The following is a 55,157-nucleotide window of genomic DNA, read 5'->3' as shown; positions in this document are numbered from 1 at the left end:
GCGCCGAGGCCCGGCGCGCCCTGCGCCGCGGCGGCGGGCTGCAGCAGCTGAAATACATCTCGCGCAAGATCCCGCTCTACGAGGTGCTGAAGACCGACGGGCTGGAGYTGATCGAGCACAATGCCGACACGGTGCTGGAGGAGATCGGCCTCGAGTTCCGCGACGACGAGGAGACGCTGGAGCTGTGGAAGGCGGCCGGCGCCGATGTCAAGGGCACCCGCATCCGCTTCCCGCGCGGCCTGTGCCGGCAGCTGGTGCAGGCGACCGCGCCGCGCGAATTCACCCAGTATGCCCGCAACCCGGACCGCAACGTGCAGATCGGCGGCGGCAACACCGTCTTCGCCCCGGTCTATGGCCCGCCCTTCATCCGCACCCTCGACGAGGGCCGCCGCTACGCCCGGATCGAGGATTTCCGCAACTTCGTGAAGCTCGCCTACATGACGCCGGTCATGCACCATTCCGGCGGCACCGTGTGCGAGCCCGTCGACCTGCCGGTGAACAAGCGGCATCTCGACATGGTCTATTCCCACATCAAGTACTCCGACAAACCCTTCATGGGCTCGGTCACCGCGCCGGAGCGGGCGGAGGACACCGTCGCCATGGCGCGGCTGGTGTTCGGCGAGGAGTTCGTCGACCGGAACTGCGTCCTGATCAGCCTGATCAACGCCAATTCGCCGATGGTGTGGGACGGCACCATGCTCGGCGCCTTGAAGACCTATGCCCGCGCCAACCAGGCGGTGATCGTCACCCCCTTCATCCTGGCGGGCGCGATGGCGCCGGTGACCAGCGCCGGCGTGCTGACCCAGACCCTGGCCGAAAGCCTGGCCGGCATGGCCACGGCGCAGCTGTGCCGTCCCGGCGCGCCGGTCGTGTTCGGCTCCTTCGCCAGCTCGATCTCGATGCAGTCGGGCGCGCCGACCTTCGGCACGCCGGAGCCGGCGCTGGTGCTGTACGGCGCCGCCGCTTTGGCCCGGCGCCTCGGCGTGCCGTTCCGCTCCGGCGGCTCGCTGTGCGGCTCCAAGGCCCCGGACGCGCAGGCGGCGTTCGAGAGCGCCAACACCCTGCTGCCGACCATGCTGGGCGGGGTCAACTTCGTGCTGCACGCCGCCGGCTGGCTCGAGGGCGGCCTGGTCAGCTCCTATGAGAAGTTCATCCTCGACACCGACCAGCTCGGCATGATGCAGGTGATGGCCGAGGGCATCGACCTCAGCGAGAACGGCCAGGCGATGGACGCGATCCGCCAGGTCGGCCCGGGCAGCCACTACCTCGGCTGCGACCACACCCAGCGCAATTTCGAGAACGCCTTCTACCGGTCGACCGTCGCCGACAACAACTCCTACGAGCAGTGGGAGGCCGAGGGCCGGCAGGACGCGTCGCAGCGCGCCAACAAGATCTGGAAGCGCATGCTGGAGGAGTACGAGGCGCCGGCGATCGATCCCGCGATCGACGAAGCGCTGCAGGACTTCATGCGGCGCAAGAAGGACAGCATGCCCGACGCCTTCACCTGAGCCCTACTCGGGCTCCCAGGCGAACAGCTCCAGCGGCTCGGCGAAGCCCTTCAGCGGGTGCGGGCCGATGCTGCGGCTGCCCGGCCGGTCCAGCAGCGCCGCGAAGTGCGGCGACATCAGCAGCGGCTGGCCGGTGGTGGCGCAGGCGGTCTGGATCCGGCTGACCAGGTTGACGTCGCGGCCGATCACGGTGAAGTCCAGCCGCCCGCCGGAGCCGATATTGCCGTAGGCGACCTCGCCATGGTGCAGCGCCACCCCGGCGCTCAGCGGCGTGCCGGCCTGGGAGACGGAGTGGATGTTGGCGAGGGCCTGGCGCGCCGCCTCGAACGCCGCGGCACAGCTGGCCGCCGGCCCGTCCTCATGGTGGAAGAAGGCCAGCACGGCGTCGCCCATGAACTTCAGCACCTCGCCGCCATGGGCCGCGATCGGCGGCACCAGCTGGTCGAAGTAGAGGTTCAGCCGGTCCAGCATCTGCTCCGGCGGCAGCCGGTTCGACAGCACGGTGAAGTCGCGCAGATCGCACAGCAGCAGCGCCGCCTTCAGCGTCTCGACATCGCCGCGCCGGATATGGCCTTCCAGGATGCGCCGGCCGGTGAGCGGGCCGACATAGGTGTCGAGCAGCGTCGCCTCGGCCAGCTGCAGCAGGCGGATCTCGCAAGCGCCGCGCAGGGCCGGGACGATGCGCTGCAGCAGCGCGCGGCCGTCCGGTCCGAACCCCTCCGGCCGCCGCGTGGCGAAGACCACGGCGCTGGCCGGGCCCTGGCCCATCAGCAGCGGCACCACCTCCGCCACCGCCAAGTTGCGGCTTTGGAAGAAGTCCAGCTCCTCCAGCCCGGCGATCTCCTCCCGCGTCGTCAGGCTCAGCCAGCGCCGCGCCTCGGTGGCCCGCCGGATCGGATTGCCGGCGAAGAAGGGCAGGCGCTCGATCGAGTTGTCGCGGTCGCGCAGCTCGACCGGCTCGCCTTCGCTCCAGGCGAAGGTCCGGGCCAGGATCTGCGGGTGCAGCGTGCGTAGATGCAGGCTCAGCCGGTCGACCGGCAGGCCCAGCGCGCGCAGCCGCCGGCCGAGCCCGGCCAGCAGCTCGGCGTCGGTGGCATCGTGGCACTCGTCGCCCGACAGCCATTCGATCAGCTCGGCGACACCGGCCGGCGCGGGAGTGGTCATCATGCGATCAGCCTGACAGGGCCTGCGCCTTGCGCAAGGCCGGGAACAGCCGCATCCACAGGATCGCGACCACCACGGTGCCGACGCCGCCGAGGATGCCGGCCGGCACCGCGCCGAGCAGCCCGGCGGCCATGCCCGATTCGAACTCGCCGAGCTGGTTCGAGGTGCCGATGAACAGCGAGTTCACGGCGCTGACCCGGCCGCGCATCCCGTCCGGCGTCAGCAGCTGCACCAGCGAGCTGCGGATCACCACGCTGACGTTGTCGGCGGCGCCGAGCACGGCCAGCGCCACCAGCGACACGGCGAGGCTGGTGGAAGCTGCGAAGACCACGGTGGCGGCGCCGAACACGATCACCGCCGTGAACATCTTGTGGCCGACGGCGCGACGCAACGGCACCCGGGTCAGCACCGCCGACATGGTCAGCGCGCCGACGGCAGGGGCGGCGCGCAGCAGGCCCAGGCCCCAGGGGCCGGTCTGCAGGATGTCGTGGGCATAGATCGGCAGCAGCGCCGTGGCCCCGCCCAGCAGCACGGCGAACATGTCGAGCGAGATGGCGCCGAGGATCATCGGCTGACTGCGGATGAAGGCGATGCCGGAGAACACCGAGCGCAGCGTCGCCGGCTCGCGCCGCGGCGCCGGCCGCTCCAGCCGCATCAGCAGCATCAGCGCGCCGGCGCCGAGGAAGCTCGCGGCAGCGACGGCGAAGGGCACGGTGGTGCCGACGGCGTAGAGCAGCCCGCCGATCGACGGGCCGACGATCGTCGCCGTCTGCATCGCGGAGGAGGAGACGGCGAGCGCCCGGGGCAGGATGCCGGCCGGCACAACCGCCGGCAGCAGCGCCGCCATGGTCGGCTGCTCGAAGGCGCGGGCCGCGCCCAGCACCAGCACGGCGGCGAAGATGCCGGGCACGGTCAGCCAGCCGTCCAGGATGCCGAGCGCCAGCACCACAAGCGTCGCACCCTCGACGAACAGGCAGATCTGGACGATCCGGCGGCGGTCGTAGCGGTCGGCGACATGGCCGACCAGCAGCGTCAGCACCACCATCGGCAGGAACTGGAACAGCCCGACCAGCCCCAGGCTGTAGGCGCTGCCGGTCAGGGCATAGACCAGCCAGCCGATGGCGACGGCCGACATCTGGAAGCCGATGGCGGACAGCACCCGCGCGCCCCAGAACACCAGAAAGGAGGGATGGTCGAGCAGGCGGTCGCCGCCCAGGGCTGTCGTCGTCACGGGATCGCTATGTCGAGTGAGGAGGACGGCAGCTTAGCGGCCGGGTCGCGGAGGGCCAGTCGAAACGGCGCCGGGCTGACCCGCTTGCGGCGAGGGCGCGGGCGTCCGATAACCATGCGTTATCAAGTCGCATTCGGAGGCCCGATGGTCATCCGCCAGCTCGAATACCTCGTCGCGCTCGCCCGGGAGAAGCATTTCGCTCGCGCGGCGGAGGCGTGCCGCGTGTCGCAGCCGGCGTTGTCCACTGCCCTGCGCCAGCTCGAGGAAGAGCTGCAGGTGCCGATCGTCGAGCGCGGCCACCGCTTCCAGGGCTTCACCCGCGAAGGTGCCTTGGTGCTTGAGTGGGCCAAGAAGATCCTGGCCGATCGCGACGGCCTGGCGCAGGAGCTGGCGATGCTGCAGCAGGGACTGGCCGGCAAGCTGCGGATCGGCGCGGTGCCCTCGGCCCTGCCGATCGTCTCGCTGATCACCTCGCCCTTCGCCCAGTCGCATCCGGCGGTCACCGTCTCGGTCCTGTCCCAGACCTCGATCCAGATCGAGGCCGGGCTGGAAAATTTCGAGATCGATGTCGGCGTCACCTATCTCGACAACGAGCCGTTGCGCCATGTCCGCAGCCTGCCGCTGTACCAGGAGGACTACATCCTGCTGATGCCGGCGGAGCAGGCGCCGGCGTCGCGCCGGACCATCCGCTGGGTCGAGGCGGCGGAGCTGCCGCTGTGCCTCTTGACCCCGACCATGCAGAACCGGCGGATCATCGACGGCATCTTCCGTTCGGTCGGCTGCTCGCCGCATGCCGCGGTCGAGACCGACAGCATCATCAACCTGTGTTCGCATGTCCGCTCCGGCCCCTGGTCCAGCGTCATGCCGCGGGCGCTGCTGCACCTGTTCGGCGTGCCCGCGGGGACCCGGGCGCTGCGCCTGGTCGAGCCGGAGGCGACCCGCACCGTCGGTCTCGTCATGGCCGACCGCGACCCGCCGTCRCCCTTGGCCCGCGGCCTGTTCGACACCGCCCGCACCCTCGACCTCGACGCCGAGCTGCAGGGCACGCCGCTGCAGCCGCCTTCTTCATAAACGCTGTTTATCAATTCATCCGGGCTTTGTATTTGAATCTGGTATACGCACCCGCCCATCCTAAATCATCGGGTGGCAGTCAAGGGCCGCCCGGACCAACGAACCCGAAAAGGGAGTGGGACGGATGCCCGAACACCGGGGCTGGGACGCCGAGGTGGCGCGTGACGTGATCGCATCGCATGGTGCGACCGAGGGGCCGCTGCTGCCCATCCTGCACGACCTGCAATCGGTTTTCGGCCATGTGCCGCGCGAGGCGGTGCCGCTGCTGGCCGACGCGCTGAACCTGTCCCGCGCCGAGGTGCACGGGGTCATCACCTTCTACCATGATTTCCGGACCGAGCCCGCCGGGCGCCACGTGCTGAAGCTGTGCCAGGCCGAGGCCTGCCAGTCGATGGGCGCGCGCGACCTGGCCGAGCATCTGCGGCGGCGGCTCGACATCGGCCTGCACCAGACCACGGCGGACGGCCGGATCACGGTCGAGCCGGTCTATTGCCTCGGCAACTGCGCCTGCGCCCCGGCGGCGCTGGCCGATGGCGAGCTGGTCGGGCGGATCGACACCAAGCGACTGGACCGCCTGGTCGACGCCATGGAGGCGGGTCGATGAAGGTCTTCGTTCCCCGCGACGCCGCCGCCGTCTCGGTCGGTGCCGACGATGTCGCCCGCGCGATCCAGGCCGAGGCTGCCGCCCGCGGCGTCGAGTTGCAGCTGGTGCGCAACGGCTCGCGCGGCCTGCTGTGGCTGGAGCCCTTCGTCGAGGTCGAGACCCCGGACGGCCGCATCGGCTACGGCCCGGTCGAGGCTGAGGATGTGCCCGGCCTGTTCGCTGCCGGCTTCGCCGAGGGTGGCAACCATCCGCTGCGCCATGGCCGGCCGGAGGAGATCCCCTACCTCGCCAGGCAGCAGCGCCTGACCTTCGCCCGCTGCGGCATCACCGACCCGCTGTCGCTGGACGATTACGAGGCGCATGACGGGCTGAAGGGCCTGCGCGCCGCGCTGGCGATCGAGCCGGCGGCGATCGTCGAGACGGTCACGGCCTCCGGCCTGCGCGGCCGCGGCGGCGCAGGCTTCCCGACCGGCATCAAGTGGCGCACCGTGCTGCAGGCCCAGGCCGACCGGAAATACATCGTCTGCAACGCCGATGAGGGCGACAGCGGCACCTTCGCCGACCGTATGATCATGGAAGGCGACCCCTTCCTGCTGGTCGAGGGCATGATCATCGCCGGCATCGCCACCGGCGCGACCAAGGGCTTCATCTACATCCGCTCGGAATATCCGCATGCGGTGGCGGCGATGAACGCGGCGATCGACATCGCCTATCAGCGCCGCGTGCTGGGCCCCAGCGTCCTCGATAGCGGCAAGCGCTTCGACCTCGAGGTGCGGGTTGGCGCCGGCGCCTATATCTGCGGCGAGGAGACCTCGTTGCTGGAGAGCCTGGAGGGCAAGCGCGGCATGGTGCGGCCGAAGCCGCCGCTGCCGGCGCTGAAGGGCCTGTTCGGCAAGCCGACGGTGATCAACAACGTGCTGTCGCTGACCTCGGTGCCGATCATCCTCGACAAGGGCGCCGCCTTCTATGCCGATTACGGCACCGGCCGGTCGCGCGGCACCCAGCCGCTGCAGCTGGCCGGCAACGTCAAGCACGGCGGGCTGATCGAGGTCGCCTTCGGCCTGACCTTGCGCGAGCTGATCGAGGGCTTCGGCGGCGGCACCGCCAGCGGCCGGCCGTTCCGCGCCGTCCAGGTCGGGGGTCCGCTCGGCGCCTATTTCCCGGACAGCCTGCTGGACACGCCGCTCGACTACGAGTCGATGGCGGCGAAGAAGGGCATGCTCGGCCATGGTGGCGTCGTGGTGTTCGACGACCGCGTCGACCTCGCCGTTCAGGCCCGCTTCGCCATGGAGTTCTGCGCCATCGAGAGCTGCGGCAAGTGCACGCCCTGCCGCATCGGCTCGACCCGCGGCGCCGAGACGATCGACAAGATCATTGCCAACCGGGAGACGGGCGGGCGCGAGCTCGGCCGCAACCTGACGCTGATCGAAGACCTCTGCGAGACCATGCTGGACGGGTCGCTCTGCGCCCTCGGCGGGCTCACCCCCTATCCGGTGCTCAGCGCCCTGACCCATTTCCCCGATGATTTCGACCGCGCGCCCGCCCCGGCGCAAGCGGCCGAGTAAGGAGGCCACCCGATGGCTCTCGTGACGGAACAGGATTTCGGGACCCCGGCGCGGATCTCGCCCAACCTGGTGACGCTGGAAATTGACGGCGAGGCCGTGACCGTGCCCGCCGGTACCTCGGTGATGCGCGCGGCGGCCGAGATCGATACCGCGATCCCGAAGCTGTGCGCGACCGACAGCCTGGAGCCCTTCGGCTCCTGCCGGCTCTGCGTCGTCGAGATCGAGGGGCGGCGCGGCACGCCGGCCTCCTGCACCACGCCGGTCGAGCCCGGGATGAAGGTGCGGACGCAGACGCCGAAGCTGGCGAAGCTTCGCCGGAACGTCATGGAGCTCTACATCTCCGACCACCCGCTGGACTGCCTGACCTGCGCCGCCAACGGCGACTGCGAGCTGCAGGACATGGCCGGCGTCGTGGGCCTGCGCGAGGTGCGCTACGGCACTGACGGCGCCAACCACCTGGTCGGCGAGAAGGACACCTCCAACCCCTATTTCACCTTCGATCCGACCAAATGCATCGTCTGCTCGCGCTGCGTCCGGGCCTGCGAGGAGGTGCAGGGCACCTTCGCGCTCACCATCAACGGGCGAGGCTTCGGCTCCTTCGTCTCGGCCGGCCAGGATGACGGCTTCAAGGAGAGCGAGTGCGTCTCCTGCGGCGCCTGCGTCCAGGCCTGCCCGACCGCGACGCTGATGGAGAACAGCATCATCGAGGCCGGCCAGCCCGAGCACTCGGTGGTCACCACCTGCGCCTATTGCGGCGTCGGCTGCGCCTTCAAGGCCGAGATGCAGGGCACCGAGGTGGTGCGGATGACGCCGTACAAGGACGGCAAGGCCAATCACGGCCACAGCTGCGTCAAGGGCCGCTTCGCCTGGGGCTACGCGACGCACAAGGATCGGATCACCAAGCCGATGATCCGCAAGCAGATCACCGATCCGTGGCGCGAAGTGTCGTGGGAGGAGGCGATCGCCTATGCCGCCTCCGAGCTGAAGCGGATCCAGGCCACCTACGGCCGCGATTCGATCGGCGGCATCACCTCGTCGCGCTGCACCAACGAGGAGACCTACCTCGTCCAGAAGATGATCCGTGCCGGCTTCGGCAACAACAATGTCGACACCTGCGCCCGGGTCTGCCACTCGCCGACCGGCTACGGCCTGGGCCAGACCTTCGGCACCTCGGCCGGCACCCAGGATTTCGACAGCGTCGACGAGAGCGACGTGATCGTGGTGATCGGCGCCAACCCGACCGATGCCCATCCGGTCTTCGCCAGCCGGATGAAGCGCCGGCTGCGCGAGGGCGCCCGGCTGATCGTGATCGATCCGCGCCGCATCGACCTGGTGAAGTCGGCCCACATCAAGGCCGACCACCACCTGCCGCTGAAGCCCGGCACCAATGTCGCGGTCGTCAACGCGCTGGCGCATGTGATCGTGACCGAGGGGTTGGTGGCGGAGGACTATGTCCGCGAGCGTTGCGACATCGCCGAGTTCTCGCGCTGGGCCGAGTTCATCGCCGATCCGCGCCATGCGCCGGAGGCGGTGGAGAGCCTCACCGGCGTGCCGGCGGCCGAGGTGCGGGCGGCGGCGCGGCTCTATGCCACCGGCGGCCGGGCCGCGATCTATTACGGCCTTGGCGTCACCGAGCACAGCCAGGGCTCGACCATGGTCATGGGCATGGCCAACCTGGCGATGCTGACCGGCAACATCGGCCGCCGCGGCGTCGGCGTGAACCCGCTGCGCGGCCAGAACAACGTGCAGGGCGCCTGCGACATGGGCTCCTTCCCGCATGAGTTCACCGGCTACCGCCACGTCTCCGACACGAACACCCGGCAGCTGTTCGAGGCCATGTGGGGCGTGCCGCTGTCGGCCGAGCCGGGCCTGCGCATCCCGAACATGCTCGATGCTGCGGTCGAGGGCACCTACAAGGGCATCTACATCCAGGGCGAGGACATCGCCCAGTCCGATCCGGACGTGAAGCACGTCACGGCCGGGTTGGCGGCGATGGAATGCGTCATCGTCCAGGACCTGTTCCTGAACGAGACCGCCAGCTATGCCCATGTCTTCCTGCCCGGCTCCTCCTTCCTCGAGAAGGACGGTACCTTCACCAATGCCGAGCGGCGGATCAGCCGCGTCCGGCGCGTCACCCCGCCCAAGGCCGGCTATGCCGACTGGGAGGCGACGATGATGCTGTCCGAGGCGCTGGGCTACAAGATGGGCTACACCCATCCCAGCGAGATCATGGACGAGATCGCCCGCACCACCCCGACCTTCAAGAACGTCTCGTATCAGCGGCTGGACGAGCTCGGCTCGGTGCAGTGGCCGTGCAACGACGCGGCGCCGGAAGGCACGCCGATCATGCATATCGATCGCTTCGTCCGCGGCCAGGGCCGGTTCATGATCACCGAGTTCGTGCCGACCGAGGAGCGCACGGGCCCGCGCTTCCCGCTGGTGCTGACGACGGGGCGCATCCTCAGCCACTACAATGTCGGCGCCCAGACCCGGCGTACCGACAACGTCGCCTGGCATGAGGAGGATTTGCTGGAGATCCACCCGACGGATGCCGAGAATCGCGGCATCCGCGACGGCGATTGGGTGGCGCTGCACAGCCGGTCGGGCGAGACCAGCCTGCGGGCCAGGATCTCCGAACGGATGCAGCCGGGCGTCGTCTACACCACCTTCCACCATGCCGAGACCGGCGCCAACGTGGTCACCACCGACTATTCCGACTGGGCCACGAACTGCCCGGAATACAAGGTGACGGCGGTGCAGGTGCGGCGGGTCAACCACCTGTCCGACTGGCAGATCGGCTATCGCGAGCTGCGCGAGAAGACGATCCAGATCGCGCGTCCGCAGGAAGCGGCGGAGTAGCCATGGCCCTGCCTCCCACCGACCTGCGCGTGCCGGCCCGGCGGCTGACCCGGGACGACTGGGCCGAGCCGGTGGAGGAGGTGGTCGCGGTCGAGGTGCCGGTGGCGCTGGTCTATAACGGCCTGTCCTACGCCGTGATGATGGCGTCGCCGGCCGATCTCGAGGATTTCGCCCTCGGCTTCAGCCTGACCGAAGGCCTGGCCGACACGCCGTCCGACCTGACGGTCGAGGAGGTCGTGGGCGACGAGGAGCGCGGCATCGAGGTGCGGATGGCGCTGCGGGGCGCGCAGTTCTCCCAGATGCTGCAGAAGGTGCGGACCATCACCGGCCGCACCGGCTGTGGCATCTGCGGTACCAGCGACCTCGACACCCTGCATGGCCGCAAGCGCCGCGCGCCGAAACCGATCGAGGTCGAGCGGGCGGCGGTGCGCCGGGCGCTGCGCGACCTCGACGGGCTGCAGGATATCCGCAGCCGCACCGGTGCCGTCCACGCCGCCGCCTGGGCCGACCGCGAGGGCCGGATCCGGCTGGTGCGCGAGGATGTCGGCCGGCATAACGCGCTCGACAAGCTGGTCGGCGCCCTGGCCCGCGCGGACATCGATGCGGGGCAGGGGGTCTGCGTGATCACCAGCCGCTGCAGCTTCGAGATGGTGCAGAAGACGGCCGCGGCGGGAATCCCGATCCTGGTCGCGATCTCGGCGCCGACAACGCTGGCCATCGACACGGCAAAGGCCGCCGGCGTCACCCTGATCGCCTTCGCCCGCGGCGACGGTATGACCGCTTACACCGATTTCTCTCCCCTGCTACCAGTCCCCCTTCTTCCGACCAGGGTCGAAGCATGAGCGGCAGCGCCGACAAGATCACCCGCATGGCGAACCAGATCGCCAGCTTCTTTGCCTCCTATCCCCAGGAGGAGGCGGTGGCCGGCGTGCGCAAGCATATCAAGGATTTCTGGGAGCCGCGGATGAAGGACCAGATCCGGGCGCAGGTGGCGGCGAAGAATGCCGAGCTGAGCCCGCTGGTGGTCGAGGCGGTCGAGACGCTGCCGCGCTGAGCAACCCGTTGGGGAGCGAAGCCGTGCGCGGCGGTGGACGGCAGGCCGAGGCCGACTATGATGTCGGCCGGGCAAAGCCGGGGGCCGCATGGGGTCGATCACCGCGTCGGTCAAGCGCTACGAGGTCTGGCTCGAGGAGCAACTCGGCCGGCAAGTGGTTCAGGCCGACCTCGACCGCAAGCATCGCAAGATGGAGGAGAGCGATTTCCTCTTCCTGCGCGCCACCTGCTTCCGCTGGACCGAAACCGCGCATGAGCTGTGCCCCGGCCTGATGGAGACGCCGCGCGTGGTCGCGGTGGGTGATGCCCATATCGGCAATTTCGGGCTGTGGCGCGACGCCGACGGTCGCCTGATCTGGGGCGTGAACGATTTCGACGAGGCGGCGGAGACGCCCTATGCCCTCGACCTCGTCCGCCTGGCTGCCAGCGCCGTGCTGGCGCGCGGCCGTGACCGCTCGGTCTCGACCGACGAGATCTGCGCCGCCATCCTCGGTGGCTATGTCGAAGGCTTGCGGGCACCAGCCGCCTTCGTGCTGGAGCGCGGGCATCTCTGGCTGCGCGACGTGGTGCTGGCCAGCGACGAGGAACGCGAGCGGTTCTGGTCGGCGCTGGAGCAGCTGCCGCGCGCCTCGCCGCCGCGGGCCTATCGCGACGTCCTGGCCGCGGCCATGCCCGATTCGGATCTGACCATGGCCACCGCCCAGCGCGTGGCGGGGCTCGGCAGCCTGGGCCGGCCGCGCTGGGTCGCGATCGCCGACTGGCATGGCGGGCCGGTGGCGCGCGAGGCCAAGCCGCTGCTGCCCTCGGCCTGGTCCCTGGTCCAGGGGGGCGACCGCAAGCTGCGCTTCGCCGAGATCGCCTTCAGCAAGTTCCGCATCGCCGACCCCTGGCTGAAGCCGCGCAAGGGCATCCTCGTCCGCCGGCTGGCGCCGAACAGCCGCAAGCTCGATTTCCCAGCCTTGGCCGATCCCGGCCTGATGCGCCGCCTGCTGACGGCGATGGGGGCGGAGCTGGCCAATCTTCACTCCGCCCGCCGCTCGCGCGCCCGCGCCGTCGCCGAGGATCTCACGACGCGCAAGCCGGCCTGGCTGCGCGACGCCGCCGGCAGGGTGGCTGAGGCGACGCGGCAGGACCGGGTCGCGTGGCGGGGCCGACGCTGAAGAAGATGGAATAGGGAGAAGGCGATGCAGCGCATGGGCATGTGCATCCGGCTGAAGCCGGAGACGGTGGCGGAGTATCTGCGGCTGCACCAGGCCGTGTGGCCGGAGGTGCTGGCCATGATCAGCGCCTGCCACATTCAAAACTACTCGATCTTCCTGAAGCAGCCGGAGAACATCCTGTTCGCCTATTGGGAGTATCACGGCGTGGATTTTGCCGCCGACATGGCGCGGATGGCGGCCGACCCGAAGACCCGGGAGTGGTGGGCGCTGTGCTCGCCGTGCCAGGAGCCGTTCGAGACCCGGGAGGCGGGGGAATGGTGGGCGATGATGCCGGAGGTGTTCCACCACGACTGATGCTCGGTGCCCCGCCCGTGAATCGCTCGTGAAATGGGCAATTCCGCATCGCGGAATTCCGATGCAGCCCTCCCATATGGGGGTGTCGGGACCCCGTCGGATCAAAGATAGTCCGACTTACCACCTCGACCCGGTCGGGGTGGCCGGCGAAGGCTTCGCCGGACTGACTCCATTGCTCCACTTCAGGGCCGGCCCGCACCGCAACCGGGCCGGCCTCTTTTATCCGGGGCAGGAGGCACAAAAGGAAACGGCGCCTCGGGAGGGSGCCGTCGAACCGGTTGGAAATGGTCGGAGTGAGAGGATTCGAACCTCCGGCTTCTACGTCCCGAACGTAGCGCTCTACCAGGCTGAGCTACACTCCGTTGCACCGGCGGTTGGGCTTATAGCGAGACTGGCGGGGGGCCGCAAGGCCTGTGTCGCAGTTCCGTCAGAAATCTCGCTCGACCACGAACTCGACCACGTCCTCCAAAGCCTCGCGCATCGCCGAGGCGGGCAGGAGGCGGATCGCCCGGATTGCGTTCTCGGCATGAACCCGCGCGGCCGCCATGCTGTCGGCCAGAGCGCCGTGGCGCTGCAGCAGGGCCACCGCGTGATCGAGATCCTCCTGCTCGGCCTGCTCGCCATCCTCCAGCGTCCGGCGCCAGAAGCCGCGCTCCTCCTCGCTGCCGCGCTCCATGGCCAGGATCACCGGCAGGGTGATCTTGCCCTCGCGGAAATCGTCGCCGATGGTCTTGCCCAGGCGGGCCTGGCGGGCGGAGTAGTCCAGCACGTCGTCGACGATCTGGAAGGCGATCCCCAGCTCGGTGCCGAAGCTGCGCATGGCGGCGCATTCGGCCGGGCTGCGGTCTGCCACCACCGCGCCGATCTCGCAGGCCGCGGCGAACAGCTCCGCCGTCTTGGCGCGGATGATCCGCAGATAGGTGTCGCGGCTGGTCACTGTGTCATGCGCCGCCGACAGCTGCAGCACCTCGCCCTCGGCGATCACGGCCGAGGCGTTGGCCAGGATGCGCAGCGTGTCGACCGAACCGTCCTCGACCATCACCTGGAAGGCGCGGGAGAACAGGAAGTCGCCGACCAGCACGCTGGCCTGATTGCCGAACACCACATTGGCCGAGGCCTGGCCGCGGCGCAGGTCGCTCTCGTCGACCACGTCGTCATGCAGCAGGGTGGCGGTGTGGATGAACTCGACCGCGGCGGCCAGGCCGACATGGCGCTGGCCGCGATGGCCGCACAGTCGGGCCGAGGCGAGGGTCAGGACCGGACGGATGCGCTTGCCGCCCGAGGCGATGAGATAGCCGGCCAGTTGCGGGATCAGATCGACCGAGCTCTGCATCCGCTGGAGGATCAGGGCGTTCACCGCCTCCAGATCCTCGGCGACGAGGGCCGTCAGGCGGTCGAGCGCGCCGGCATCGACGGTCGGCTCCGGCGGCAGGGACTCGGCTCTCGTCGCTCCAAGACTGGCGGTCAAGCCTGGCTCCTCAACATCCACATTCCGATCTCCGGCACCGGCCTGCAGCGGGGCAGCGATCCGGACCGGATTGTGTCACCATGACGCTTGTGTGCGCTGCATAAACGAGAAATGGGCCCCGTGAAAGAGCTTCTGCGAACCAACGACCCGGTCCGGCTGTCCTTCCTGACGGCGCTGCTGACCGATGCCCGGATCGAAAGCGTCATCCTTGATATGCACACATCCGTGCTGGAAGGGAGCCTGGGCATCTTGCCGCGCCGCCTGATGGTGGCGGTCGATGACTGGGCCAAAGCGCGGTATGTCCTTCAATCCGCGGGGGAAAGCCTGCCGGATGCCTGAGGCGGAGCGCGCGGCCGGCGAGGACCGGCTGCTCGATGGGCGGGTCCGCCTGCTGCAGCCGCGGGACGGCTACCGGGCCGCGATCGATCCGGTGCTGCTGGCCGCCGCGGTGCCGGCGATGCCCGGCGAGTGGGTGGCCGATCTCGGCTGCGGCGTCGGCGCGGCGCTGCTCTGCCTCGCCGCGCGTTGTCCGGCGGTCATGGTCACCGGGGTCGAGCGCGATCCCGGCCTGGCGACGCTGGCCCGCGAAAATCTCGGTCTGAACGGGCTGGCCGGGCGCGCGGCGATCGTCGAGGGCAGCGTCGCCGACCCGATCCCGGGCGCGCCCTTCGATCGGGTGATGATGAACCCGCCCTTCCTGCCGCCGGGCCGTGGCCGCGCCTCCGCCCATCCGGTCAAGGCGGCGGCGAATGTCGAGGACGGGCTCGACCTGGCCGGCTGGGTCGCCGCCGCGGCGCGGGCACTGAAGCCGCGCGGCTGGCTGACCTTGGTCCATCGCGCCGACCGGGTCGACGAGATCTGTGCCGCGCTGCGGCCCGGCTTCGGCGCATTGACCCTGTTCCCGCTCTGGCCCCGGACCGGGGAGCCGGCGCGGCGGGTGCTGGTGCAGGTGCGGCGGGGTGGCCGGTCGCCCGCGGTGCTGGCGGCGGGGCTGGTGCTGCACGAGGCCGATGGCGGCTACACCCCGGCGGCACAGGCGGTGCTGCGCGACGCGGCGCCGCTGGCGCTCTGACGCAGCGGACCTTTTGAAATTGAGGCCTGACGGGCCATATGCTGCCCCGTATCGTGCGGCAATCACCGATCGAGAGCGCATCCATGGGCCTCCTGTCCCGACTTCCCTTGTTCGGCCGTGGCGACGGGCCGCTGGTCACCGTTCTGCCGCTGCGCGGCGTGATCGGGGGTGGGCGCGGCTTCCTGGCCCAAGGCCTGTCGATGGAGAAGCTGGCGCGCCCGATCGCCGCCGCCTTCAGCCCCAAGCGACTGGCCGCGGTGGCGCTGCTGGTGAATTCCCCGGGCGGGTCGCCGGTGCAGTCTTCGCTGATCGCCCGCCGTATCCGCGACCTGGCGGAGGAGAAGAAGGTCCCGGTCTACGCCTTCGTCGAGGATGTCGCCGCCTCGGGCGGCTACTGGCTGGCCTGTGCCGGCGACGAGATCTGGGTCGACGACAGCTCGATCATCGGCTCGATCGGTGTGATCTCGGCCGGCTTCGGCTTCCAGGACGCGATCGCCCGCATCGGGGTCGAGCGCCGGATGCACACCGCCGGCACGCGCAAATCGATCCTCGACCCGTTCCAGCCGGAGCGGCCGGAAGATGTGGCCAAGCTGGAGGAACTGCAGCGCGAGATCCACGCCGCCTTCATCGCCCATATCCGCGCCCGGCGCGGCGGCCGGCTGACGGCGGATGACGCCACTTTGTTCACCGGCGAATTCTGGACCGGCGCCAAGGGCCGTGCCCTCGGCCTCGCTGACGGCATCGGCCATCCCCATGCCGTGCTGCGCGCCAAGTTCGGGCCGAAGGTGCGGCTGAAGCTGGTGCAGCAGCCCACCGGCTGGCTGCGCCGCCTGACCCGGGCTGACAGCTTGGCCGCCGCCGCTGTGGACAGCGCGGTCGGCGCGGTGGAGGATCGGCTGCACTGGTCCCGCTACGGGCTGTAAGGACGTCAATGCTCAGCAAGATCCTCGTCGCGATTGCGCTGGTGGTCGGCGTGCTCTGGCTGATGGGCATGGCCCGCCGCGTCGGCGTCGCCCGCGATACGGCGGCGCGGCGCGATGCGCTGTCGCAGCAGCACCGCGCCCGGAAGGCGCAGAAGCGCACCGAGGACCTGGTCCGCTGCCCGAATTGCGGCGCCTATCATGCGGATGGCCTCAGCCACCGCTGCGATGGGTGACGTCATGGCAAGAGGACAATCTGCCGATCAGGAGCGTGCCGAGTACGACGCCTGGGTCGACGCCGAGCTGGAGCAGAGGTTGCGCGAGGCCGACGATCCGGCCACGAAATGGATCCCGCATGAGCAGGTCGTGGCTGAGACCAGAGCCTTGATCGACCGCATCGCCGAAACGCTCGCGGGCAAGCGCAGGCAGTAGGTCGGGATCGCGGGACCGGCCATTTTCTCTGTCATTGCCGGGCTTGACCCGGCAATCCAGGGGCCACCGAGAGCCGCTTTGGCAGCCCCTGGATCCTCGGGTCAAGCCCGAGGATGACATTAAAAATAGAAGGAAGACTGCGCACTGCATCCTATGGCTGCGCAATGAATTACTATGTGACTATCTCCCAAGAACCGTTCCTATCCCCGTCAATGCCTGATGCTGCCTGGCGTTGGCGCAGGGCCGCCGACGTCACAAAATGGGACGCCGCTGCTTGAAGCCTCCCTCCCGGCGCCCTATGGTGCGCGGCCTCACTCCAGCGCCAGCCGAGACATGCAGACGGTCGCCCCACCCCCGAAGAGTTTCCAGGAGATCATCCTGCGGCTGCAGAATTTCTGGGCCGCCCAGGGATGCCTGATCCTGCAGCCCTACGACATGGAGGTTGGCGCCGGTACCTCGCACCCGGCGACGACGCTGCGCTCGCTCGGTCCCGACCGGGTCTGGAACGTGGCCTATGTTCAGCCCTCGCGCCGGCCGAAGGATGGGCGCTACGGCGAGAACCCGAACCGGTTGCAGCACTACTACCAGTTCCAGGTGCTGATGAAGCCGGCGCCGGCGGATGCGCAGGAGTTGTACCTGCAGAGCCTCTACGCCCTCGGCATCGACCCGGCGCTGCACGACATCCGCTTCGTCGAGGATGACTGGGAGAACCCGACGCTCGGCGCCTGGGGCCTCGGCTGGGAGGTCTGGTGCGACGGCATGGAGGTCACCCAGTACACCTATTTCCAGCAGGTCGGCGGCATCGAATGCGACCCCGTGCCGGTCGAGCTGACCTATGGGCTCGAGCGGCTGGCGATGTACCTCCTGAACGTGAAGAGCGTCTACGACCTGCCGTTCAACGACCCACAGACACCGGGCGCCAAGCGGTACGGCGAGGTGTTCCTGCGGGCCGAGCGGGAATACTCGGCCTATAATTTCGAACACGCGGACACGGCCATCCTGCTGCAGCACTTCAAGGATGCGGAGCAGGAGTGCAAGGCGCTGCTGGAGCGCCGCCTGGCGCTGCCGGCCTATGACCAGTGCCTGAAGGCCGGACACAATTTCAACCTGCTCGACGCCCGCGGCGTGATCTCCGTGGTCGAGCGCGCCGCCTATATCGGCCGCGTGCGCGACCTCGCCCGGGCCTGCTGCCGACTCTGGCTGGACGCGGCCTGAGGGGGGCTGACATGGCTGAATTCCTGCTCGAACTCTTCTCCGAGGAGATCCCGGCCCGCATGCAGGCGCGGGCCGCGGAGGACCTGAAGTCCCTCGTGACCGACGCGCTGAAGGCGGCCGGCCTGGCCTTCGGCCGGGCCGAGGCCTTTGTCACGCCGCGGCGCCTGGCCCTGGTGGTCGACGGCCTGCCGGCGGTGCGGCCCGACGTGGTCGAGGAGCGCAAGGGGCCGAAGGTCGACGCGCCGAGCCAGGCGATCGACGGTTTCCTGAAGGCGACCGGGCTGACGCTCGACCAGTGCGAGCAGCGCGACACGCCGAAGGGCAAGGCCTGGTTCGCCAGCCTGACCATCCCGGGCGGCCCGACCGCGGACCTGCTGCCGGAGGTGATCCGCAAGGCGATCCTCGGCCTGCCCTGGCCGAAATCGATGCGTGCGGCGGAGCAGGTGGTGCGCTGGGTGCGCCCGCTGCACCACGTGCTGGCGCTGTTCGACGGCCAAGTGGTGCCGTTCCGCTACGACCTGCACAAGCCGGACATCGACGGCTCGGGCGAGTGGGCCAAGGAGGCTGTCGGCTCGACCGTCGGCCATCGCTTCCTGGCGCCCGGACGGATCGCGGTCAGCGGGTTCAACGACTATCGGGCCAAGCTGCTCGACGCCTATGTCCTGCTCGATCGCGAGGAGCGGAAGGCGCTGATCCGCGAGCAGGTCGAGGCCCAGGCCAAGGCTGCGGGCCTCGCGCTGCGCGACGATCCGGGCCTGCTGGAGGAGGTGGCGGGGCTGGTGGAATGGCCGGTGGCCCATTTCGGCCGCATCGACGACGCCTTCATGGCGGTGCCGGAGGAGGTGCTGGTCACCTCGATGCGCACGCATCAGCGCTATTTCGCCCTGGAAGGGGCGGACGGCAAGCTGGCGCCGCGTTTCGCCGTGGTCGCCAACACCGAGACCAGGGACGGCGGCGCCACGGTGATCGACGGCAACGAGCGGGTGCTGCGCGCCCGCCTGTCCGACGCCAAGTTCTTCTGGGACCAGGACCGCAAGACCCCGCTGGAAGACCGGGTGAAGAGCCTCGAGCCGATCATCTTCCACGCCAAGCTGGGCAGCGTGGCGCAGAAGGTCGAGCGCATGGCGGCGCTGGCCGCCTGGCTGGCGCCGAAGCTCGGCGCCGATCCGGCACAGGCCGACCGCGCTGCGCGGTTGGCCAAGGCCGATCTCACCACCGACATGGTCGGAGAGTTCCCTGAGTTGCAGGGCCTGATGGGCCGCTATTACGCCCTGGCCCAGGGCGAGGACCCGGCGGTGGCTGACGCGATCGCCGACCACTATAAGCCAGTAGGGCCGGGCGACCGTTGTCCGACTGCGCCGGTCTCGGTCGCCGTGGCCCTGGCCGACAAGCTTGACACCCTGGCCGGCTTCTTCGCCATCGACGAAACGCCGACCGGCAGCCGTGACCCCTATGCACTGCGCCGCGCCGCGCTCGGCGTGATTCGGCTGATTGTGGAAGGTGGATATCATCTAAATCTAAAGGACATTCTGCGATTTGCTCATCACCAGCATCCAGTTTCAAAGCATCATCTGAAGGATGATATGGTGAAGGGAAGCAGTACTTCGACGCTGAGGTACGCGTCTGATCCTTGGTATCCAGAGGGTGTTCTGCAATTTATTCTGAGTAGATTGAGATTCTCCGATGCTGCCAAATCATACCGACACGATGTTATAGAAGCTGTCCTTGCACTGGCCGAGGAGGATGACGTCCTGCGGCTGCTGGCCCGAATCGAGGCTTTGCAAGCATTTCTCGATGGCGAAGATGGCTCGAACCTCCTGACGGCCTATCGGCGCGCGCGCAATATCGTCCGAATCGAGCGCAGGAAGGATGGTGGCGTCGAGGCTGAGGCTGATGAACCAAAGTTCTTCGGTGAGGTCGATCCCGCCCGCTTCGCGATGGCCGAGGAGCGGGCGCTGTTCGAGCGGCTGGCGGCGGATGCGCAGCCGTTGCGCGCGGCCCTGGTGGTCGGCGACTTCGCCGGGGCGATGACCACGCTGGCCGGCTGGCGGCCCGCGGTCGACGCCTTCTTCGACGCAGTGCTGGTCAACGACCCGGACCCGGCGCAGCGCCGCAATCGCCTGGCGCTGCTGGAGGATCTGGCGCGGTCGATGGACGCCGTCGCCGATTTCTCGAAGGTCGAGGGGTAGTCGGTAAATTGTAGGTTGGGTTCGCCGAGGCGAACCCAACACCCATCCGCCGGCCCCGATGTTGGGTTCGCCGAGGCGAACCCAACCTACGCGTCGATACCGCTCAGCTCTCCGGGAAGGCCTGCCGCCGGCCGTCGGCCTTGTGGACGACGCCGTGGCGCATCACGAAGTCGACCGTTTCCATCCGCGTCACGTCGTCGAGCGGGCTGCCGGCGACCGCAATGATGTCGGCATCCTTGCCGGCTTCGATCACGCCGATCGAGCCGCGGCCCAGCGCCTCGGCGGCGCTGACGGTCGCCGCCTTCAGCGCGTCGACTGGGGATAGGCCGGCCTTCACCATCAGCGCGAATTCGCGGGCGTTCTCGCCGTGCTTCGACACGCCCGTGTCGGTGCCGAAGGCGATCTTCACGCCCGCGGCGATGGCCTTGGAATGGCTGGCGAAGGCGACCGTCGCCGCTTCCTCGGCCTTCGGCAGCACCGCCGGCGGCAGCACGCCGGCGCGCGCCTGTTCCGCCGCCGTCACCGGGGCGATCATGGTCGGCACCAGCCAGGTGCCGTGCTCCTTGAACAGCGCGATCGCCTCGTCGTCGAGGAAGGTGCCGTGGTCGATCGTGTCGACGCCGGCCCGGATCGCCGCCTTGGTGCCGGCGGCGGCATGGCTGTGGGTCGCCACCCGGCGGCCGAGGCCGTGCGCCGTGTCGACGATCGCCTTCATCTCCTCGTCGGTCATGGCGCGGCCGAGGCCGCCCGAGACGTTCGAGAGCACGCCGCCCGTCGACATGTATTTGATCACCTGGGCGCCGAGCGCCACCTGCTCGCGCACCGCGCGCCGGCAGTCGTCGGGACCGTCGCAGGTGTTGGTGTTGTGCTGGTGCAGGGCCTCGGCAAAGAGCTCGGCGACGCCGTTGCCGGAATCGGCATGGCCGCCCGAGACCGAGATCGCGTTGCCCGCATTGACGACGGTGGGACCTGCGATCACGCCGTTCTCGATGCCCTGGCGCAGCGCCCGCATGCCGCGGGCGTCGCCGCCGAGGTCGCGCACAGTGGTGAAGCCGGCTTCCAGTGTCACCCGCGCATTCGACAGGGCGTACAGCATGTCGTCGACATCGTCGCGGTTGAGGTCGGTCATCCGGTCGGTGACCGGATCGCCGCCGATGCCCCAGAGATGGACATGCATGTCGACCAGCCCCGGCATCACGAACCGGTCCTTCAGGTCGACGATCCGGGCGCCCGGTTCCGTCTCGGCGTAGCCGTCGCGCAGTTCGGCGATTTTGTCGCCGCGGATGATGATCGTGCTGGGCCCGCGCGGTGCCTCGCCGGGCTTGGCCAGCAGTGTGCCGGCATGGATGAAGGTGACCTTCTGACTTTCAGGCGCGGTCTGTGCCGCCAGCGGCAGGGTCGCCGACAGGATGGCGGCAGCGACCGCCAATGCGAATCGATTCATAAGATTCTCCTCCCATTTCCGAATGACGATAGGCGGGCCGGGCGCCACGCTCCACTGGTTTCTGGGCAGCGCCCCTCTTCGAGGTCTGGGCCGGGCAGGGCATGCCTCACCAGGCGGTGCAGACCGAGGAATCCTTCACCGGCGGCTACCCCTAGCCTGTGAGGGCGTGATCGATCCGCGTGGCATTCCGTGGCGCGGGGCGGCACGCCCGCAGCGAGATCTGCCAATGACGGACAGATTCATGCGCGCTTGATATAGAGACGGATAGAGTCGGCATTTCTGGGTCGTGCACCATGAACTTTGCTTATCAACTATGCCCGCATATCAAATGCGTGCCGGTTTCCGTCTTCGCCCTTAGCAGTCCGGAAATCGCCCATGTTGCGTCGCAAAAAGATAAAACTCTGAGGAATTCAGCGGCTTTTCCGCGCTTGACTTCATCACCTCGCTGCGCTGCAAGACACGGAACACGCACGGGGATCGAACCGTTGTTCCCGCTGCGCTGGATCGAGGCGGAGGTATGATGATTCCGACCGCAAGGGCTCTGGCAGGCGGCCGTCTGCCCGTTGCCTGTCCGAATGCCCGGTCGGGGGCCGGCGTACCGCTTCCGCTGTTTCCGGTCTAAGATCGGGACCAACAGCTCCCACGAACGCCAAGGCGGAGAATCGAACGAAATGACCAAATGGGTCTACGGCTTCGGGAACGGCAAGGCGGATGGCCGTGCCGATATGCGCAACCTGCTTGGCGGCAAGGGTGCCAATCTCGCCGAGATGAGCGTTCTGGGGCTGCCGGTGCCGCCCGGCTTCACCATCACCACCGAGCTGTGCACCTATTATTACGACCACGGCCGGACCTATCCGGACGAGCTGACGGACCAGGTCCAGGCCGCGCTCGGCCAGATTGAAGCGATCGTTGGCGCCAGGTTCGGTGACAAGACCAACCCGCTGCTGGTCTCGGTCCGCTCCGGCGCGCGCGCCTCGATGCCGGGCATGATGGACACGGTGCTCAATCTCGGCCTGAACGACGAGACCGTCAGCGGCCTCGCCGCTCGCACCGGCGACGAGCGCTTCGCCTATGACAGCTACCGCCGCTTCATCCAGATGTATGGCGACGTGGTGCTGGGGGTGGAGCATTACCGCTTCGAGGACGAGCTCGAGGGCATCAAGCGCGAGCGCGGCGTGTCGCTGGACACCGAGCTGACGGCCGCGGACCTGAAGATCCTGGTCGACCGCTACAAGGGCGTCGTCCAGACCGATCTCGGCCAGCCCTTCCCGCAGGACCCTAAGGACCAGCTGTGGGGTGCGGTCGGCGCCGTGTTCGGCTCCTGGATGAACCAGCGCGCCATCACCTACCGGCGCCTGCATGACATCCCGGCCAGCTGGGGCACGGCGGTCACCGTCCAGGCCATGGTGTTCGGCAACATGGGTGACGACTGCGCCACCGGCGTCGCCTTCACCCGCAACCCGTCGACCGGCGAGGACGCCTTCTACGGCGAGTATCTGGTCAACGCCCAGGGCGAGGACGTGGTCGCCGGCATCCGCACGCCGCAGAACCTGACCAAGGTGTCGCGCGAGCAGGCGGGCAGCGACCTGCCCTCGATGGAAGAGACGATGCCGGAGACCTTCCGGCAGCTCTGCGACATCCGCGACCGGCTGGAAAGCCACTATCGCGACATGCAGGACATCGAGTTCACGGTCCAGCAGGGCCGGCTCTACATCCTGCAGACCCGCAACGGCAAGCGCACCGCCGCCGCGGCGCTGCGCATCGCGGTCGAGCTGGCCGAGGCCGGCGTGATCGACCAGCGCGAGGCGGTGCGCCGGGTCGAGCCGCAGGCGCTCGACCAGCTGCTGCATCCGACGCTGGACCCGAAGGCCAAGCGCGAGGTCATCGCCAAGGGCTTGCCGGCCTCGCCCGGCGCCGCCTCCGGCAAGATCGTGCTGACCGCGGACGAGGCCGAGACCCAGGCCCAGATGGGCGACAAGGTCATCCTGGTGCGCGAGGAGACCAGCCCCGAAGACATCCACGGCATGCATGCCGCCTCCGGCATCCTGACCACCCGTGGCGGCATGACCAGCCACGCGGCGGTGGTGGCCCGCGGCATGGGCCGGGCCTGCGTCTCCGGTGCCGGCGAGCTGCGCATCGACCTTAAGGCGAGGACTATCTCGGTCGGCGGCGTCACGCTGAAGGCCGGCGACGTCATCACCATCGACGGCGCCGCCGGCGAGGTGATGAAAGGCGAGGTGCCGACCGTGCAGCCGGAGCTGTCGGGTGACTTCGCCAAGCTGATGGGCTGGGCCGACGAGGTCCGGCGGATGAAGATCCGCACCAATGCCGAGACCCCGCTCGACGCCCGCACCGCGCGCAAGTTCGGGGCCGAGGGCATCGGCTTGTGCCGCACAGAGCACATGTTCTTCGAGGCCGACCGCATCACCGCCGTGCGCCGCATGATCGTGGCCGAATCGGTGGATGCGCGGAAGGCGGCGCTGGCCGAGATCCTGCCGATGCAGCGCCAGGATTTCGTCGAGCTGTTCACCATCATGAAGGGCCTGCCGGTCACCATCCGGCTGCTCGACCCGCCGCTGCACGAGTTCCTGCCGCGGACCGAGGAGGATCTGGAGGAGGTCGCCCGCATCGCCGGGGTCGATCTCGGCCGGGTGCGGCACCGCACCGCCCAGCTGCACGAGAGCAACCCGATGCTCGGCCATCGCGGCTGCCGCCTCGGCATCTCCTTCCCGGAGATCTACGAGATGCAGGCGCGGGCGATCTTCGAGGCGGTGGCCGAGGTCAAGACCGCGTCCGGCGAGACGGTGACGCCGGAGATCATGATCCCGCTGGCCTTCTCGAAGAAGGAGCTCGACATCCTCAAGGCCGCGATCGTGGCGGTGGCCGCCGCGGTGGAGACGGAGAAGGGGCTCAAGCTCGACTACCTCATCGGCACCATGATCGAGCTGCCGCGCGCCGCGCTCAGGGCACATGAGCTGGCGGAGACGGCGGAGTTCTTCTCCTTCGGCACCAACGACCTGACCCAGACCACCTTCGGCATCAGCCGCGACGATGCCGGCACCTTCCTGCCGGACTACACCCGCGCCGGCATCCTGGAGCACGACCCCTTCGTCACCCTCGATCGCGACGGGGTGGGCGAGCTGGTGTCGCTGGCGGTCGAGCGTGGCCGCAAGACCCGCCCGGACATCAAGCTCGGCATCTGCGGCGAGCATGGCGGCGACCCGGCCTCGATCCATTTCTGCGAATCGGTCGGGCTCGACTACGTCTCCTGCTCGCCCTACCGGGTGCCGATTGCCCGCCTGGCCGCGGCGCAGGCGGCGCTGAAGGCCGAGGTGAAGGCCGAGTAGTGGACCTCGCCGCCGCGCCCCGCACCGATGTCCTGACGACGCCGGACGGGGCGCGGCTGCGCTGGGGCGCGTGGCCGGAGCCGGAGGGGCGGGTGCGCGGCACCGTGCTGGTCCTGAACGGCCGCAGCGAGTTCATCGAGAAGTATCGCGAGACCGCGGGCGATCTGATCGCCCGCGGTTTTCGCGTCTTCGGCTTCGACTGGCGCGGCCAGGGCCTGTCGTCGCGCACGCCGGTGGGCGACGAGACCGGCCATTACGACAGCTTCGACCCGCTGGTGCGCGACGCCGCTCTCCTGATCGACCAGGTGGTGCGGCCGGCGGGGCAGGGGCCGCTGATCCTGCTCGGCCATTCCATGGGCGGGCACCTGGCGCTGCGCCTGCTGGCAGACCGGCCGGACCTGGCGGGCGCGATCCTGACCGCGCCGATGGTCGTGCCGATCGCCATGCCAGCGATGCAGCGCGTGGCGCGCCTGCTGTCGCCGATGGCGGCCTCCTTCGGCCGCGGCCGCCGCTACGCCCCCGGCGAGGGCGGCTATGACGCGCAGCGGCTGCTCGATCCACGGCGGCTCCTGTCCAGCGACCCGGTGCGCAACCGCATCCAGGCCGACTGGTTCCGCGACCATCCGGACTACCGTGTCTCCGGCATCACCTGGGGCTGGCTGGCGGCCGCCTTCCGGTCGTCGGCGGCAATCGAGCGGGAGGCGCCGTCGATCCGGGTGCCGGTGCTGATGCTGCTGGCCGGTCAGGAGCGGCTGGTCGACAACGCGGCGTCCCGGCGGGTCGCCCAACGGATGCCGCAGTGCCGGGTCAGCGTCTATCCGGACGCCCGGCACGAGATCCTGATGGAACGCGACGACATCCGCAGCGCCTTCTGGCGCGACGCCGACGATTTCCTGGCAACGCTGGCGCCATGAGGCGGCGGCATTTCGCCGGCTGGCTGGCGGGCGCGCTGCTGGCCCGGCCGATGCTGGCCGCGGCCCAGAGTCCGGTCCCCGAGCCGCAGCCCCCGGTGGCGCCCGTGCCACAGCCGGTCGATCTTGAGCTGGTCCTGCTGGTGGACGCCTCGGCCAGCATCACCACCGGCGCGCTGGAGTTCCAGCTGCGCGGCCACGCCGCCGCCTTCCGGGACGAGAAGGTCAAGGCGGCGATCGCCGCCGGCCCCGGCATCGCGGTGACGCTGGCCCGCTTCGACGGCCCGCGGTCCCTCAAAGTGCTGCTGCCCTGGCGCCGCCTGGCCAGCGCCGCCGATGCCGATGCCTTCGCCGAGGCGGTACTGGCGGCGCCGGCGGGGCAGGAGGCCGGGTCGACCGCGATCGGCAGCGCCGTGCTCGACGCGCTCGAGCTGTTCAAGGGCAGCGGCTTCGACAGCCCGCGCCAGACCATCGACATCGTCTCGAACGGCTTCTCCAACGCCGGGCTCGACCCCGCGCTGGCCCGCGATGCGGCGGAGACGGCCCATGTCACGGTCAACGCGCTGGTCATCCTCGACGAATACGACTGGCTCGAAGGCTATTACCGGCAGCAGGTGATCGGCGGCATCGGCGCCTTCGTCCGCACCGCCGAGGGCCGCGACAGCTTCATCCAGGCGCTGATCGCCAAGCTGATCGACGAGATCGTGTGAGGTTGCCCGCCGGCCGGCCCCGCCCTAAAGCTTTGCCCATGTACCAGATCCTGACCGACCACCCGCTGCAATCCGCCAACAGCTTCGGCATCGCCGCGCGCAGCCGCTATGCCGTGGAGATCCGCGCCGAGGCCGACCTGCCGGCGGTTCTGGCGGATCCGCGCTTCGCCGGGCTGCCGCGCCGGCTGCTGGGCGGCGGCAGCAATGTCGTGCTGACCGGCGATTTCGACGGGCTGACGCTGCTGATGCGCATCCCCGGCCGGCGGCTGGCGGCAGAGGGTGCCGAGGCGGTGCTGGTCGAGGCCGGGGCCGGCGAGGTCTGGCACGAGCTGGTGGCCTGGACCATCGCCGAGGGCCTGCCGGGGCTGGAGAACCTGGCGCTGATCCCGGGCACGGTCGGCGCCGCGCCGATCCAGAACATCGGCGCTTATGGGGTGGAGCTGGAGGAGCGGTTCGACAACCTGCGCGCCTTCGACACCGCGACCGGCGGCTTCGTCACGCTCGACCGCGCGGCCTGCCGGTTCAGCTATCGCGACAGCCTGTTCAAGCGCGAGCCGGAGCGCTGGATCGTCACCGCCGTCACCCTGCGCCTGCCGCGGCCCTGGACGCCGGTGACGGCCTATCCCGACCTCGCGCGGGTGTTCGGCGACCGGACCGACGTCACGGCGGCGGAGATCTTCGATGCGGTGGTGGCGGTGCGGCGGCAGAAGCTGCCGGACCCGGCGGTGATTGGCAATGCCGGCAGCTTCTTCAAGAACCCGATCGTGCCGGGTGCGCAGTATGACGACCTCGCCGCGTCCTTCCCCGGCATCGTCGGCTATCCGCAGCCGGACGGAAGGGTGAAGCTGGCCGCCGGCTGGCTGATCGACCGCTGCGGCTGGAAGGGGCGGGCGGTCGGCCAGGCGGCTGTACATGACCGGCAGGCGCTGGTCCTGATCAACCGCGGCGGCGCCACCGGGGCCGAGATCCTCAACCTGGCCCGGCAGATCCAGACCGACGTCCGCGCCACCTACGGCGTGGCCCTGGAGCCGGAGCCGGTGATCCTCTGAAGCGGTGCCCTACGGCATCGCCTTGAGCGCGTCGGCGAAGAAGTCAGGGCCGCCGAAATTGCCGGATTTCAGGGCCAGCACCATCGATGGCTCGCGGCCGACGGTGAGCAGCACCGGCACGCCAGGGGCGATCTCGGCGCCGATGCGGAAGGCGGGCAGGGCCAGCGCGTCGACCACGGCGCCGGAGGTCTCGCCGCCCGCCACCACCAGGCGGCGCACGCCGGCTTCCACCAGGCCCAAGGCGATCCGCGCCATCGCCTGCTCGATCGCGTGGCCGGCGGCGTCGCGGCCGAGCTTCTGCTGCACCGCCGCCACCTGCTCCGGCGGGGCGCTGCTGGCGATCAGCACCGGCCCCTCGGCGCGATGCCGTTCGGCCCAGGCCAGGGCCCGCCCGACTTCGGCGGGATCGCCGGCCAGCGCTTCCGGGTCGAGGCGCAGGACGGGCATGCTCCGCTCCGCCGCCGCGATCTGGCCCAGCGTCGCCTGCGAGCAACTGCCGGCCAGGATCGCAGCCGGGCCGCCGATCGGCGCCGGTGACTGGCCCGCACCCGAAGCCGTGATCCGGCCGCCGGCCACCAGCGCCCGGGCGATGCCGAGGCCGAGGCCGGAGGCGCCGGTCGAGACCGGCTGGTCCAGCGCCACCACGCCCAGAGTCTCCAGGTGGCGGTCCAGCACCGCATCGGCGATGACCGCTCCGGCGCCCTCGGCCGCGCGCTGCCCGAGGGCATCGCGCACCGCCTGGGGACCGGCTTCGACCGTGGCCAGGGGCAGCAGGGCGACCGGCGCCTTGCTCTGCCGGGCCAGCACGCGGACCAGGTTCGAATCCCGCATCGGGTTCAGCGGGTGGTCCTTCAGCGGGCTCTCATGCAGCGGCACGGCGCCGACGAAGAGATGGCCGAGATAGACGGTCCGTCCGGTCTCCGGGAAGGCGGGGGTGACCAGGGCCGGGCCGGCGCCGATCTCGGCCCGCAGCGCGTCCGTCACCGGGCCGATATTGCCGGCATCGGTCGAATCGAAGGTCGAGCAGATCTTGAACAGCACATGGCCGGCGCCGCGGCCGCGCAGCCAGCGCGCGGCCGCCAGGCTGCGCTCCACCGCATCGGCCGCCGGGATCGACCGGCTCTTCAGCGCCACCACCACGGCGTCGACAGCGGGCAGTTCGAGGTCGTCGCGCGGCACGCCGATGGTCTGGACCGTGCGCAGGCCCGCCTTGGACAGGGTGTTTGCCAGGTCGGAGGCGCCGGTGTAGTCGTCGGCCACGCAGCCGAGCACGAGGGTCATCGTCTCCTCCTATCCTTCGCGGCGGCCGGCATAGGGCGCGAACCAGCCGAGGCCTTCGAGCGTGCCGGCGCGGGGCCGGTATTCGCAGCCGATGAAGCCGGCATAGCCCAGCCGCTCCAGCTCCTGGAACAGGAACGGGTAGTTCAGCTCCTCGATATCCGGCTCGTGCCGGCCGGGCACGCTGGCGATCTGGACATGGGCGGTGATCGGTAGCAGCGCCCGCAGCGCCATGGTCACGTCGCCATGCAGGATCTGCCGGTGGTAGCAATCGAATTGCAGCTTCAGGTTGGGCAGGCCCAGCTCGCCGATCAGCGCCGCGGCCCGGTTGAAGTCGCCCAGGAAATAGCCCGGCATGTCGCGGGCGTTCAGCGGCTCCAGCAGCACGTCGACACCCTTGGCGGCAAACGCCTCGGCGGCGAACAAGGTCGCCTCGCGCCAGGCCCGCTGCGCCCGCGGATCGGCCGGGTCGGCGTTGCCGCTCATCATGTGTACGCGGCCGACGCCGGTGGCCTCGGCATAGGTCAGGGCGGTGGCGACCGAGGCGCGGAACTCGTCGGCCCGCTCCGGCAGGGCGGCCAGGCCGCGCTCGCCCTTGGCCCAGTCGCCCGGCGGCAGGTTGAACAGCGCCTGGGTGAGGCCGTTGCGGGCCAGCCGCTCGGCGATTGCCTCGGGCGGATGCTCATAGGGGAACAGGTACTCGACTGCGGTGAAGCCGGCCCCGGCCGCCGCGTCGAAGCGGTCGAGGAAGTCCCACTCGGTGAACATCAGGCTGAGATTGGCGGCGAAGCGCGGCATCTACCCCTCCTTCTTCGGGACGCCGGGCAGGTCGAGGCCGGCGATCTGGGCGTAGAGCCGGGCGACCGAGGCGTCGTCGTCCCGGCCCATGCCGGCGGCGGCGGTCATCAGGAACATCTGCAGGGCGGCGCCGGCCACCGGCACCGGGAACTTCCCGCTGCGCGCCATGTCCATGACGATACCGAGATCCTTGGTGAAGATGTCGACCGCGCTGCGCGGCGCATAGTCGCCGTCCAGCACATGCGGGATGCGGTTCTCGAACATCCAGGAATTGCCGGCCGAGGCAGTGATCACCTCATAGACCTTGCGGATGTCGAGGCCCTGGCGGGCGGCGAAGGCGATCGCCTCGCAGGCGGCGGCGATGTGCACCCCGGCCAGCAGCTGGTTCACCATCTTGAAGGCGGCGCCGGTGCCGGGCGTGTCGCCGAGCTCGTACAGCTTCGCCGCCATGGCGTCGAGCGCCGGCCGGGCCGCGGCGAAGGCGGCGGCGCTGCCGGAGGCGAGGATGGTCAGCGCGCCCTCGGCCGCGCGCTGGGCACCGCCGCTGATCGGGGCGTCGAGATAATGCCGGCCGGTCGCCTCCAGCCGCTCCGCCATGGCCCGGGCGGCGTCCGGCGCCATGGTCGCGGAGGAGACGAAGACCGCGCCCTCCGGCATCGCCGCGGCGCAGCCGGCCTCGCCGAACAGCACCGATTCGGTCTGGGCCGCGTTGACCACGACCGAGACCACGATGTCCGCGCCTGCGGCGGCCTCGGCCGGGGTCTGGGCACCGGTACCGCCGGCCGCGATCAGGCGCTCGACCGCGGCGGCGGACAGGTCGCAGCCGGCGACCTCGAAGCCGGCGCGGCGCAGCGACAGGGCCATGCCCAGCCCCATCGAGCCGAGCCCGATCACCGCGGCGCGGCCCGTCCTCCCTGCTTCCTGCATTCCGATTCTCCTCGTCCGATCCGGCGAAGCGCCGGTCCGGCGCTGCATCCATTCGCTTCTGATACCGATATCATACGGCGATCCAGCAAAGCCGAAAAGCCATAAACCGACTGCCACGCAAATCCATGATAGAGTATGATATCGATATCAACGCCGTGAGGACGGCTGCTCACAGGGAAGACCCATGGCCCCGGCGCCGCTTCTATCACCCGAGATGACTCTGTCCCGCCGGGCCGGGAAGGCAAGGGCCTGATGGCGCGGACTCGCAGGCTCGAGCCCAAGGGCATCACGCTGGCGGACATCGCGCGCACCGCCGGGGTCAGCAAGATCACCGTGTCGCGGGTCCTGCGCGGCGGACCGGTGGCGGAGGAGACGCGCGAGCGGGTGCTGGAGATCGTGCGGCGCCTCGGCTATGTGCCGAACCGCCTGGCCGGCACCCTGTCCTCGGCCGGCTCGAACCTGGTCGGGGTGATCATCCCGTCGCTGGCCAACATCGTCTTTCCCGACGTGCTGCGCGGGGCGGAAGCCGTGCTGGATGCGGCCGGGTTCCGGCCGGTGGTCGGCGTCACCGATTACGACCCCGTGCGGGAGGAGGGGCTGATCGAGGCGATGCTGGCCTGGCGCCCGGCCGGGCTGATCGTCACCGGGCTGGAGCACACCGACCGCAGCCGGGCGATGCTCGCCAATGCCGGAATCCGGGTGGCCGAGCTGATGGATCTCGACGGCGCCGGGCTCGACATCGTCGTCGGCCTGTCGAACCGGGCGGCCGGGCGGGCCAGCGCCCAGCATCTGATCGAGCGCGGCTATCGCCGCCTGGCCTATGTCGGCCACGACCTCGGCCAGGACCGGCGCGCGGCGAAGCGGTTCGAGGGCTTCCGCGAGGCGCTGTCGGAGAGCCCGGCGGCCCTGGTCGCGACCGAGATCCTGCCGGGCCGGTCCTCCGCCGCCTCCGGGCGGGAGGGGCTGGCACGGATCCTCGACCGCGACGACCGGGTCGACGCGGTCTATTTTTCCAATGACGACATGGCGATGGGCGGCTGCTTCCTGTGCCTCAGCCGCGGCATCGCCGTGCCGGACCAGGTGGCGCTGTTCGGCTTCAACGGGCTCGACCTGGGCCAGGCGCTGCCGCAGCCGCTGTCCACCATCCGCTCGCCGCGGGTGCGGATGGGGGAGGTCGGCGCCCGGCTGGTCTGCGGCCGCGAACCGCCTGCGGTCGTCGATCTCGGCTTCGAGCTGATCCCCGGCGCCACCGCCTGACCGCAATCGGAGGAAGGACCCATGGACGAGACCAGGCTGCGCGAGGACATCTGCCGCTTCGGCCGCTCGCTGTTCGAGCGCGGGCTGACGCCCGGCTCCTCCGGCAATATCAGCCTGCGGCTGGACGATGGCGGGTGGCTGGTGACGCCGACCAACGCCTCGCTCGGCTTCCTCGACCCGGCCCGGCTGTCGCGGCTCGACGCCGAGGGCCGGCTGTTGTCCGGCGACAAGCCGACCAAGGAGATCCCGCTGCATGGCGCGCTGTACGAGACGCGCGGCTTGGCCCGGGCCATCGTGCATCTGCACTCGACCCATTCGGTCGCGGTGTCGATGCTGCCGGGGATCGACCCGAAGGCGGTGCTGCCGCCGCTGACCGCCTATTACCTGATGCGGGTCGGGGCGACGGCGCTGGTGCCCTATTACCGGCCGGGCGACCCGGCGGTGGCCGACGCGATCCGCGGCCTGGCCGGGCGCTATTCCTCCGTGCTGCTGGCCAATCACGGCCCGGTCGTGGCGGGCGAGAGCCTGGAGGCCGCGGTCTATGCGACGGAGGAGCTGGAGGAGACGGCGAAGCTGCACCTGCTGCTGCGCGGCCTGAACCCGCGCCTGCTGTCGCCGGGCCAGATCTCCGATCTGAAGCAGGCGTTCAAGCTCGAATGGCCTGAGGAGAGCGGGGCGGGTCACGATCACCAGGCGAATGAGATCGCATCGGCGACCGTCCGCGCCGGAAGGACTCCCGGCGAGGCCACCTGACGGCGGCCTCGCAGCGTCCGTTGCTCACGGCCTCTTGTCCGTCGCGCTCCCGTTCCCGAAGCCGGGGACAGGGCTGCCGTCGGCCGTGCCATTCTCGGGCAATCCCAGGCGCCGTGCCAGGGCGGGCGGCCTGAACAGGATGCGGCCGTGCTGCTTGGCATAGGCGGCCTGGCGCTGGAACTCGGCTTCCTCCGGATCGAGCGGCGGCGGGGGATCGGGCGTGGGCGGCCCGGCTGCTGCGGCAGGCCTGGCCCCGCCGGGATCGGGCGGCCGGTCTTCCAGCTTGCGGAAGAGCCTGCCGCCGGGGGCGAAGATCTCACCCGTGGTGGTGTTGAAGTTGTAGATCGTGTCCCCTGGCAGGCCGAGGTCGGCGGCCGGGATGGTGCGGTAGGTTCCGGGGGTAAAGTCGTATCTGGGCGGCGGCGGGGGCGGAGGGGCGGCCTGGCCGGGGACCTCGTCCCATGGCTTCGGGCCGGCGCCGGCCGGATCGGCCTTCGGCCCGAGAGCGGCGGCGAGGGCTTGGCGGGAGAGGCCGATGGCGCGGCCGAGGCGCCGGATCAGGACCTCGACCGGCAAGGCGGTGTCGGCGAGGTCGACGTCGATGCGCTCGTCCTCGGTGAGCTTTTCCCAGAGCTCGGTGGTCAGCCGCTCGCGGGCCTCGGGTTTGACGACGGCGATGGCGCGGGAGAGGCGTTCGCCGACGGCGCGGCGCCGCCGATCCTTCTGGTCCTGCCGCCGGTCCTTCCGGGCCGAGGCCCTGCGCTGCGCGTCCTCGCGCTGCTGGCGCAGCCTGGCCTTCAGTGCGATGGCGCGGCGGATGCCGAGGAAGAGATTGCTGAAGCCGGCCTCGGCCTTCCCGGCGCGGTCGAGATCGCCGGCCTTGAGGGCGGACATGCCCTGGGCCTGGAAGCCCATGGCCAGCGCCTCGGCGACATGGGCCAGGCGGGACAGCGTCGCGAGGTCGGCCTCGTCCGTGGCCGGCGAAGCGGCGGAGGGATTCCTGAACCTGGTGGTGCCATCGACCATTCCTGAATTAGAACAAAACAGGAACTTAGAGTCAAGCGGAACTGTGGCGGCTCCTGACCGCCAAGGGTGAGAAAGGGCTATCGCGACGCGACCCGGAGCGGCCGTCGCGACTACGTCCGGGGTGAGGGGACAATATCAAGCATCTTAAGAAACGACCCGTCATCCCGTGCGCAGCGCAGCATGCAATGATGCGCTGCAGACACGGGATCTCCTCGGGATTGCGCAGAGATCCCGTGTCTGCGCGGCGGCACTTCGCGCCGCAGCGCGCACGGGATGACGAGTCAATCTTTTCGATGTTGGGATAACCCCTCGCCCTCGGCTGCCTCACCTGATCGGAGGGTCAGGCTTCCTGTTCCCGGGTTTTGTGTCTGGCGGCGCGACGACTGAGGACATAGCCGAGCGCCACCACGAAAACCGCGCCGATCGCGGCGGCGGGGAGCTCGATGCGATGGATGAGCCCCTCGCTGAAGGTCCTGACCAACCACGGGTCGGACACGAGCATCTCACCGGCGACCCAGCCGAGCAGCGCGGCTCCGGCCCAGACCAGGATCGGCAGACGGCCGAGCAGAGCCATGATGATCGCCGAGCCGGCGACGATGAGCGGCACCGAGATGATGAGGCCGACGATGAGCAGCGTGGTTGAATCCTTCGCCACGGCGGCGATGGCCAGAACATTGTCCAGGCTCATCACCGCATCGGCGATCGCGACGGTGCGGATCGCGTGCCAGAGCCGCGCGGTCTGCTGCACCGCGCCGCCACCATCCTCATCCTCGCCGAGCACCAGCTTGACCGAGATCCACAGCAGGAGGCAGCCGCCGACGATCTTCAGGAAAGGGGTCGAGAGAAGGGCCGCGATGACGACGGTGAAGACGATGCGCAGAACGACTGCGACGAGTGCGCCGAGGACCATGCCGGGACGCTGCTTGTCCGGCGGCAGGCCGCGGCAGGCCATGGCGATGACGACGGCATTGTCGCCGGACAGGATGATGTTGATCCAGATGATCTGCACGAGCTTGAGCAGCTCGGGGCCGAGACTTTCCATCGAAACTCACTCTGAAGGCGTGCCGCATGAGCGGCATGCGCGACGTCCCGGCCAGCGCGCGGCTCTCGATGGCCGCAGGGGCGCGGGTTGTCGCGGATGAGGCGGCGCGGCGCACCCCAGAGCGCGCCCGGCCGCCATCGCTTCAGAGGATCGGAGGGCCTGTGCAGGGATGCGCCGAGGGGCGCGGGAGGGAGGGATGCCAGGCATCGGCCCCCCGATATTCGGCATCCGCGGCGCAGTGGATCCCCGCAAGGACGAGGACGGTGGCTTCTTCCCGGTCCGGGTCTTCCTCGGGGTCCTCGGCCACGCTGAGCGTGGCGCCGGCGAGGACCGCAGCGCCGCCCTGCGGATCGTCCGGCTCCGAGAGATAGTTTCCGAATTCGCTGCCGGTGAGCGGCGCGTCGACGCTCGGCGCCATGATCGCCAGCAGCGCGAACAGCACCAGGAAGACCTGCGAAAGGCCGCTATGGAGGCGGGACCGGCGCAGAATGAGCCTCTCTCGACAGGTCGAATTTCAGGATTTCTTACATGCGAGGGGGGCTCCCGCCCTGTCAAGCGCCCACCGTGCCGGCGAGTGAGAGTGGAGCGCCCGCATGGCGCGCTTCGGTCAGTCTTTGAGACTCAGATGCGCGGGGAGCGGACCTGGTGAAAGACGTGCGGTATCGGCACGCGTGTCCGCAAGCGGTGACTGCGGCCATCCCGCTGGGAACCCGAGAGCGGACATGGCCGAATTCCGCCCTTTTCGGACGGCCAGGCAGGCTGCGGGGTGCCGGAAACCGGCCATCGAGCTTAGCGCCGGACAGCGGACATGACCGCATGTCGACCCAATGCGGTCCTTGGAGCAGGCTTGTGTCGGCGCGTTATGTCCAGCTAACTATAACGCATGGATTCGACTCGCCCCGCAGCGTCTCGGCGCAGCCTTCGGGCGGGGTTTCTTGAAGGGGCGGCACAGCGTCCGCATCAGCCGCGGCAGCAGATAGGGCCGAGCGTCGGGGCTACGCCGAGCCGAAAGTCCCCGCCCAGCGGTTTCTGCGAGAATCTGCCGCGCCCGGGCGACGATGGCCTCGCCCAGCGGAGTCAGGATGATGCGCCGCTTCGACCGTTCGAACAGCGGCCCGCCCAGCATCTCCTCCAGCGCCTGGACCTAGGCGCTGAGCGAAGGCTGGCTGATATGGCGGGCGGCGGCCGGCGAGCCGAAATGGCGCGTATCGGCGACCGCAACCACATAGCGGGACTGCCGCAGAATGATCGGCTGATTCAAAGGACCAGGCTATCATAATCCTCGGATGGTGAACGGGCTGCACACGACTTATGCTTGGCTACTCTCAGCACGGGCCCACCAGGATGGATCCTTTCGCGCCAGGAATGTCGAGCACCGCAATCGACCGAGTGATGCAGCTGCAGAACGGACTGATCGCCAGGGCAACGGGTGGTAATTTCGATAGCGGTGAACGGGACGGTGGAAACCGAATCTACCGGGAACTGCGTCAAGAATTCATGGCCCGGGCGGACACAGCAAATTTGGTCCCTGCCTTCGTGTGGCAGTGCACCGACCTGCAACAGTCCTGGGCCTACATCTCGTCGATCGGCGGATACCAGCCACGGCGGGAGGCGATCTGGGGCGCGTTTCGTCCGCTGATCGAGTTTCTCGAAGCCAGGACCGGTCGCCCGGCGTGCAGCCTATCTCGGAGAGGCTGGAAGCCTTCGACGCCGAGCACGTGCACGTCGCGTGGCGCCGGGCGCTCGAACGGCGCGGCGCGGATCCAGAGGGCGCGATCACAGTGGCTCGGACCCTCGTGGAAAGCGTGTGCAAGCACATCCTGGATGATGCTGGCGTCGCCTATGCCGATGACGCGGACCTACCGAAGCTGTGGGCGCTGGCCGCGGAGGTGCTGCAGCTCGCTCCCAGCCAGCACCAAGAGCCTGTGTTTAAGGCGATCCTCGGAAATTGCCAGTCGGTTGTGCAGAATTTGGCGGCGATCCGGAATAAGGTGGGCGACGCGCATGGTCAAGGGCGCAAGGCGGTTAGGCCCACGTCGCGGCATGCCGAGTTAGCGGTCAATTTGGCTGGCGCAATGGCATCCTTCCTAGTGGCGACCTGGGAGGAGCGACAAAAGGTCGAAAAATCTTAGCGAGTTGATATGGTTAACTACTAAATCAATACGCTCATCTTCTAGTGTCGGGGCGTCGAATCATGGATAAATCCAAGGGTAGACTAAATATTTTCTCCGTCGACGACAGAATGTATTGTGATACGGAGCGTATAAACGGAATGTGTCCAGATTGCTATGCTAGGTGGTTAAAATACTATCAGCCAAATAGATTTGACTCAGTGCGAAATTCTGTAATAAATAATGCTATCCTGAGAAAATTTCTGATTGGAAATAACGTTCTGGATAAAATATCGACATTTATCGAATCCGGATTCCTCAGTGGCCGCAGGTTTGAGAAGCAAGGCGAGCGAATTTCATATTGCTATGAGCGAGAGATACAACAGTTTATCGTCGGGGCGCTGTCCGCGAGATTTAGCGAGGTCGTCATGGAGGCGGCTGTGCGTGGCACATTATTGGATGCCGGCGCTGTTGGTCGCGGCAGACCTAGCCTTCGTTTTCGAGAGAATTCGATAGGCCGCTCTCCCCAGTTCGATATTAAGATCGACATGCTTTATGAAGAGCAAAGCAAACCGGCCTATGTCATCGAAGTGAAAAAGTTCAATCGCAATGGAATGGTTGACTATGACGGCATCATATTGGATTTCAAGAGATGTGTCAGGGCGGTAAATGAGCCGATTAGCAGGAATGGGTCCATCAGTTGCGGAATCACCTGCTTCGATGCGGTGCATGAAGATAGAAGTAAACTGATAGCTACGTTTTCGAGACTGACCTCGGAAGCGGAGAGAATGCCGGCCGAAATGCAATGTGGCTTTGTTTGCTTGAAAAACCTGACGCCGCCAAGCGAATGGAGACAAGTGATCTACAATGATGGTCAGCGAGACAGAAACGTGTATTGGGGTATTGGTATCCTGGGGTTCGTTTCACGGATAGACGTTTAGAAGGCGTCTGGCACTGGGAGAGAGGCCGAGGTGACCGGTTGTGCAAGAGCGTGTCGGCAGGTGCCCCAACGGAAGGGGTCAGGCATGCCTGAGTTGGCGATCCATCTGGCAGGGCGCAATGGCGTCCTGCCTAATGTGCGACCCGGACAAAAGGCGGCAAAGCCTTAGCTGGTTGATGCGGTTGACAACCAGATCAACTGGACCCATTTTTATCTCATGGGCAACCCTGAAAATGAGCGCGGCTCCCGCCGCGATGCTTGGTCGGTAGCAGCTCGCAGTCTAGCGCGCCACCTAGGCGTCGAACTCAAGAGCGAGGCCGATGAAGCTGCTGACGAATTGGTAGAAAGACTGCGGCGGAGCGGCAAGGACGCGGTTTTGGTACCTATGCCACAAGGGGTGAAGGAGGCTCTGCAGAAGCTTAGCGTGAGCCGGCAGACGCGTCACTTGATCTCGGCTAGCAAGCCGGGCGAACCCAAGCCCCCCTTGCGTATTCGAAAGCAGAAGCTTGCTTATCACCGTAGAGGATCCGCTGCACAGGTGGAGATCAGAGGGCCAGTCGAGGCCCACGGGAATATCCACGTTTCGAAAGTTCGTGAGTTGGCGGAAGCCGGCATCATCACTATCCGGCCCCCAAGGGGCGGGAAGGAGTTCGCTTTCAGCCTCATTCCGGTTTTCTCTGAGCCCGATGTCGAGGCGCTTCCGAAAGTGCGTCCGGAGGCTTTTCGACCGCAAGCGCGGAGTGACGCCATCCTTCGCGCTTTGAAACGCGGTCGGGAGATGGTTGAGCGAGACCTCGAAGAGGCTGGCGGGACCTACTCAACGCGAGAGGTGGCCCAACATCTCGGGATATCCCCCCAGGCCGTGCACAAACAGGTCCAATCGGGGAAACTTCTTTCGGTGCCTGACAACGAGGGCAATTATCGCTTTCCGGCGTTCCAGCTCACGCGCCCCGCAGTGCGGCCGCACCTTCCAGCGGTCCTGGGGCGGCTCAAAGTAGGCGATCCCTTCATCAAGCTGCATTGGTTGCTGACGAGGGATAGCCGTCTTGGATCGCAGCGGCCGGTCGATCTGCTCGATCGTGGCGACGTTGATCCGGTTCTTCGGGCAGCGGAGGAGTATGGAGAGCACGTGCCGGCATGAGGCGCTACTGATGCCGCTGCCGGCGCACCTTCCAGTCGTGCCCTTCGAAGGGCCGGTCTACCGGTGTCATTCGCTTCAGCACGATTATCGGTATTTTGGTCGCGGGCAGAAGCACCGGTTTGACGATCCCGAAGGACGCTTCGGCGTTCTGTATCTCGGCGGGAGCCGAGAGGCGGCATTCGTCGAAACCTGCCTCCGAGGGCCGGATGCGACACTTCTGTCACAGGGCCAGCTGGCGGAGCGGCGAATTTCTGAGGTGCTGCTGGGACCTGTGCGGCTGTTGGAAGCATACGGAAAGGGTCTCGTCCCGCTTGGACTCACTGCATTGATCAGTGCGACGCCCGAAACAAACTATGCCGATACCCAAGCCTTTGCGCGCGAGGTTTTTGAGCATCCGGATCAGGTGGATGGCATCGCGTACCTGTGCCGTCACGACAACGAGCAGCGCAGCATCGCGCTTTTCGATCGGGCTGAGGCGAAGTTACTGAGCAGCGCTGCCGGCGGGCCGATGATCGAGGCTGATTGGCTGGGCGCAATGCTCGACCGATACAGAGTTGGCCTGAGGCCCTAGGCCGCCGAAATGGACTAGGCGAAGGGTCGGCACTGTCGGCGGTGAGACCTGGAGGATCAGCGCATGCTCGGCGATGCTGAGGAAGCCCTGATCCCAGACAACACGGCGCTCTCGCTGGCGCCGGGCTAGCCACTGAAGGTCTGCTCTAGGAGCACAACCTGGACGCGCTCAGTCCTCGTCCACCCCGGGCGTTGCGGCCGGGCGAGCGGCGACGCCGGCGTAGCGGCGCAGGCTCCACAGCAGAGGGGAGGCGTCGCGGGTCTCGACCCCGGTGACGAGGCCTACGAACAGGATGTGGGTCGACACCTCGGTCAGGCCGATCAGGTGACAATCGATCACGGCGACCGCGCCCTCCAGCTTCGGCCGGCCGGAGGGCCAGGCGGACCAGGTGCCGCGGGTGAAGCGCTCGGAGCGGGCGATCGGCAGCTTGCCGGCGAAGGCGTCGGCGACCTCGTCCTGATGCTCGGCCAGCATGGCGACGGAGAAGCCTTCGGTGGCCTCGATCACCCCGGCCATGGCGCTGGTGCGGTCGATCGAGACCAGCATGGTCGGCGGGTCGGCGGCCAGCGACATCACCGCGGTGGCGGTGCGGCCGTGCCGGGTGCCGTCGGGTTCGGCCGCCGCCACCACGCAGATGGTCGCGGTCAGGCGCGACAGCGCCTCGGCGAAACGGTCGCGGGGAACCGCCGGCGGGTGCCGCGGGTCCGGGTTGAGGCGAAGCGATGTGCGCGCGACCAAGGTCTGTCCCTGAGGGCCGTCGGAAAAAGGCCGCCCGCCGGCCCGGCTCCCGTAGCGGAAGCCGGACCGGCGGGCGGGGTCGGCGTCAGGCGGCCTTGAGCTGGGCCTCGGCGAACTCGTAGTTGGCGAGCTTGTCGAGGAAGTTCTGGGCGTAGTCCGGCCGGCGGTTGCGGAAGTCCAGGTAGTAGCTGTGCTCCCACACGTCGAGGCCGAGCAGCACCTTGCCCTCGCCGGTGGCGAGCGGGTTGGAGCCGTTCGGGGTCTTGGTGATCTTCAGCTTGCCGTCCTTGCCCAGCACCAGCCAGGCCCAGCCGGAGCCGAACTGGCCGATCGCGGCCGCCTTGAAGGCGTCCTTGAAGGCCTGCACGCCGCCGAGATCATCGGTGATCTTCTTCTCGAGCGCGCCCGGGATGGCGCCGCCCTTCGGCGACAGGTTCTGCCAGAACAGGATGTGGTTCCAATGCTGGCCGGCATTGTTGAACACCGGGGCCAGGTTGTCCTTGCCGTAGGCGAAGGCGACGATCTCCTCGAGCGACTTGCCCTTCAGCGAATCGTCCTTCTCGACGAAGCCGTTCAGCGCCGTGACATAGGCCTGATGGTGCTTGCCGTGATGCAGCTCCAGCGTCTCCTGGCACATGCCGCGCTCGGCGAGGGCGTTCTGCGAGTAGGGCAGCTGGGGAAGTTCAAACGCCATGGTGGTGCTCACTTTCTGATCGGCTTGGGTGTGGAAGGATGCGGTAGGCGCAACGGCGCGCCCCCGCCTGGATGTGCTCCGTGCGCTCCACCCGGGCCTCCGGCCCGAGCACGCGGCGGAACAAGTCGAGCTCGGAGCGGCAGAAGCCCTGGCAGGCCGCCGCCGCGGCGCAGATCGGACAATGATTCTCGACCAGAAGGAAGCCGTTTTCGTCTTCCTCCCACCCAGCCATGTAGCCCTCGCGGGTGCGAAGGCCAGCCAGGGCGGCAATGCGGTCGCGCAGGGTCGCCGTGCCCGTCACCGCGTCGGCATAGCGGGCGAAGGTCTCGGCCTCGCGCGCGGCGATCAGCCGGTTCAGCGCCGCCTCGCCCAGCTCGCGCCGGACGCCGGCGATCAGCCCGGCCACCATCTCGGCATGGCCGTCCGGGAAGCGGGCGTGGCCGGCGGCGGTGAGGGACCAGAGCTGGACCGGCCGGCCGACCCCGGCGCGCTGCGGCGCCGACTCGACCAGCCCGGATTCGGCCAGCTTGACCAGCTGCTGCCGCGCCGCCTCCCCGGTGGTGCCGAGCGCGGCGCCGAGCGCCGCGGCGCTCTGGCCGCCGCGCGTCTTCAGCAGCAGGAGCAGCCGCTCCGCCGCCGTCGCCGGCTCCCGGGAAGGATCATTGTCAAAGTCCATGCTTTGAAAATAACCATCCCGCCCGGCAGCCGCAAGCGCCATGCGTCGGCCCGGGCATGGCAGGCGCGTGGCCGCGGCCCCTTCCGCTGCCCTTGGGATCGGGGCCAAGCTGGTCGGGTCTCCTGCAGCGAGTCGAGCATGAACCTTCTCTCCTCCTGGCAGTTCTGGGCGCTGCTCTCCGCCGTCTTCGCCGCCCTGACCGCGATCTTCGCCAAGATCGGCATCGAGGCGATCAACTCCGACCTCGCCACCTTCATCCGCACGGTCGTCATCCTGGTGGCGATCGGCGGCATCGTCGCCGCCAGCGGGCAGTTCCAGCCGGTCTCCTCGATCTCCGACCGGACCTGGCTGTTCCTGGTGCTGTCCGGCCTGGCCACCGGGGCGTCCTGGCTCTGCTACTTCCGGGCGCTCAAGCTCGGCCAGGCAGGGCAGGTGGCGCCGATCGACAAGCTCAGCGTCGTGCTGGTGGCGGTGTTCGGCGCGATCGTCCTGGGCGAGACGCTGTCCGGGCTGGCCTGGCTGGGCGTGGCGCTGATCGGCGGCGGCGCCGTGCTGGTGGCGGTCGGATGATGTGCCGGCGGATGCGGCCGGGCGAGGAGGCGGAGCTGACGGCGCTGATGGGCGCGGCCTTCGGCAATCCGCGGTTCGGGCCGACCATCGCCCGGCTGTCGCGCATGCCCAATGCCGCGATCCATGTGCTGGAGGCGGACGGGGTGCTGCGGGCCGGGGCGGCGGTGGTCGATTACGGCCGGGTGGCCTATCTCGGCGTGGTCGGCACCGACCCGGCGATGCAGGGCCGCGGCTTCGGCCGCCGCATCGTCGAGGCGGCGCTGGCCCCGGTGCCGGCCGACCGCGTGATCCTGCTCGACGCCTCGCCCTTCGGCGCGCCGCTGTATGAAAGGCTTGGCTTCGTCGATGTCGACGCCTCGGTGGTGCTGGAGGCGAAAGGCCCGGTCGAGGCGCCGCCGGTGCCCGGCCTGGCGCCGATGGCGGAGTCCGACCTGCCGGATGTCGCGGCCTATGATGCGGCGGTGTTCGGCGCCGACCGTACGACCGGGCTCCGGGAGCTGTTTCGCGAATATCCCGATGGGGTGGTCTGCCGCCGCGACGGGCGCGTGGTCGGCTACGGGCTGCGCCACCCGGACCGGGTCGGCCCGGTGCTGGCCGAGGACCAGAAGACCGCGGCGGCCCTGGTCGCGGCGCTCTCCGTCCTGGCGCCGGTCGGGCCGATGACGATCACCGTGCCCTCCAGCCATGCAGCGATGCTCGACCATCTGCATCATAGCGGCGTGTCGGAGCTGCGCCGGCTGCGCCACATGCGCCGCGGCGGCGACCGCCACCCGAGCGACCGGGGACGCATCGCCGCCATGGCCAGCTTCCATTTGGGGTAGGGCGGGGTAGGGAACGACACCCGCCCTCTCTTGCTGTCATTGCCGGGCTTGACCCGGCAATCCAGGGGCCACCGAGAACTGCTTCGACAGCCCCTGGATCCTCGGGTCAAGCCCGAGGATGACAATAAAAATAGAAGGCGATTTAAGAAAACACGCTTCGGACGCAGGTTTTTCTAAACCGAACAGCTGTGGGTCAAGCCCGGGCATGACAGTGAAAGAAGGAACCGCCGGCCCTACTTCTCCGCCAGCGCCGCCAGGATCCGGGCCCAGGAGCGGATGCCCTTGTGGAAGCTGGTCAGGTCGTATTTCTCGTTCGGGCTGTGGATCTGGTCGTCGTCCAGCCCGTAGCCGACCATCACCGAATCCATGCCCAGGATGCTCTTGAACGACCCGACCACCGGGATCGAGCCGCCGGAGCCGATCAGCATCGCCGGCCGGCCCCATTCGTCCTGCAGCGCCGCGCGGGCGCGGGTCAGGGCCGGGCTGTCGATCGCCAGCGACAGGGCAGGGCTGCCGTCGCGCGACCAGAACTCGGCCGAGCAGTCGGCCGGCAGGCGGGACGTCACGAACTCGTGGAAGGCGTCGCGGATCTTCGCCGGGTCCTGGTCGCCGACCAGCCGGAACGACACCTTGGCGAAGGCCTTGGACGGGATCACCGTCTTGGCGCCCTCGCCGGTATAGCCGCCCCAGATGCCGTTGACGTCGCAGGTCGGCCGCGCCCATAGCCGCTCCAGGGGCGCGCGGTCGCGCTCGCCGGCCGGGACCGACAGCCCGATCTGGCGCAGCGATTCGGCCTCGTCGAAGCCCATCGACTGCCACTGCGCCTTCAGCTGGGTCGGCGCCTCGTGCACGCCGTCATAGAAGCCGGGCACGGTGATGCGGCCGTCATCGTCGCGCAGGTCGGCCAGGATCCGGGTCAGCACATGGATCGGGTTGCGGGCGGAGCCACCATAGATGCCGGAATGCAGGTCGCGATTGGCCGCGGTGATCGTCACCTGCTCATAGACCATGCCGCGCAGGCTGGTGGTGATCGCCGGCGTTTTCGGGTCCCACATGCCGGTGTCGCAGATCAGCGCCAGGTCCTTGGACAGCTCCTCGCGGTTCGCCTCCAGGAACGGGTTCAGGCTGGGGCTGCCCGATTCCTCCTCGCCCTCGAAGAACACGGTGATCGGCAGCGGCAGCGACCCGGTGACGGCCTTCCAGGCGCGGCAGGCCTCGACAAAGGTCATCAACTGGCCCTTGTCGTCCGACGCGCCGCGGGCGCGGATGCGCTTCACCCCATCGGCGCCGGTCTCGATCCGCGGCTCGAAGGGCGGGGCGTGCCACAGCTCCAGCGGGTCGACCGGCTGGACGTCGTAGTGGCCGTAGAACAGCACCGACGGGCCGGCGCCGGCCGCGACGGCGTGGCCGACCACCATCGGATGGCCGGTGGTCGGGCGCACCTCGGCGGCGATGCCGGCATCGGCCAGGTCGGCCGCGAGCCATTCCGCCGCGGCGCGGCACTGCGCCTTGTAGGCGGGGTCGGTCGAGATGCTCTGCAGGCGCAGGAACGCCATCAGCCGGTCGAGGCTGGAATCGAGGCCGGCGTCGATCGCCGACAGGACCTGGTCGAGCGTGCTCACGGGAAGAATCCTCTGGGAAGCGCGGGTTGGGACGACCCTAGAGCAGATCCGGCCCCGGCGGAAACGGGGAAGGGACTGTCTTCAGCTCTTCCGCCCGGCCATATGGCGGAGATAGGCGATGACCTGGTCGATCTCGCGGTCGCTCATCTGGTCCGGCGTGAAGCCCTGCATCTTGCGGTCCGGCCAGTCGCGCACCGCGGCCGGGTCGCGGATCAGCGCGTGCAGCGCCGCCGGCGCAAGATACTGGGTCGGGTTCATCGGCCGGTTCAGGTCGGGCCCGATATCGGCCGATCCGGCGCCGCTGAACTTGTGGCAGACCAGGCATTGGGTGACGAACAGCGTCTGGCCGCTGCGGATCGGGTCGGCGGCCGGCAGGGCCGGGTCGACCGCCAGCTCCGGCCAGCGCGCGGCGGGGGAGGGCTGGGTCGCCAGCTTCGCCATCTGGTACGGCCATTGCTCGCTGCGCACCGTCGCCGCCTGGTCGCCGCTCCACACCAGGTAGAACGGGCCGGCGCTGACCGTCTTCTCCGGCAGGGCGGGCCAGGGGGCATCCGCCGGCTCGATCGCCACCCAGGCGATCACCAGCTTCGGGTCGGAGTTGAGAAGCAGGTCGACCGGCAGCTGCGCCGCGTAGCCGTCCGTCGCCACCGCCTCGATCACGGTGTCGGGCGGCGGCGTCAGCCCGGCGATCAGCCCCGCCACCGGCACGGCGCGGTAGGTCATGGCGCGGCCATAGACGGCGTCCTTTGCCACCTCGATGGTGGCGGCGTCCGGCCGGGCCAGCAGCTGGTCGCGGGTGAAGTGGCGGGTCTCGCCGCCGATGGTCAGGTCCAGCGCCGGCTCGGCAGCGCCGGCGGCGGCGGCCCACAGCAACAGGCCGATGACAGCGAAGATGCGCATGATGGACTCCCCCTCGCGGCGAAAATGCGCCGCAAGGGATAGGAAACCATGCAGCCGGGGTGAGTCGCCAGCGCGCGGAGCGGTCAGGCCGCCTTTCCAGCCGGGGTCGCAGGGCGGACCGATGTGTCGCCGGCCAGCAGCGGTCCCGAGTCGCCCTCCAACGCCTCCAGCCGCAGCAGCGCCAGGCCGATGCCGTCACGGCTCGACCGCATCTCGCCGGCCTCGCGGCCGTCGCGCAGGATCGGGGTGCCGGGCTCCGGCGCCGGGCCGTCCAGCAGCACCGGCGCCAGCCGCTTCTTCAACAGGCCACGATAGCGGGTGCGGGCGGTCAGCTCCTGGCCCATATAGCAGCCCTTGTCCCAGGCGATGGCGTTCAGCGAATCGTAATTCGCCTCCAGCAGCACCGTCTTCTCCGGCACCAGGTCGCGGCTGCCGTCGGGCACGCCGAGGGTCAGGCGCAGCCGGTCCCAGGCCTCCGGGCCGGTCTCGGTCAGGCCCGCCAGCGCGGCCATGGCGGTCGCCCTCGGCAGCAGTGCCCGGGCGCCGAGCGCCGCCGTCCGGGCGTCGACATGGATCACGCCGTCGGCCAGGGGGCGCGCGGCCCCCGGCTCATTCGGCAGATCGAGGGCCTCGCCGGGGATCGCCGCCACCGCCCAGTCGGCGGTGACGTCGGCCAGCTCGACCTTGGAGCGCAGCTTGTACATCCGCAACCGCCGGAACAGGTCGGCGCCGCGCCCGGCCTCGCAGTCGATCAGCCAGGCATCGCCCAGCGCGACCACGTGGAAATCGTGCAGATACTTGCCCTGCGGCGTCAGGAAGGCGGCGAAGACGGCGCGGTCCGGCGCCACCTTGCGCATGTCGTTGGACACGAGCCCCTGCAGGAAGGCAGTCCGGTCCTCGCCGGTCAGGCGCAGGACGTCGCGGTCCAGGAAGGTGAAGTCGGCCATGGCATCGCCCGGTTGCGGAACGGCATCTGCACAAGAGGTGGGCCAAGTCCCGGGGTCGCGCAAGCGTCGGCGAGTCCGACATGCGACGGAACCCGGCGGCTGCGGCGTGAAGGGGACATCGGGCACCCTGGTGGTGCGCAAAGCCGAGAGCATCATGAAGACGAAGTGGATTGTCGGTTCCGCGCTTGTCGCCCTCGTCGCCGGCACCGCCATGGCGGCCGCCCAGGGCGCGCCCGAAGGCGGCTGGCGCGGCGGCTTCTTCCGCCAGCTCGACACCAACAAGGACGGCAAGATCGAGCGGACGGAGGTCCTGGCCTGGTCCGAGGCGCGGTTCAAAGGGCTCGACACGGCGGGTGACGGGGCGCTGACCAAGGAGCAGTATGTCGACGCCATGATCGCGAAGATACGCCCCCGCCTGGAACAGCGCTTCGACAAGCTCGATGCGGACAAGGACGGCAAGGTGACCGCGGCTGAATTCGAGGCGCCGGCTCTGGCCCGCTTCGACCGCCGCGACACCGGGAAGACGGGTGTGCTTTCGATCGATGACCTCAAGACTCACCGCAACTGAAGCGTGGCCGAGAGCGACGATGCCCTGGTGGCGGCGGTGGCGGCGGGAGACGCCGCCGCCTGCCGCCGCCTGGTCGACCGGCATCTCGGACGCCTGCTCGCCTTCGCCCAGCGCATGCTGGGCAGCCGCGCCGACGCCGAGGACGTGGCCCAGGACGCGTTCCTGGCGCTGTGGAAGGAGGCCGGGCGCTGGCGGCCGGACGGCAGCGCCACGGTCTCGACCTGGCTCACCCGCGTCACCTACAACCGGTCGATCGACCGGTTGCGGCGGCAGCCTTCGGTCGCGCTCGACGCGGTGCCGGAACCGCCGGACCCGGCCGCCGGCGCCGAAGCCGGGCTGCAGCGCGCCCGGGTCTCTCGCCGGGTCGCCGAGGCGCTGGCCCAACTGCCCGAGCGGCAGCGCGCGGCGATCCTGCTCAGCCACTACGAGGGCCAGGGCAATCGTGAGATCGGCGAGACCCTGGGGGTCGGGGTCGAGGCGGTGGAATCGCTCCTGGCGCGCGGCCGGCGCGCCCTGCGCCAGGCCCTGGCGGCGGAACGGGCCGATCTGATGGGAGAGGTGTGACATGGCCGAGATGACGCTCGATCGGTTCCTCGATCTGCTCGACGGGCACGGCCCGGTGATCGACCGATGGCCCGCCTCCGATCAGGACGGGGCTGAGGCGCTGCTTTCGGCGTCGGCCGAGGCGCGATCCGCCATGGCCGATGCCCGGGCGGTCGCGGCCGTCCTCAACGACCTGCGCGTCGCGCCGCCCTCGGCGGCGATTCTCGGCCGCATCCTCGACGCGGCGCCGCGGCCGCGCCGCTGGATTGCGGAGATCCTGTCCTGGCGGCCGGCGGTGGCCTTCGCCGCGGCGCTGGTGGTGGGCGTGTATCTGGGCGCCATGGTGCCCACGGTGCAGGCCAATGACGACGACTGGTCGTCGACCCTGGGCTATGCCCTGGCGGACGACACGTCGCCCTTCGGAGGAACGCCGTGACCGCACGCTCGTGGCGCTGGGCGCTCATCGCCTCGCTCGCGCTCAACCTCCTGCTGCTCGGCGTCATCGGCACCTGGCTGTGGCGATCGGATTCGCGGTCCGGCCCGTCGGCGCTGGCCGAGGCCGTCGCCACCCTGCCGGAGCCCGACCGGACCACGCTGGGGCAGTTGCTCGACCAGCGCCGGGCCGAGGCCAAGCCGCTCCTGGACGAGCTGCGCCGGCAGCGCGCGGCGGTGAACGAGGTGTTGTCGGCCGAGCCCTATGATCCCGACAAGGTGGCCGCGGCGCTGACGGCGATGAGCGACGAATTCAAGCAGCTGCGCGGCGTGGTGCAGGGAACGATCCTGGAGATCATGCCCAAGCTTTCCGCCGAGCAGCGGCGGAAGATGCTGGAACGGCGCGACGCGCTCTGGCGGCTGTAGGCACCTGTTTTACTGAGGCGGAATCGGCCGCAGGATCAGCACGTTGAGCTCCGCGCCGGGGGTGAAGTCGGTCTTCCGCACCTCGAACTGGGTCGGCGAGATCTTCTTCACCCCGTCGGCGCAGAAGCTGACCAGATTCTTGGCGTCACCCTTGTCGATTACCAGCCGAAAGTCCTTGATCGGCGCCGCCCAATTGGCTCCGGTGGTCAGGATGTAGGAGACCCGCTGCTCGCTGAACGGCATGCCGTCCTGGCCCGCCTTGGCCTTCGCCCGCCCGACCGCGGCGAGGAAGCCCTGGTCGATGCAGTAGGTCCGCAAATCGTCCGCATATTCGGGGGTGCCGACGGCATAGGAAGAACCCACGACCGACCCGACGCTTTCGCCGGTGCCGGGCGTGTAGCGGTGCTCGATCACCACCTCGCGTCCGGCGGGGAAGGTCTGCTGGAAATGGTAAGTGGTCTTCAGCGTCCACATCGGGACGACATGCTGCTCCCAGCCCTTGCCGGAATCGAATTCGTTGACGGCGGCGAGGCCGAGCCCGATCAACTCGTCCCGCTTGGCTTTGGGCAGCGCCGTCAGCCCGTCATAATCGGCGTCGGGATACATCGGCACGCCCAGCTTGCGCAGCAGCGCCGTCTGGTCGACGCCGTTGCCGAAGGCCTTGATCTCGACCTCGGTCGCCACCGGCTTGCCGTCGGCCTTGGTCGAGAAGTCCAGGAAGTTCTCGCTGCCGGGATGCGGCACGGCGGTCATGCCGTCGATGAAGTCGAGCGTGACGTCCGGCATCGGGAAGGCGACGGTCACCGTCCGGTCCTGCGCCGCGCGGTTGAAGAAACGATAGCCGACCCGGATCTCCTTGGCCGAGACATACAGGTCCTCGGACCGCATCTCGATGTCCGCGGTCCTGGTCAGGACCAGCCCGCCGGCGGCCAGCTCGGCCGTCGAATCATTGGCCGAGGCGCCGGCCAGCGGGGCGAGCAAAGCGGCCAGGCCGAGAAAAAGGGTAGTGAAGGCGGTGGTCACGATCGGCTCCCGGCAGTCGGCTCTCGTTGCACTGTCGCGCGCCGGATCGGGCTTTTCCAGGGCGACCGACCTGCCCCTGAAAGATCCGTTCAGCGCCGCTCTTCGCCCGGTGCATGGCCGCTCGGATCGCCGCCACACTCTGATCCCCTTGCGTTCCTGACCCGTTCGGCGCTATCAGGGCGCCGCATGCCGCAATGTGCCCGACCGGCCCTGATCCGGTGGGCCGCTGCGGCACCCCGATGCTGCGAGGCGAAGCGGCGTCCGGGGGCGACGGATCTTGTGCGGTCGTTAAAAGTCCAATAAAATCAGCGGGTTATAAAACACGATCCGCGCATCGTTTCGATTGTTTCCGTTCCGGCGTCTCCCTATACTCCGCGCCGCCCAGGCTCGGACGAAGGCCGGCACGTCAGACAGTGAGTGGTTGTTGCGATGACAGCGATGCTTCTGCCCCCGGATTATCGGCCGTCGGATGATGAAGACTTCATGAATCCGATGATGCTGGAGTATTTCCGGCGCAAGCTTCTGAAGTGGCGGGCCGACCTTCTCGCCGAATCCAACGCGACCCTGAGCAGCCTGCAGGATGGCGGCATCCAGGAGCCGGATCTGACCGATCGGGCCTCCGCGGAGACCGACCGTTCGCTCGAGCTCAGGATCCGCGACCGCGAGCGCAAGCTCCTGTCCAAGATCGACTCCGCGATGCGGCGGATCGAGGACGGCTCCTACGGCTTCTGCGAGGAGACGGGCGAGCCGATCGGCGTCAAGCGGCTGGAGGCGCGGCCGACCGTGACCCTCAGCCTCGAGGCGCAGGAGCGCCACGAGCGGCTGGAACGCACCCACCGCGACGATTGACCGATCCCTACGGCGCCGAAAGGCGCCGTTGTCGTCTGCGGTCTCGGCCGAAAGGCGTGTCCTCGCCGCCGCGTGATTCCATCTTTGATGGAAGGCGCCGTTCTCGTCTCCGCCTCGCTGCGTGTCCGTGTTAGGGTGGCGGCGAGGGGCTTTCAGATCGAGGGTATTCGATGCTTCGTGGCGCAGCGCTTTTCGCCGCCGTTCTCGCCGTCTCGGGCTGCGGGATCGATCCGGTGACGCCGAAGGAGACTCGCGTCGACTATGCGGGTTTCATCAACAGTGCGGACCAGGCCGCCATCTACGCCAACGCGCAATGCGCCCAGATCAACCGCCTGGCCGTGTTCAAGGTCGAGGACGTGGTCGAGGGCCGCAAGGGGGCGACCTTCCAGTGCCTGCCGGTGCCGAACTGCTATCCGGCCGAAGCGGCGGCGCCGGGCCAGCCGGTCGCGCTGACGCCGGTCGTGGCTCCTGCTTTCGTGCCGGCGGCCTCGTCCGTGCCGGCGGCCTCGTCCGTGCCGGCCGCCTCGGCCGCGCCGGGGCAGCCCTACACCGTGCCGCCCGCCGCGGCGGCGCGATTCCAGGGGCCGGTCGTGGCCATGGCTCCGGTGTCCTCGGCGCGCGACCGCCGCGCCGCCCGCCACGCGAAGGGATCGTCGGTCGCGGACCAGTCGGATGACACCTACATCCCCTTCGCCGCCGTCCCGGTGGCGGCCGGCGAGCAGCCGCAGCGCGTGCCGTCCTACGAGGTGGTCAACGTGCCGACCGGCCCGAACCCGGTCTCGGCGGAGGCCCCGGGCCCGTATCCCGAAGGCTCCTACGCCACCGCCGCGGAGCCGAGCTGGCGTCGGGCGGTGACCTGCAAGCCCAACGCCACGCTGCCGCTGGCGGTGGACCGGCTGCCGACCGGCGACGTCTACCCGTTCTGAGGTTCGATTGCATGAGTGCGGAAGGCCGGATCATCGTCTGATCCGGCCTTCTGGCGTTGTCAGCCGCGGCCGTCCGGAATCGCCCGGACCGGCAGGTGGATGTCGGTGACCAGCTCCGCGGCCGGCGTGCTGCGCGGATCGTTCAGATACTCCTCGAAGATCGGCGCCTCCGCCGGATCGGCGCCGCTGGTCGGCAGCCAGGTCCGGTACAGCCAGGCATAGGACCGCTCCAGCTCGGCATAGGGGCCGGTGTGGCGCAGCACCGCGTGCGGCCCGCCGGCGACGGTGCGAAGGACGACCTCACCCTCGCCCGTCACACCTTCCGGGACCTCCAGGCAGGCGTCGGACCGGAGCACGGCGGGCGGCGTCGCCGCCGGGTCGTCGTAATAGATGCCCAGGCTGCGGGCGCCCGGGCGCAGCAGCTGGCGGGCGCGGGCCCAGGACATCAGGATGTCGAAGCTGCGGCCGACCTCCATATAGGGGCCGGTGTGGCGGATGGCGGCGACGCGAATCGGCGCCAGGGTGCGGTAGGTCACGTCGGGCATGGCTGTCTCTCCTTCAGGTGAGTCGAAGGGGAACGACCGGCGCGTGCCGCGATAGGCCCCCGGCGGGCGGCCGTAGCGGCCGGCGAAGGCGCGGCTGAAGGCGGCGGTGCTGCCGTACCCCGCCCGTCGGGCGATGCGGGCCACCGCCGTCTCGCTCTCCAGCAGGGTGCCGGCGGCGCGGTGCAGGCGCAGCCGGCGCACCGTATCCGCCACCGTCTCGCCCAGCAGGTACCGGTAGGCCCGGTGGAAGTGGTAGGGCGAGAAGCAGGCCACCTCCGCCAGCCGGTCCAGGTCGACCGGGTCGTCGAGATGGGCGGCGATGTGGTCGATCACCCGCTGGATGCGGGCGAGGTGGCGGTCGAGGGTGGCGTCCTTCGGCATCGGTTCGTTCTCCCGGGCTCTTGTTAGCCCGAAGCGGATTGATCCTGCTTGCGAAGCCGCGGCCGCGAAAGGCGCCTCTCGCTCCGGCTCTTGCTTGGTGCGAACAAAACGTGTACAAGAGCTGCATTGACGCGGCGTATGGCGCCATGCAACTGGAAGGGACTGGTGATGTCGACCCCGACTCTCCGCGTTGTGGAAAGAGCCCCGATGGACAAGACCAAGGCGCTGGAAGCCGCCCTGACCCAGATCGAACGCGCCTTCGGCAAGGGGTCGGTGATGAAGCTCGGGGCGCGGCCCCAGGTCGATGCGGAGGTGATCTCGACCGGGTCGCTGGGCCTCGACATCGCGCTCGGCATCGGCGGCCTGCCGAAGGGCCGGATCATCGAGATCTACGGGCCGGAAAGCTCGGGCAAGACCACGCTGGCGCTGCATGCCGTGGCCGAGGCGCAGAAGGCCGGCGGCACCTGCGCCTATATCGACGCCGAGCATGCGCTGGACCCGACCTATGCCCGCAAGCTGGGGGTCAACATCGACGAGCTGCTGATCTCGCAGCCCGATGCCGGCGAACAGGCGCTGGAGATCACCGACACGCTGGTCCGCTCCGGCGCGATCGACGTGATCGTCATCGATTCGGTGGCGGCGCTGGTGCCGCGGGCCGAGCTCGAGGGCGAGATGGGCGACAGCCAGCCCGGCCTGCAGGCCCGGCTGATGAGCCAGGCGATGCGCAAGCTCACCGGCTCGATCTCGAAGTCCAACTCCCTGGTCATCTTCATCAACCAGATCCGGCTGAAGATCGGCGTAATGTTCGGCAATCCGGAGACGACGACGGGCGGCAACGCGCTGAAGTTCTACTCCTCGATCCGGCTCGATATCCGCCGCATCGGCGCGATCAAGGACCGCGAGACCGTCACCGGCAACCAGACCCGGGTGAAGGTGGTGAAGAACAAGATGGCGCCGCCGTTCCGCGCCGTCGAATTCGACATCATGTATGGCGAAGGCATCTCGAAGACCGGCGAGCTGCTGGACCTTGGCGTCCAGGCCGGGGTGGTGGAGAAGTCGGGTGCCTGGTTCTCCTATGACGGCCAGCGCATCGGCCAGGGCCGCGAGAACGCCAAGGTCTTCCTGCGCGACAACCCGGAGATGGCGAAGTCGGTCGAGGCCAAGATCCGGGGCAATGCCGGGCTGGTCTCCGACCGCATGATGACCTCCGGCGGGTCGGAGGATGGCGGCAGCGGCGAGGAGTGATCGCCGCCGACGCCTGATCCCTGCAGTCCGCGATGGAAAGGCCCGGGGTTCCGGGCCTTTTCCGTTCCCGGCCGGATCGTGCTATCTCCCCGCCCATGACCGACCTGCCGACCTCCGCCCCGATCGTCACCCGCTTCGCCCCGAGCCCGACCGGCCTGCTGCATGTCGGCAACGTCCGCACCGCCCTGGTCTGCTGGCTCGCCGCCCGCGCCACGGGCGGGCACTTCCTGCTGCGGCTCGACGACACCGACACCGAGCGGGGCAGCGCCGAATTCGCCGCGGCGATCGAGCAGGATCTGCGCTGGCTCGGCCTCGGCTGGGACGGCTTCGCCCGCCAGTCCGACCGCACCGACCGATACCGGGCGGCGCAGGACCGGCTGAAGGCGGCCGGCCGGCTCTATCCCTGCTACGAATCGGCGGAGGAGCTGGAGCTCAAGCGCAAGAGCCTGCTGGCCCGCGGCCTGCCGCCGCTCTACGACCGCGCCGCGCTGGCCCTGACCGATGCCGACCGGGCTCGGCTCGAGGCGGAAGGGCACCGCCCGCATTGGCGTTTCAGGATGGCCGACGCGCCGGTCGAATGGGACGACAAGGTCCGCGGCCGGGTCCATTTCAACGGCCGCGACATCTCCGACCCGGTGCTGGTGCGCGAGGACGGGCGGGCGCTCTATCACATCGGGTCGGTGGTCGACGACATCGACATGGGCGTCACCCTGGTGGTGCGCGGCGAGGACCATGTCGCCAACACCGCCATGCACATCCAGCTGGCCGAGGCGCTGGGCGCCGCGCCGCCGGCCTATGCCCATCTCTCGCTGATCGCCGACGCCGAGGGCCACGGCCTGTCCAAGCGCCTGGGCAGCCTGTCGCTGCGCAGCTTAAGGGAACAGGGGATCGAGCCGCTGGCGGTGACCAGCCTGCTGGCCAAGCTCGGTACCTCCGACCCGATCGAGCCGCGGCTCTCGCTCGACGACCTCGTCGCCGAGTTCGACTTCGCCAAATTCTCCCGCACCATCCCGCGCTTCGACCCGGCCGAGCYGGAGCGGCTGAACGGCCGCATCCTGCACGAGACGCCCTATGCGGCGGTGCGCGACCGGCTGGCGGCGCTCGGCCTCGGCGCCGTCGACGAGGCGGCCTGGGCGGTGCTGCGCCCGAACCTGCAGCGGCTTGAGGACGCAGCCGAGTGGTGGCGGGTGGTCACCGGCCCGGTGACGCCGATCGTTGCCGATGCGGCGCTGCTGTCCGCCGCGGCCGGGCTGCTGCCGCCCGAGCCCTGGGACGACACCAGCTGGGGCGCATGGACGGCAGCGGTGCGCGACCGCACCGGGGTCAAGGGCAAGCCGCTGTTCCTGACCCTGCGCCTGGCCCTGACCGGCCTCGACCACGGTCCGGAGCTGCGAGGCCTCTTGCCGCTGATCGGGCGGCAGCGGGCGCTGGCCCGGCTCTCCGGCGATGTGGCGTGAACGCCCCATCCTGCTAAAACTTGCTTAAAACTTGGCCCTTCCCCCCTTGGCGCCGACCCGCGGTCGGGAGTAAGAACCCGATATGACCGACGATACCTCGCTTGCCCAGGACACCCCGGCGCTGCCGGTGGCCGCGGTCTTCCTCGATGTCGCGTCGCTGTCGGGCGACGCCTCGGTCGATGATGGGCCGGAGGATCTCGCCCGCATCCTCGGCGGGCTCGGCACAGTCTGCCGCCCGGCCCGTCGCATCGCCTATGCCGACTGGGCAGCGCTGTCCGACCTGCGCGGCGTCGCCCATCGCCACGGCTTCGACCAGGTGCAGACCACCGAGATCGAGCCCGGCCGCGACGCGGCCTCGCTGCGCCTCGTGGTCGACGCCATGGAGCTGGCGCTGCTCGATCGCAGCATCGACACCGTGGTGCTGGTGACCGGCAGCGCGGCCTTCCTGCCGCTGGTCCGCAGCCTGCGCCGTCATGGCAAGCGGGTGATCGCCATCGGCCCCGCCCGCCGCATGGACCCGCTGTTCCAGTCGGAATGCGACCGTTTCGTCGATTGCGCGGCGCTCGGCCGCCCGGCTGCTGCGCCGGCGCGGGCCGAGATCCGCCCGTCCGCGGCGGCGCCGGC

The 55,157-nt window shown here is 69.1% G+C and carries 56 protein-coding genes and 1 tRNA gene; 37 read left to right on the top strand and 20 right to left on the bottom strand.

Translation table 11 applies throughout. The features are described 5' to 3' along the window. Positions 1–1,508 (top strand): trimethylamine methyltransferase family protein (locus tag AB4Z01_RS20625; protein WP_441696882.1); only part of this gene is annotated, 1,508 nt, incomplete at its 5' end. 3 nt (positions 1,509–1,511) lie between these two features. Here the strand turns inward: AB4Z01_RS20625 and AB4Z01_RS20620 are convergent. Further along, positions 1,512–2,675 (bottom strand): adenylate/guanylate cyclase domain-containing protein, encoded by a 1,164-nt coding sequence (locus tag AB4Z01_RS20620; RefSeq protein ID WP_441696879.1) that lies wholly within the window; start codon positions 2,673–2,675, stop codon positions 1,512–1,514. Positions 2,676–2,679: 4 nt separating this feature from the next. Then, positions 2,680–3,903 (bottom strand): MFS transporter, encoded by a 1,224-nt coding sequence (locus AB4Z01_RS20615; protein WP_441696876.1) that lies wholly within the window; start codon positions 3,901–3,903, stop codon positions 2,680–2,682. A 144-nt stretch (positions 3,904–4,047) separates the two neighbouring features. On the opposite strand from AB4Z01_RS20615, the gene AB4Z01_RS20610 reads away from it, so the two are divergent. The 8 genes from AB4Z01_RS20610 (at position 4,048) to AB4Z01_RS20575 (ending at position 12,569) form a co-directional block, all read left to right on the top strand. Then, positions 4,048–4,974 carry a LysR family transcriptional regulator gene (locus AB4Z01_RS20610; protein ID WP_441696874.1) on the top strand — a complete coding sequence of 309 codons (927 nt, stop codon included), beginning with the start codon at positions 4,048–4,050 and terminating at the stop codon, positions 4,972–4,974. A 124-nt stretch (positions 4,975–5,098) separates the two neighbouring features. Beyond that, positions 5,099–5,578, top strand: coding sequence for a formate dehydrogenase subunit gamma (locus AB4Z01_RS20605; RefSeq protein ID WP_441696871.1), 480 nt, complete (start codon positions 5,099–5,101; stop codon positions 5,576–5,578). Then, complete coding sequence (locus AB4Z01_RS20600) at positions 5,575–7,143, top strand: formate dehydrogenase beta subunit (protein ID WP_441696868.1); 1,569 nt, start codon at positions 5,575–5,577, stop codon at positions 7,141–7,143. The genes AB4Z01_RS20605 and AB4Z01_RS20600 overlap by 4 nt, the downstream gene beginning before the upstream one ends. Before the next feature lie 12 nt (positions 7,144–7,155). After that, positions 7,156–10,002: a formate dehydrogenase subunit alpha gene (gene fdhF / locus AB4Z01_RS20595; RefSeq protein ID WP_441696865.1), complete on the top strand. Its 2,847-nt coding sequence runs from the start codon at positions 7,156–7,158 to the stop codon at positions 10,000–10,002. A 2-nt stretch (positions 10,003–10,004) separates the two neighbouring features. Then, positions 10,005–10,844, top strand: coding sequence for a formate dehydrogenase accessory sulfurtransferase FdhD (gene fdhD, locus AB4Z01_RS20590; RefSeq protein WP_441696863.1), 840 nt, complete (start codon positions 10,005–10,007; stop codon positions 10,842–10,844). After that, a complete protein-coding gene (locus AB4Z01_RS20585) occupies positions 10,841–11,056 on the top strand; it encodes a formate dehydrogenase subunit delta (protein ID WP_441696860.1) in 216 nt (71 codons plus the stop codon). Before fdhD ends, AB4Z01_RS20585 begins: the two co-directional genes overlap by 4 nt. An 88-nt stretch (positions 11,057–11,144) precedes the next feature. Next, the gene (locus AB4Z01_RS20580) at positions 11,145–12,215 is read left to right on the top strand and encodes a DUF2252 family protein (RefSeq protein ID WP_441696857.1); all 1,071 of its coding nucleotides are present in this window, start codon (positions 11,145–11,147) and stop codon (positions 12,213–12,215) included. Between the two features lie 24 nt (positions 12,216–12,239). Beyond that, positions 12,240–12,569, top strand: coding sequence for an L-rhamnose mutarotase (locus tag AB4Z01_RS20575; protein WP_441696854.1), 330 nt, complete (start codon positions 12,240–12,242; stop codon positions 12,567–12,569). A gap of 285 nt (positions 12,570–12,854) precedes the next feature. On the opposite strand, the gene AB4Z01_RS20570 is transcribed toward AB4Z01_RS20575, so the two are convergent. Together AB4Z01_RS20570 and AB4Z01_RS20565 are read right to left on the bottom strand one after the other, a co-directional pair. Next, a tRNA-Pro gene (locus AB4Z01_RS20570) sits at positions 12,855–12,931 on the bottom strand. Between the two features lie 65 nt (positions 12,932–12,996). Next, positions 12,997–14,001 carry a polyprenyl synthetase family protein gene (locus AB4Z01_RS20565; RefSeq protein ID WP_441696889.1) on the bottom strand — a complete coding sequence of 335 codons (1,005 nt, stop codon included), beginning with the start codon at positions 13,999–14,001 and terminating at the stop codon, positions 12,997–12,999. Positions 14,002–14,157: 156 nt separating this feature from the next. On the opposite strand from AB4Z01_RS20565, the gene AB4Z01_RS20560 reads away from it, so the two are divergent. The 7 genes from AB4Z01_RS20560 to glyS all read left to right on the top strand — a co-directional run bounded on the left by AB4Z01_RS20560 (position 14,158) and on the right by glyS (position 19,865). After that, the gene (locus AB4Z01_RS20560) at positions 14,158–14,376 is read left to right on the top strand and encodes a putative signal transducing protein (RefSeq protein ID WP_441696851.1); all 219 of its coding nucleotides are present in this window, start codon (positions 14,158–14,160) and stop codon (positions 14,374–14,376) included. Then, complete coding sequence (locus AB4Z01_RS20555; RefSeq protein ID WP_441696848.1) at positions 14,369–15,109, top strand: tRNA1(Val) (adenine(37)-N6)-methyltransferase; 741 nt, start codon at positions 14,369–14,371, stop codon at positions 15,107–15,109. The genes AB4Z01_RS20560 and AB4Z01_RS20555 overlap by 8 nt, the downstream gene beginning before the upstream one ends. 83 nt (positions 15,110–15,192) lie before the next feature. After that, a complete protein-coding gene (locus AB4Z01_RS20550) occupies positions 15,193–16,032 on the top strand; it encodes a S49 family peptidase (protein WP_441696845.1) in 840 nt (279 codons plus the stop codon). Between the two features lie 8 nt (positions 16,033–16,040). Continuing rightward, entirely contained in the window at positions 16,041–16,265 is a 225-nt protein-coding gene (locus AB4Z01_RS20545) for a hypothetical protein (protein WP_441696842.1), read from the top strand. Further along, on the top strand, positions 16,231–16,461 hold the full coding sequence (locus tag AB4Z01_RS20540; protein WP_441696839.1) for a hypothetical protein: 231 nt from the start codon (positions 16,231–16,233) through the stop codon (positions 16,459–16,461). The genes AB4Z01_RS20545 and AB4Z01_RS20540 overlap by 35 nt, the downstream gene beginning before the upstream one ends. Before the next feature lie 333 nt (positions 16,462–16,794). Then, entirely contained in the window at positions 16,795–17,676 is an 882-nt protein-coding gene (locus AB4Z01_RS20535) for a glycine--tRNA ligase subunit alpha (protein ID WP_441696837.1), read from the top strand. An 11-nt stretch (positions 17,677–17,687) separates the two neighbouring features. Beyond that, positions 17,688–19,865, top strand: a complete 2,178-nt coding sequence (gene glyS, locus AB4Z01_RS20530) for a glycine--tRNA ligase subunit beta (RefSeq protein WP_441696834.1) — start codon at positions 17,688–17,690, stop codon at positions 19,863–19,865. Positions 19,866–19,968: 103 nt separating this feature from the next. Here the strand turns inward: glyS and AB4Z01_RS20525 are convergent, their stop codons facing one another. Continuing rightward, positions 19,969–21,309: an amidohydrolase family protein gene (locus AB4Z01_RS20525; protein WP_441696831.1), complete on the bottom strand. Its 1,341-nt coding sequence runs from the start codon at positions 21,307–21,309 to the stop codon at positions 19,969–19,971. A gap of 671 nt (positions 21,310–21,980) precedes the next feature. Here AB4Z01_RS20525 and ppdK point away from each other — a divergent pair. The 4 genes from ppdK to murB are packed head-to-tail and all read left to right on the top strand — an operon-like array spanning position 21,981 to position 27,326. Then, on the top strand, positions 21,981–24,656 hold the full coding sequence (gene ppdK / locus AB4Z01_RS20520) for a pyruvate, phosphate dikinase (protein ID WP_441696828.1): 2,676 nt from the start codon (positions 21,981–21,983) through the stop codon (positions 24,654–24,656). After that, positions 24,656–25,570 (top strand): alpha/beta hydrolase, encoded by a 915-nt coding sequence (locus AB4Z01_RS20515; protein ID WP_441696825.1) that lies wholly within the window; start codon positions 24,656–24,658, stop codon positions 25,568–25,570. Before ppdK ends, AB4Z01_RS20515 begins: the two co-directional genes overlap by 1 nt. Next, positions 25,567–26,277, top strand: a complete 711-nt coding sequence (locus AB4Z01_RS20510; RefSeq protein ID WP_441696823.1) for a DUF1194 domain-containing protein — start codon at positions 25,567–25,569, stop codon at positions 26,275–26,277. Before AB4Z01_RS20515 ends, AB4Z01_RS20510 begins: the two co-directional genes overlap by 4 nt. Positions 26,278–26,315: 38 nt before the next feature. Beyond that, a complete protein-coding gene (murB, locus tag AB4Z01_RS20505; protein ID WP_441696820.1) occupies positions 26,316–27,326 on the top strand; it encodes a UDP-N-acetylmuramate dehydrogenase in 1,011 nt (336 codons plus the stop codon). 9 nt (positions 27,327–27,335) lie between these two features. Here the strand turns inward: murB and otnK are convergent, their stop codons facing one another. The 3 genes from otnK to ltnD are packed head-to-tail and all read right to left on the bottom strand — an operon-like array spanning position 27,336 to position 30,329. Continuing rightward, positions 27,336–28,607 carry a 3-oxo-tetronate kinase gene (otnK, locus tag AB4Z01_RS20500; RefSeq protein ID WP_441696818.1) on the bottom strand — a complete coding sequence of 424 codons (1,272 nt, stop codon included), beginning with the start codon at positions 28,605–28,607 and terminating at the stop codon, positions 27,336–27,338. Between the two features lie 9 nt (positions 28,608–28,616). Next, the gene (otnI, locus tag AB4Z01_RS20495; protein ID WP_441696815.1) at positions 28,617–29,402 is read right to left on the bottom strand and encodes a 2-oxo-tetronate isomerase; all 786 of its coding nucleotides are present in this window, start codon (positions 29,400–29,402) and stop codon (positions 28,617–28,619) included. Further along, positions 29,403–30,329 (bottom strand): L-threonate dehydrogenase, encoded by a 927-nt coding sequence (ltnD, locus tag AB4Z01_RS20490; protein WP_441696812.1) that lies wholly within the window; start codon positions 30,327–30,329, stop codon positions 29,403–29,405. It lies immediately after the preceding gene. A gap of 252 nt (positions 30,330–30,581) precedes the next feature. Between ltnD and AB4Z01_RS20485 the strand changes: the two genes are divergently transcribed. Together AB4Z01_RS20485 and otnC are read left to right on the top strand one after the other, a co-directional pair. Next, a complete protein-coding gene (locus AB4Z01_RS20485; RefSeq protein WP_441696809.1) occupies positions 30,582–31,586 on the top strand; it encodes a LacI family DNA-binding transcriptional regulator in 1,005 nt (334 codons plus the stop codon). A gap of 21 nt (positions 31,587–31,607) precedes the next feature. Beyond that, the gene (gene otnC, locus AB4Z01_RS20480; RefSeq protein WP_441696806.1) at positions 31,608–32,339 is read left to right on the top strand and encodes a 3-oxo-tetronate 4-phosphate decarboxylase; all 732 of its coding nucleotides are present in this window, start codon (positions 31,608–31,610) and stop codon (positions 32,337–32,339) included. Between the two features lie 24 nt (positions 32,340–32,363). Here otnC and AB4Z01_RS20475 read toward each other — a convergent pair whose 3' ends face one another. From AB4Z01_RS20475 to AB4Z01_RS20460, 4 genes are all read right to left on the bottom strand, one after another. Beyond that, positions 32,364–33,365, bottom strand: a complete 1,002-nt coding sequence (locus tag AB4Z01_RS20475; RefSeq protein ID WP_441696803.1) for a hypothetical protein — start codon at positions 33,363–33,365, stop codon at positions 32,364–32,366. Positions 33,366–33,705: 340 nt separating this feature from the next. Continuing rightward, positions 33,706–34,407 carry a TerC family protein gene (locus AB4Z01_RS20470; protein WP_441696800.1) on the bottom strand — a complete coding sequence of 234 codons (702 nt, stop codon included), beginning with the start codon at positions 34,405–34,407 and terminating at the stop codon, positions 33,706–33,708. Positions 34,408–34,549: 142 nt separating this feature from the next. Further along, positions 34,550–34,849, bottom strand: coding sequence for a hypothetical protein (locus AB4Z01_RS20465; RefSeq protein WP_441696798.1), 300 nt, complete (start codon positions 34,847–34,849; stop codon positions 34,550–34,552). 432 nt (positions 34,850–35,281) lie between these two features. Beyond that, a complete protein-coding gene (locus AB4Z01_RS20460) occupies positions 35,282–35,542 on the bottom strand; it encodes a hypothetical protein (RefSeq protein WP_441696887.1) in 261 nt (86 codons plus the stop codon). Between the two features lie 538 nt (positions 35,543–36,080). On the opposite strand from AB4Z01_RS20460, the gene AB4Z01_RS20455 reads away from it, so the two are divergent. From AB4Z01_RS20455 to AB4Z01_RS20440, 4 genes are all read left to right on the top strand, one after another. Then, a complete protein-coding gene (locus AB4Z01_RS20455; protein ID WP_441696795.1) occupies positions 36,081–36,539 on the top strand; it encodes an abortive infection family protein in 459 nt (152 codons plus the stop codon). 62 nt (positions 36,540–36,601) lie between these two features. Then, complete coding sequence (locus tag AB4Z01_RS20450; protein WP_441696792.1) at positions 36,602–37,459, top strand: hypothetical protein; 858 nt, start codon at positions 36,602–36,604, stop codon at positions 37,457–37,459. Positions 37,460–37,675: 216 nt separating this feature from the next. Continuing rightward, positions 37,676–38,599: a hypothetical protein gene (locus AB4Z01_RS20445; protein WP_441696789.1), complete on the top strand. Its 924-nt coding sequence runs from the start codon at positions 37,676–37,678 to the stop codon at positions 38,597–38,599. A 10-nt stretch (positions 38,600–38,609) separates the two neighbouring features. After that, positions 38,610–39,170, top strand: coding sequence for an RES family NAD+ phosphorylase (locus AB4Z01_RS20440; RefSeq protein WP_441696786.1), 561 nt, complete (start codon positions 38,610–38,612; stop codon positions 39,168–39,170). Between the two features lie 168 nt (positions 39,171–39,338). Here AB4Z01_RS20440 and AB4Z01_RS20435 read toward each other — a convergent pair whose 3' ends face one another. From AB4Z01_RS20435 to AB4Z01_RS20425, 3 genes are all read right to left on the bottom strand, one after another. Beyond that, complete coding sequence (locus tag AB4Z01_RS20435; RefSeq protein WP_441696783.1) at positions 39,339–39,908, bottom strand: flavin reductase family protein; 570 nt, start codon at positions 39,906–39,908, stop codon at positions 39,339–39,341. A gap of 85 nt (positions 39,909–39,993) precedes the next feature. Continuing rightward, positions 39,994–40,602, bottom strand: coding sequence for a superoxide dismutase (locus tag AB4Z01_RS20430; RefSeq protein WP_441696781.1), 609 nt, complete (start codon positions 40,600–40,602; stop codon positions 39,994–39,996). Further along, entirely contained in the window at positions 40,592–41,278 is a 687-nt protein-coding gene (locus AB4Z01_RS20425; RefSeq protein ID WP_441696778.1) for a helix-turn-helix transcriptional regulator, read from the bottom strand. The genes AB4Z01_RS20430 and AB4Z01_RS20425 overlap by 11 nt, the downstream gene beginning before the upstream one ends. A gap of 138 nt (positions 41,279–41,416) precedes the next feature. Between AB4Z01_RS20425 and AB4Z01_RS20420 the strand changes: the two genes are divergently transcribed. Both AB4Z01_RS20420 and AB4Z01_RS20415 read left to right on the top strand, forming a co-directional pair. After that, positions 41,417–41,848: an EamA family transporter gene (locus AB4Z01_RS20420; protein ID WP_441696775.1), complete on the top strand. Its 432-nt coding sequence runs from the start codon at positions 41,417–41,419 to the stop codon at positions 41,846–41,848. Between the two features lie 11 nt (positions 41,849–41,859). After that, a complete protein-coding gene (locus tag AB4Z01_RS20415; RefSeq protein ID WP_441696772.1) occupies positions 41,860–42,669 on the top strand; it encodes a GNAT family N-acetyltransferase in 810 nt (269 codons plus the stop codon). Positions 42,670–42,902: 233 nt separating this feature from the next. Here AB4Z01_RS20415 and AB4Z01_RS20410 read toward each other — a convergent pair whose 3' ends face one another. From AB4Z01_RS20410 to ygfZ, 3 genes are all read right to left on the bottom strand, one after another. Then, on the bottom strand, positions 42,903–44,291 hold the full coding sequence (locus AB4Z01_RS20410) for a dipeptidase (RefSeq protein WP_441696771.1): 1,389 nt from the start codon (positions 44,289–44,291) through the stop codon (positions 42,903–42,905). A gap of 81 nt (positions 44,292–44,372) precedes the next feature. After that, entirely contained in the window at positions 44,373–45,191 is an 819-nt protein-coding gene (locus tag AB4Z01_RS20405) for a c-type cytochrome (protein ID WP_441696768.1), read from the bottom strand. 83 nt (positions 45,192–45,274) lie between these two features. Beyond that, complete coding sequence (ygfZ, locus tag AB4Z01_RS20400; RefSeq protein WP_441696765.1) at positions 45,275–46,138, bottom strand: CAF17-like 4Fe-4S cluster assembly/insertion protein YgfZ; 864 nt, start codon at positions 46,136–46,138, stop codon at positions 45,275–45,277. A gap of 133 nt (positions 46,139–46,271) precedes the next feature. Here ygfZ and AB4Z01_RS20395 point away from each other — a divergent pair, with 133 nt between their 5' ends. From AB4Z01_RS20395 to AB4Z01_RS20380, 4 genes are read left to right on the top strand one after another with little or no spacing between them, the layout of a single operon-like run. After that, on the top strand, positions 46,272–46,706 hold the full coding sequence (locus AB4Z01_RS20395) for an EF-hand domain-containing protein (RefSeq protein ID WP_441696762.1): 435 nt from the start codon (positions 46,272–46,274) through the stop codon (positions 46,704–46,706). A 3-nt stretch (positions 46,707–46,709) separates the two neighbouring features. Then, positions 46,710–47,270, top strand: a complete 561-nt coding sequence (locus AB4Z01_RS20390) for an RNA polymerase sigma factor (protein WP_342240379.1) — start codon at positions 46,710–46,712, stop codon at positions 47,268–47,270. A gap of 1 nt (position 47,271) precedes the next feature. Further along, positions 47,272–47,685 (top strand): hypothetical protein, encoded by a 414-nt coding sequence (locus AB4Z01_RS20385; protein ID WP_441696759.1) that lies wholly within the window; start codon positions 47,272–47,274, stop codon positions 47,683–47,685. After that, positions 47,682–48,107 carry a periplasmic heavy metal sensor gene (locus tag AB4Z01_RS20380; protein ID WP_441696756.1) on the top strand — a complete coding sequence of 142 codons (426 nt, stop codon included), beginning with the start codon at positions 47,682–47,684 and terminating at the stop codon, positions 48,105–48,107. Before AB4Z01_RS20385 ends, AB4Z01_RS20380 begins: the two co-directional genes overlap by 4 nt. Positions 48,108–48,116: 9 nt before the next feature. On the opposite strand, the gene AB4Z01_RS20375 is transcribed toward AB4Z01_RS20380, so the two are convergent. Continuing rightward, complete coding sequence (locus AB4Z01_RS20375) at positions 48,117–49,130, bottom strand: DUF4424 domain-containing protein (protein ID WP_441696753.1); 1,014 nt, start codon at positions 49,128–49,130, stop codon at positions 48,117–48,119. A 429-nt stretch (positions 49,131–49,559) separates the two neighbouring features. On the opposite strand from AB4Z01_RS20375, the gene dksA reads away from it, so the two are divergent. Together dksA and AB4Z01_RS20365 are read left to right on the top strand one after the other, a co-directional pair. Beyond that, positions 49,560–49,979, top strand: coding sequence for an RNA polymerase-binding protein DksA (gene dksA, locus AB4Z01_RS20370; RefSeq protein WP_138892197.1), 420 nt, complete (start codon positions 49,560–49,562; stop codon positions 49,977–49,979). Between the two features lie 170 nt (positions 49,980–50,149). Beyond that, positions 50,150–50,905 (top strand): hypothetical protein, encoded by a 756-nt coding sequence (locus AB4Z01_RS20365; RefSeq protein ID WP_441696750.1) that lies wholly within the window; start codon positions 50,150–50,152, stop codon positions 50,903–50,905. 59 nt (positions 50,906–50,964) lie between these two features. Here AB4Z01_RS20365 and AB4Z01_RS20360 read toward each other — a convergent pair whose 3' ends face one another. Continuing rightward, positions 50,965–51,831, bottom strand: coding sequence for an AraC family transcriptional regulator (locus tag AB4Z01_RS20360; protein ID WP_441696747.1), 867 nt, complete (start codon positions 51,829–51,831; stop codon positions 50,965–50,967). A gap of 168 nt (positions 51,832–51,999) precedes the next feature. On the opposite strand from AB4Z01_RS20360, the gene recA reads away from it, so the two are divergent. The 3 genes from recA to AB4Z01_RS20345 all read left to right on the top strand — a co-directional run. After that, positions 52,000–53,076, top strand: a complete 1,077-nt coding sequence (gene recA, locus AB4Z01_RS20355) for a recombinase RecA (RefSeq protein ID WP_441696884.1) — start codon at positions 52,000–52,002, stop codon at positions 53,074–53,076. A gap of 95 nt (positions 53,077–53,171) precedes the next feature. Next, positions 53,172–54,533 carry a glutamate--tRNA ligase gene (gltX, locus tag AB4Z01_RS20350; RefSeq protein WP_441696744.1) on the top strand — a complete coding sequence of 454 codons (1,362 nt, stop codon included), beginning with the start codon at positions 53,172–53,174 and terminating at the stop codon, positions 54,531–54,533. An 82-nt stretch (positions 54,534–54,615) separates the two neighbouring features. Beyond that, on the top strand, positions 54,616–55,157 hold a 542-nt coding region (locus AB4Z01_RS20345), incomplete at its 3' end, for an NYN domain-containing protein (RefSeq protein ID WP_441696741.1).

Origin of the sequence: Inquilinus sp. YAF38, from assembly GCF_052113205.1 — a bacterium.
In the GTDB taxonomy this organism is placed as follows: domain Bacteria; phylum Pseudomonadota; class Alphaproteobacteria; order DSM-16000; family Inquilinaceae; genus Inquilinus.
The sequence above is the reverse complement of the archived record's forward strand: the minus strand, read 5'-3'. Positions and strand labels throughout refer to the sequence as shown.

What these genes read in the sequence shown, in the direction of transcription:
- AB4Z01_RS20620 (WP_441696879.1), bottom strand. Translation starts at nt 2,675, where the DNA reads ATGATGACCACTCCCGCGCCGGCCGGTGTCGCCGAGCTGATCGAATGG.
- AB4Z01_RS20605 (WP_441696871.1), top strand. Translation starts at nt 5,099, where the DNA reads ATGCCCGAACACCGGGGCTGGGACGCCGAGGTGGCGCGTGACGTGATC.
- AB4Z01_RS20600 (WP_441696868.1), top strand. Translation starts at nt 5,575, where the DNA reads ATGAAGGTCTTCGTTCCCCGCGACGCCGCCGCCGTCTCGGTCGGTGCC.
- fdhF (WP_441696865.1), top strand. Translation starts at nt 7,156, where the DNA reads ATGGCTCTCGTGACGGAACAGGATTTCGGGACCCCGGCGCGGATCTCG.
- fdhD (WP_441696863.1), top strand. Translation starts at nt 10,005, where the DNA reads ATGGCCCTGCCTCCCACCGACCTGCGCGTGCCGGCCCGGCGGCTGACC.
- AB4Z01_RS20585 (WP_441696860.1), top strand. Translation starts at nt 10,841, where the DNA reads ATGAGCGGCAGCGCCGACAAGATCACCCGCATGGCGAACCAGATCGCC.
- AB4Z01_RS20580 (WP_441696857.1), top strand. Translation starts at nt 11,145, where the DNA reads ATGGGGTCGATCACCGCGTCGGTCAAGCGCTACGAGGTCTGGCTCGAG.
- AB4Z01_RS20575 (WP_441696854.1), top strand. Translation starts at nt 12,240, where the DNA reads ATGCAGCGCATGGGCATGTGCATCCGGCTGAAGCCGGAGACGGTGGCG.
- AB4Z01_RS20555 (WP_441696848.1), top strand. Translation starts at nt 14,369, where the DNA reads ATGCCTGAGGCGGAGCGCGCGGCCGGCGAGGACCGGCTGCTCGATGGG.
- AB4Z01_RS20550 (WP_441696845.1), top strand. Translation starts at nt 15,193, where the DNA reads ATGGGCCTCCTGTCCCGACTTCCCTTGTTCGGCCGTGGCGACGGGCCG.
- AB4Z01_RS20545 (WP_441696842.1), top strand. Translation starts at nt 16,041, where the DNA reads ATGCTCAGCAAGATCCTCGTCGCGATTGCGCTGGTGGTCGGCGTGCTC.
- AB4Z01_RS20540 (WP_441696839.1), top strand. Translation starts at nt 16,231, where the DNA reads ATGCGGATGGCCTCAGCCACCGCTGCGATGGGTGACGTCATGGCAAGA.
- AB4Z01_RS20535 (WP_441696837.1), top strand. Translation starts at nt 16,795, where the DNA reads ATGCAGACGGTCGCCCCACCCCCGAAGAGTTTCCAGGAGATCATCCTG.
- glyS (WP_441696834.1), top strand. Translation starts at nt 17,688, where the DNA reads ATGGCTGAATTCCTGCTCGAACTCTTCTCCGAGGAGATCCCGGCCCGC.
- AB4Z01_RS20525 (WP_441696831.1), bottom strand. Translation starts at nt 21,309, where the DNA reads ATGAATCGATTCGCATTGGCGGTCGCTGCCGCCATCCTGTCGGCGACC.
- ppdK (WP_441696828.1), top strand. Translation starts at nt 21,981, where the DNA reads ATGACCAAATGGGTCTACGGCTTCGGGAACGGCAAGGCGGATGGCCGT.
- AB4Z01_RS20510 (WP_441696823.1), top strand. Translation starts at nt 25,567, where the DNA reads ATGAGGCGGCGGCATTTCGCCGGCTGGCTGGCGGGCGCGCTGCTGGCC.
- murB (WP_441696820.1), top strand. Translation starts at nt 26,316, where the DNA reads ATGTACCAGATCCTGACCGACCACCCGCTGCAATCCGCCAACAGCTTC.
- otnK (WP_441696818.1), bottom strand. Translation starts at nt 28,607, where the DNA reads ATGACCCTCGTGCTCGGCTGCGTGGCCGACGACTACACCGGCGCCTCC.
- otnI (WP_441696815.1), bottom strand. Translation starts at nt 29,402, where the DNA reads ATGCCGCGCTTCGCCGCCAATCTCAGCCTGATGTTCACCGAGTGGGAC.
- ltnD (WP_441696812.1), bottom strand. Translation starts at nt 30,329, where the DNA reads ATGCAGGAAGCAGGGAGGACGGGCCGCGCCGCGGTGATCGGGCTCGGC.
- AB4Z01_RS20485 (WP_441696809.1), top strand. Translation starts at nt 30,582, where the DNA reads ATGGCGCGGACTCGCAGGCTCGAGCCCAAGGGCATCACGCTGGCGGAC.
- otnC (WP_441696806.1), top strand. Translation starts at nt 31,608, where the DNA reads ATGGACGAGACCAGGCTGCGCGAGGACATCTGCCGCTTCGGCCGCTCG.
- AB4Z01_RS20475 (WP_441696803.1), bottom strand. Translation starts at nt 33,365, where the DNA reads ATGGTCGATGGCACCACCAGGTTCAGGAATCCCTCCGCCGCTTCGCCG.
- AB4Z01_RS20470 (WP_441696800.1), bottom strand. Translation starts at nt 34,407, where the DNA reads ATGGAAAGTCTCGGCCCCGAGCTGCTCAAGCTCGTGCAGATCATCTGG.
- AB4Z01_RS20450 (WP_441696792.1), top strand. Translation starts at nt 36,602, where the DNA reads ATGGATAAATCCAAGGGTAGACTAAATATTTTCTCCGTCGACGACAGA.
- AB4Z01_RS20445 (WP_441696789.1), top strand. Translation starts at nt 37,676, where the DNA reads ATGGGCAACCCTGAAAATGAGCGCGGCTCCCGCCGCGATGCTTGGTCG.
- AB4Z01_RS20440 (WP_441696786.1), top strand. Translation starts at nt 38,610, where the DNA reads ATGCCGCTGCCGGCGCACCTTCCAGTCGTGCCCTTCGAAGGGCCGGTC.
- AB4Z01_RS20430 (WP_441696781.1), bottom strand. Translation starts at nt 40,602, where the DNA reads ATGGCGTTTGAACTTCCCCAGCTGCCCTACTCGCAGAACGCCCTCGCC.
- AB4Z01_RS20425 (WP_441696778.1), bottom strand. Translation starts at nt 41,278, where the DNA reads ATGGACTTTGACAATGATCCTTCCCGGGAGCCGGCGACGGCGGCGGAG.
- AB4Z01_RS20420 (WP_441696775.1), top strand. Translation starts at nt 41,417, where the DNA reads ATGAACCTTCTCTCCTCCTGGCAGTTCTGGGCGCTGCTCTCCGCCGTC.
- AB4Z01_RS20415 (WP_441696772.1), top strand. Translation starts at nt 41,860, where the DNA reads ATGCGGCCGGGCGAGGAGGCGGAGCTGACGGCGCTGATGGGCGCGGCC.
- AB4Z01_RS20405 (WP_441696768.1), bottom strand. Translation starts at nt 45,191, where the DNA reads ATGCGCATCTTCGCTGTCATCGGCCTGTTGCTGTGGGCCGCCGCCGCC.
- ygfZ (WP_441696765.1), bottom strand. Translation starts at nt 46,138, where the DNA reads ATGGCCGACTTCACCTTCCTGGACCGCGACGTCCTGCGCCTGACCGGC.
- AB4Z01_RS20385 (WP_441696759.1), top strand. Translation starts at nt 47,272, where the DNA reads ATGGCCGAGATGACGCTCGATCGGTTCCTCGATCTGCTCGACGGGCAC.
- dksA (WP_138892197.1), top strand. Translation starts at nt 49,560, where the DNA reads ATGACAGCGATGCTTCTGCCCCCGGATTATCGGCCGTCGGATGATGAA.
- AB4Z01_RS20365 (WP_441696750.1), top strand. Translation starts at nt 50,150, where the DNA reads ATGCTTCGTGGCGCAGCGCTTTTCGCCGCCGTTCTCGCCGTCTCGGGC.
- AB4Z01_RS20360 (WP_441696747.1), bottom strand. Translation starts at nt 51,831, where the DNA reads ATGCCGAAGGACGCCACCCTCGACCGCCACCTCGCCCGCATCCAGCGG.
- recA (WP_441696884.1), top strand. Translation starts at nt 52,000, where the DNA reads ATGTCGACCCCGACTCTCCGCGTTGTGGAAAGAGCCCCGATGGACAAG.